49 protein-coding genes (1 of these 49 running past the window's edge) are annotated in these 57671 nt (G+C 62.4%); 24 read left to right on the forward strand and 25 right to left on the reverse strand.

Going from position 1 to position 57671, the window contains the following annotated elements:
- Positions 1–350 precede the first annotated feature (350 nt).
- Entirely contained in the window at positions 351–740 is a 390-nt protein-coding gene (locus tag TU80_RS19640; RefSeq protein WP_057005192.1) for an antitoxin Xre-like helix-turn-helix domain-containing protein, read from the forward strand.
- Between the two features lie 176 nt (positions 741–916).
- Here the strand turns inward: TU80_RS19640 and TU80_RS19645 are convergent, their stop codons facing one another.
- The 3 genes from TU80_RS19645 to TU80_RS19655 form a co-directional block, all read right to left on the reverse strand.
- Positions 917–1141, reverse strand: a complete 225-nt coding sequence (locus tag TU80_RS19645; protein WP_143041273.1) for a hypothetical protein — start codon at positions 1139–1141, stop codon at positions 917–919.
- A gap of 102 nt (positions 1142–1243) precedes the next feature.
- Positions 1244–1600, reverse strand: coding sequence for a hypothetical protein (locus TU80_RS19650; RefSeq protein WP_057005194.1), 357 nt, complete (start codon positions 1598–1600; stop codon positions 1244–1246).
- A 346-nt stretch (positions 1601–1946) separates the two neighbouring features.
- Positions 1947–2444, reverse strand: coding sequence for a MarR family winged helix-turn-helix transcriptional regulator (locus tag TU80_RS19655; protein WP_046381585.1), 498 nt, complete (start codon positions 2442–2444; stop codon positions 1947–1949).
- 196 nt (positions 2445–2640) lie between these two features.
- On the opposite strand from TU80_RS19655, the gene arsQ reads away from it, so the two are divergent.
- The 3 genes from arsQ to TU80_RS19670 all read left to right on the forward strand — a co-directional run bounded on the left by arsQ (position 2641) and on the right by TU80_RS19670 (position 5119).
- Positions 2641–3846: an arsinothricin export permease ArsQ gene (gene arsQ / locus TU80_RS19660; RefSeq protein ID WP_057005195.1), complete on the forward strand. Its 1206-nt coding sequence runs from the start codon at positions 2641–2643 to the stop codon at positions 3844–3846.
- A 91-nt stretch (positions 3847–3937) separates the two neighbouring features.
- On the forward strand, positions 3938–4483 hold the full coding sequence (locus TU80_RS19665; RefSeq protein ID WP_057005224.1) for an arsinothricin resistance N-acetyltransferase ArsN1 family B: 546 nt from the start codon (positions 3938–3940) through the stop codon (positions 4481–4483).
- A gap of 270 nt (positions 4484–4753) precedes the next feature.
- On the forward strand, positions 4754–5119 hold the full coding sequence (locus TU80_RS19670) for an avidin-fold protein (protein WP_046381587.1): 366 nt from the start codon (positions 4754–4756) through the stop codon (positions 5117–5119).
- 21 nt (positions 5120–5140) lie between these two features.
- Here the strand turns inward: TU80_RS19670 and pbpC are convergent, their stop codons facing one another.
- The 8 genes from pbpC to TU80_RS19710 all read right to left on the reverse strand — a co-directional run bounded on the left by pbpC (position 5141) and on the right by TU80_RS19710 (position 19052).
- On the reverse strand, positions 5141–7438 hold the full coding sequence (pbpC, locus tag TU80_RS19675) for a penicillin-binding protein 1C (RefSeq protein WP_057005196.1): 2298 nt from the start codon (positions 7436–7438) through the stop codon (positions 5141–5143).
- Entirely contained in the window at positions 7419–13220 is a 5802-nt protein-coding gene (locus TU80_RS19680; RefSeq protein WP_057005225.1) for an MG2 domain-containing protein, read from the reverse strand. The genes pbpC and TU80_RS19680 overlap by 20 nt, the downstream gene beginning before the upstream one ends.
- Before the next feature lie 145 nt (positions 13221–13365).
- The gene (locus tag TU80_RS19685) at positions 13366–14298 is read right to left on the reverse strand and encodes a phosphatidate cytidylyltransferase (protein WP_017850067.1); all 933 of its coding nucleotides are present in this window, start codon (positions 14296–14298) and stop codon (positions 13366–13368) included.
- A gap of 1 nt (position 14299) precedes the next feature.
- On the reverse strand, positions 14300–14920 hold the full coding sequence (locus TU80_RS19690) for a lysophospholipid acyltransferase family protein (RefSeq protein ID WP_017850066.1): 621 nt from the start codon (positions 14918–14920) through the stop codon (positions 14300–14302).
- 9 nt (positions 14921–14929) lie between these two features.
- Positions 14930–15373 carry a hypothetical protein gene (locus TU80_RS19695; protein WP_017850065.1) on the reverse strand — a complete coding sequence of 148 codons (444 nt, stop codon included), beginning with the start codon at positions 15371–15373 and terminating at the stop codon, positions 14930–14932.
- Positions 15363–16661: a phosphatase PAP2/dual specificity phosphatase family protein gene (locus TU80_RS19700; RefSeq protein WP_057005197.1), complete on the reverse strand. Its 1299-nt coding sequence runs from the start codon at positions 16659–16661 to the stop codon at positions 15363–15365. The genes TU80_RS19695 and TU80_RS19700 overlap by 11 nt, the downstream gene beginning before the upstream one ends.
- Positions 16662–16663: 2 nt before the next feature.
- Positions 16664–18418, reverse strand: a complete 1755-nt coding sequence (locus TU80_RS19705) for a bifunctional alpha/beta hydrolase/class I SAM-dependent methyltransferase (RefSeq protein ID WP_046381591.1) — start codon at positions 18416–18418, stop codon at positions 16664–16666.
- A 10-nt stretch (positions 18419–18428) separates the two neighbouring features.
- Positions 18429–19052 carry a CDP-alcohol phosphatidyltransferase family protein gene (locus TU80_RS19710; protein ID WP_046381592.1) on the reverse strand — a complete coding sequence of 208 codons (624 nt, stop codon included), beginning with the start codon at positions 19050–19052 and terminating at the stop codon, positions 18429–18431.
- Positions 19053–19371: 319 nt separating this feature from the next.
- On the opposite strand from TU80_RS19710, the gene hflK (TU80_RS19715) reads away from it, so the two are divergent.
- The 8 genes from hflK (TU80_RS19715) (at position 19372) to cfaB (ending at position 28542) form a co-directional block, all read left to right on the forward strand.
- Positions 19372–21297 (forward strand): protease modulator HflK, encoded by a 1926-nt coding sequence (gene hflK / locus TU80_RS19715; protein WP_057005198.1) that lies wholly within the window; start codon positions 19372–19374, stop codon positions 21295–21297.
- 12 nt (positions 21298–21309) lie between these two features.
- Complete coding sequence (hflC, locus tag TU80_RS19720) at positions 21310–22299, forward strand: protease modulator HflC (RefSeq protein WP_017850060.1); 990 nt, start codon at positions 21310–21312, stop codon at positions 22297–22299.
- A complete protein-coding gene (gene hflK / locus TU80_RS19725; RefSeq protein ID WP_046381594.1) occupies positions 22296–23330 on the forward strand; it encodes a protease modulator HflK in 1035 nt (344 codons plus the stop codon). The genes hflC and hflK (TU80_RS19725) overlap by 4 nt, the downstream gene beginning before the upstream one ends.
- Positions 23327–25213 (forward strand): cation-translocating P-type ATPase, encoded by a 1887-nt coding sequence (locus TU80_RS19730; RefSeq protein ID WP_046381595.1) that lies wholly within the window; start codon positions 23327–23329, stop codon positions 25211–25213. The genes hflK (TU80_RS19725) and TU80_RS19730 overlap by 4 nt, the downstream gene beginning before the upstream one ends.
- Positions 25214–25328: 115 nt before the next feature.
- A complete protein-coding gene (gene bufA2 / locus TU80_RS19735; RefSeq protein WP_046381596.1) occupies positions 25329–25580 on the forward strand; it encodes a BufA2 family periplasmic bufferin-type metallophore in 252 nt (83 codons plus the stop codon).
- Positions 25581–25645: 65 nt separating this feature from the next.
- On the forward strand, positions 25646–26491 hold the full coding sequence (gene bufB, locus TU80_RS19740) for an MNIO family bufferin maturase (RefSeq protein WP_017850056.1): 846 nt from the start codon (positions 25646–25648) through the stop codon (positions 26489–26491).
- Complete coding sequence (locus TU80_RS19745; RefSeq protein ID WP_057005199.1) at positions 26482–27270, forward strand: HvfC/BufC N-terminal domain-containing protein; 789 nt, start codon at positions 26482–26484, stop codon at positions 27268–27270. Before bufB ends, TU80_RS19745 begins: the two co-directional genes overlap by 10 nt.
- 87 nt (positions 27271–27357) lie before the next feature.
- Positions 27358–28542, forward strand: coding sequence for a C17 cyclopropane fatty acid synthase CfaB (gene cfaB, locus TU80_RS19750; RefSeq protein WP_026140407.1), 1185 nt, complete (start codon positions 27358–27360; stop codon positions 28540–28542).
- Positions 28543–29163: 621 nt separating this feature from the next.
- Here the strand turns inward: cfaB and cls are convergent.
- On the reverse strand, positions 29164–30603 hold the full coding sequence (gene cls / locus TU80_RS19755) for a cardiolipin synthase (protein ID WP_017850053.1): 1440 nt from the start codon (positions 30601–30603) through the stop codon (positions 29164–29166).
- A gap of 130 nt (positions 30604–30733) precedes the next feature.
- Between cls and TU80_RS19760 the strand changes: the two genes are divergently transcribed.
- Positions 30734–31255, forward strand: a complete 522-nt coding sequence (locus TU80_RS19760; protein WP_017850052.1) for a DUF3617 domain-containing protein — start codon at positions 30734–30736, stop codon at positions 31253–31255.
- Here the strand turns inward: TU80_RS19760 and TU80_RS19765 are convergent.
- From TU80_RS19765 to folE2, 6 genes are read right to left on the reverse strand one after another with little or no spacing between them, the layout of a single operon-like run.
- Complete coding sequence (locus tag TU80_RS19765) at positions 31252–32589, reverse strand: dihydroorotase (RefSeq protein ID WP_057005200.1); 1338 nt, start codon at positions 32587–32589, stop codon at positions 31252–31254. The genes TU80_RS19760 and TU80_RS19765 overlap by 4 nt on opposite strands.
- A 3-nt stretch (positions 32590–32592) precedes the next feature.
- Positions 32593–33153: a gamma carbonic anhydrase family protein gene (locus TU80_RS19770; RefSeq protein WP_017850050.1), complete on the reverse strand. Its 561-nt coding sequence runs from the start codon at positions 33151–33153 to the stop codon at positions 32593–32595.
- Positions 33150–34028, reverse strand: a complete 879-nt coding sequence (locus TU80_RS19775) for a metal ABC transporter substrate-binding protein (protein ID WP_046381599.1) — start codon at positions 34026–34028, stop codon at positions 33150–33152. Before TU80_RS19775 ends, TU80_RS19770 begins: the two co-directional genes overlap by 4 nt.
- A gap of 11 nt (positions 34029–34039) precedes the next feature.
- Positions 34040–34906, reverse strand: coding sequence for a metal ABC transporter permease (locus TU80_RS19780; RefSeq protein ID WP_017850048.1), 867 nt, complete (start codon positions 34904–34906; stop codon positions 34040–34042).
- The gene (locus TU80_RS19785) at positions 34906–35574 is read right to left on the reverse strand and encodes a metal ABC transporter ATP-binding protein (protein WP_057005201.1); all 669 of its coding nucleotides are present in this window, start codon (positions 35572–35574) and stop codon (positions 34906–34908) included. Before TU80_RS19785 ends, TU80_RS19780 begins: the two co-directional genes overlap by 1 nt.
- Positions 35571–36461 (reverse strand): GTP cyclohydrolase FolE2, encoded by an 891-nt coding sequence (gene folE2, locus TU80_RS19790; RefSeq protein ID WP_017850046.1) that lies wholly within the window; start codon positions 36459–36461, stop codon positions 35571–35573. Before folE2 ends, TU80_RS19785 begins: the two co-directional genes overlap by 4 nt.
- Before the next feature lie 129 nt (positions 36462–36590).
- On the opposite strand from folE2, the gene TU80_RS19795 reads away from it, so the two are divergent.
- Positions 36591–37793, forward strand: a complete 1203-nt coding sequence (locus TU80_RS19795) for an N-acetylmuramoyl-L-alanine amidase (protein WP_057005202.1) — start codon at positions 36591–36593, stop codon at positions 37791–37793.
- Here TU80_RS19795 and TU80_RS19800 read toward each other — a convergent pair.
- Positions 37790–38158, reverse strand: coding sequence for a hypothetical protein (locus TU80_RS19800; protein WP_057005226.1), 369 nt, complete (start codon positions 38156–38158; stop codon positions 37790–37792). The two genes, TU80_RS19795 and TU80_RS19800, sit on opposite strands and share 4 nt — an antisense overlap.
- Positions 38159–38296: 138 nt before the next feature.
- Between TU80_RS19800 and zigA the strand changes: the two genes are divergently transcribed.
- Genes zigA through TU80_RS19815 form a run of 3 tightly spaced genes read left to right on the forward strand, consistent with a single transcriptional unit; the run spans position 38297 to position 41156 of the window.
- Positions 38297–39505: a zinc metallochaperone GTPase ZigA gene (zigA, locus tag TU80_RS19805; protein ID WP_046484300.1), complete on the forward strand. Its 1209-nt coding sequence runs from the start codon at positions 38297–38299 to the stop codon at positions 39503–39505.
- Positions 39505–40149 (forward strand): DUF1826 domain-containing protein, encoded by a 645-nt coding sequence (locus tag TU80_RS19810; protein ID WP_057005203.1) that lies wholly within the window; start codon positions 39505–39507, stop codon positions 40147–40149. The genes zigA and TU80_RS19810 overlap by 1 nt, the downstream gene beginning before the upstream one ends.
- Before the next feature lie 44 nt (positions 40150–40193).
- Positions 40194–41156 carry a CobW-like GTP-binding protein gene (locus TU80_RS19815; protein ID WP_046484298.1) on the forward strand — a complete coding sequence of 321 codons (963 nt, stop codon included), beginning with the start codon at positions 40194–40196 and terminating at the stop codon, positions 41154–41156.
- Here TU80_RS19815 and TU80_RS19820 read toward each other — a convergent pair.
- On the reverse strand, positions 41150–41542 hold the full coding sequence (locus tag TU80_RS19820; RefSeq protein WP_017850040.1) for a DUF3301 domain-containing protein: 393 nt from the start codon (positions 41540–41542) through the stop codon (positions 41150–41152). The genes TU80_RS19815 and TU80_RS19820 overlap by 7 nt on opposite strands.
- Before the next feature lie 119 nt (positions 41543–41661).
- On the opposite strand from TU80_RS19820, the gene pdxY reads away from it, so the two are divergent.
- On the forward strand, positions 41662–42534 hold the full coding sequence (gene pdxY / locus TU80_RS19825; RefSeq protein WP_017850039.1) for a pyridoxal kinase PdxY: 873 nt from the start codon (positions 41662–41664) through the stop codon (positions 42532–42534).
- Between the two features lie 69 nt (positions 42535–42603).
- Here the strand turns inward: pdxY and TU80_RS19830 are convergent, their stop codons facing one another.
- The gene (locus TU80_RS19830; RefSeq protein WP_017850038.1) at positions 42604–43089 is read right to left on the reverse strand and encodes an acyl-CoA thioesterase; all 486 of its coding nucleotides are present in this window, start codon (positions 43087–43089) and stop codon (positions 42604–42606) included.
- Between the two features lie 288 nt (positions 43090–43377).
- On the opposite strand from TU80_RS19830, the gene TU80_RS19835 reads away from it, so the two are divergent.
- Entirely contained in the window at positions 43378–45141 is a 1764-nt protein-coding gene (locus TU80_RS19835) for a cation:proton antiporter (protein ID WP_017850037.1), read from the forward strand.
- Positions 45142–45178: 37 nt separating this feature from the next.
- On the opposite strand, the gene TU80_RS19840 is transcribed toward TU80_RS19835, so the two are convergent.
- The 3 genes from TU80_RS19840 to uvrD all read right to left on the reverse strand — a co-directional run bounded on the left by TU80_RS19840 (position 45179) and on the right by uvrD (position 49091).
- Complete coding sequence (locus tag TU80_RS19840) at positions 45179–45586, reverse strand: SMI1/KNR4 family protein (RefSeq protein WP_046381602.1); 408 nt, start codon at positions 45584–45586, stop codon at positions 45179–45181.
- Between the two features lie 136 nt (positions 45587–45722).
- Positions 45723–46592, reverse strand: coding sequence for a Tim44 domain-containing protein (locus TU80_RS19845; protein ID WP_017850035.1), 870 nt, complete (start codon positions 46590–46592; stop codon positions 45723–45725).
- Positions 46593–46907: 315 nt separating this feature from the next.
- Entirely contained in the window at positions 46908–49091 is a 2184-nt protein-coding gene (gene uvrD, locus TU80_RS19850) for a DNA helicase II (RefSeq protein WP_057005204.1), read from the reverse strand.
- A 279-nt stretch (positions 49092–49370) separates the two neighbouring features.
- On the opposite strand from uvrD, the gene TU80_RS19855 reads away from it, so the two are divergent.
- The 3 genes from TU80_RS19855 to TU80_RS33480 all read left to right on the forward strand — a co-directional run bounded on the left by TU80_RS19855 (position 49371) and on the right by TU80_RS33480 (position 53692).
- On the forward strand, positions 49371–52244 hold the full coding sequence (locus TU80_RS19855) for an EAL domain-containing protein (protein WP_017850033.1): 2874 nt from the start codon (positions 49371–49373) through the stop codon (positions 52242–52244).
- Between the two features lie 162 nt (positions 52245–52406).
- A complete protein-coding gene (gene hexR, locus TU80_RS19860) occupies positions 52407–53273 on the forward strand; it encodes a transcriptional regulator HexR (RefSeq protein WP_017850032.1) in 867 nt (288 codons plus the stop codon).
- Between the two features lie 221 nt (positions 53274–53494).
- Entirely contained in the window at positions 53495–53692 is a 198-nt protein-coding gene (locus TU80_RS33480; protein ID WP_079444958.1) for a PA3496 family putative envelope integrity protein, read from the forward strand.
- Here TU80_RS33480 and TU80_RS19865 read toward each other — a convergent pair.
- Complete coding sequence (locus TU80_RS19865) at positions 53622–54596, reverse strand: LysR family transcriptional regulator (protein ID WP_017850031.1); 975 nt, start codon at positions 54594–54596, stop codon at positions 53622–53624. The two genes, TU80_RS33480 and TU80_RS19865, sit on opposite strands and share 71 nt — an antisense overlap.
- A gap of 196 nt (positions 54597–54792) precedes the next feature.
- Between TU80_RS19865 and TU80_RS19870 the strand changes: the two genes are divergently transcribed.
- Both TU80_RS19870 and oadA read left to right on the forward strand, forming a co-directional pair.
- On the forward strand, positions 54793–56208 hold the full coding sequence (locus TU80_RS19870) for an acetyl-CoA carboxylase biotin carboxylase subunit (RefSeq protein WP_003213442.1): 1416 nt from the start codon (positions 54793–54795) through the stop codon (positions 56206–56208).
- A gap of 11 nt (positions 56209–56219) precedes the next feature.
- Positions 56220–57671, forward strand: the 5' portion of a protein-coding gene (gene oadA, locus TU80_RS19875; RefSeq protein WP_046381604.1) for a sodium-extruding oxaloacetate decarboxylase subunit alpha. It continues 357 nt past the right edge of the window; only the first 1452 of its 1809 coding nucleotides appear in the window; it begins with the start codon at positions 56220–56222; its stop codon lies beyond the right edge, outside the window.

Genomic DNA, 57671 nt, shown 5'->3' on the forward strand with positions numbered 1-57671 from the left:
CGACATCAGCCACTTTTTGATGCATCGCTACAACTGGATTAGGCCTCATCAATTCAACGATGGGTTGGCTCCAGCGCGGGCCGAGGAAAAACTTAACGTCGTGTCCGGGATTAGTTGACCACTACACCACGACTTTATTTCGCTCCGCTGATCGGAGCCATAAAAGAGATCCGATCTGAGATGCATAAAACCTACAACACAGAGTCAAAGAAAAATTAAGTGTTTCTTCGACTAACTCTTAGGTAGGTGGTAGATTTTTTACTTCTCCGCTACAGGCTATGCGCATGCTGAGGCGGGCCTCTCTACTTCAGCCATTAGTAGGTAAACTGCGTACGGCAGAGGAGAACAGGATGATCAGTGGTGAACGTCTTAGCGAGCAGCAGGCTACCACCGGGTTGAAGGTGGCTTTGCGCATCATCGGCGCCTGGGAAGCCACGCCCAGTCAGGCGTGCCGGATTCTCAGAATTTCACCCGCGACCTACCGTCGCGCATGGCGTGGCATTGCTGCAGGTCAGCGGCTCGATAAAGATCAGCAGCAACGCATCGGGATGGTGCTGGGTATCCACGCTTCGCTGCGGATGGTCTTCTCCAACCAGGCAAACGTGAAAGGTTTCCCTCGCTTCAAGAACGACAATCCGTTTTTTGCCGGCCGATTGCCACTGGAAGTCATGGCTCAAGGTGACATGATTGCGCTCTTCGAGACCTACAAGCGGATCGAGCACCTGGTGCTAGCCAGCTGAGAAGGCGACCCTTATCACAGAGACATTGAGGACATCATCATCATGCTTGACGGACGTCCAGCGCTACTGGCGGAAGTCAGTGAAGCCAGCGAAGAACTCAGGCATTACATCGCTGCGGGCATGCGGAGCAGCATACTCGTGCGTTAGTTTATCTCTACTGCGTGTTCGCTGGCCGCTTACGAGTGAAAGACCGTAGCATTGACACGTTCCTGACGATCAGCACGAGTGAAATTCACGACATTTGTCTTCATTGCAGCAGATAGATCGAACGGGCAGTGCAAGTCCTTGAGCTTATGTTTTTTGAGACTGCTCAGCGCCAGTAGCATTAGCTCCTCCACCTCACCGGCGCTCGCTGTGTAAGCTGTGGCACGGTATGCACGAGTAATATCGAGCTGGTTCACGCACTGCCGCCCCGAGTTGCGACATTCCACATAGGCCAGCTTCAACAGCTGTACCACCAGTCGCTTGATACCAAAAGTACAGCGGTACAGCTCAACGGCCGATTAACCAATATCAGCCTTTACGTAGGCATAGCTCGCTCTGAGACATTCAGCGATATCGTTCAGCCAATTCGCGCTGCCAGGCTCGTCCGGCAACATGCTTCGGGGATCAGCGAGCAGACGTTGCTTGTCCTCGCTGTTTCGGCCAAGTAGCTTATGAGCCAAGCTGTAGTTGCATACAAAAACCATCGGCACGCCAATGGCTGCCATGGTCAATAAAATGTCAGTAATCTTTGCAGCACCTGAGCCAGAGTTGGTGTGTTGCATCTCTTCTAATATCGCCAGGGAAAACTCGTTGAACGACCTGAGCCTGATTCCAGCAGGGTCACGTGAGGTGCCGCCCGAGATCAAGCGGCACATGCGACGGTTTTAATTCACACGCGATAGTTGTAATTCTCAAAAACCACCCTTCATGACTGCACTCTAGTTGTTCGTGTCAAACTATGTTGTGAGCAGCCGAGCCCTGTATTTGAAGCGCAGCCCATCTGTGTCAATCTATGTTGCTGTTGTCTTTACCCCGAATCATCCTACAGACCCCGATTTGCGCGAGGGGTTGTGTCAAATTATGTTGTTGGTACCCACCGTCTGGTTTCAGACAATCACTGCCAAAAGCCCCTGATCTCAGGGGCTTTTCTTTTTTATGTGTCTCCACCACATACCCTATTTTGGATTGTGATCTGGCTAAATATTCGTCTGTAGAGGTGCCTCAGCAGCATTTGCGGGGCAGAGCCTCGTCAGCACTGAAGTCTTTGAGACCGCACCGTTGTTCGGTGGCGTTAGCGAAGCGACGTAGCATTTGGATTGCACCCTCACGGGCTTCTTTCGATAAGTCAGATGCGAGATTGCGAGCCTCTGCGACTAAATCCGATCGAATACTTTCATAAAGCGTCACGCCTTCGGGCGTCACGGTGATCGCCAGCGCGCGGCCGTCAGTGGCATCTGGAACACGGCAAACCAGCCCCTGTTTTGCAAGCGAATCGACTAACCGGCTCGCGTTGCTCTTGTCGAGAAAAAGCTCACTGGCCAACGATTGAACGCGAACCGGCCCAGCCTTTATCACATGCTCAAGCGCATAGCATTGAGTGACGGACAGGCCTTCGCAGCAGCTGCGATCTCTGTCACGAAACTGGTAGACCCTAACCAAGTGACTCAGGGCTTCGTAAAGCTGTTCGGCATCCTGGTCGATCTGATCAATGTTTGGCATAGCACTCGGCTCGCAATTCCGGGAAAACGCTAATACCACCTTAGCAGGCGCAGCGACACATTTTTCTGGGCATAAGCGCCTGCGAAATTGTTCAATTATATTAGTTGCGGGTCGCAACGTATTTTGCGATTGTGAAGTGCAGGCACAACTTGCAGGCCTTTCAGAGGTGGTTCCGGTAACGCGGGGAGGTACATGGATGTTAGTAGAAGCGCTTAGGACGAAAACACGCTCTCGGTTACGGAACCTGGGGAGCCGTGTCTCCATTCCTCTCCCTGTCGCGATGTTGCTGGGTGCGATTCTGATCCCTCTTCTTGCCGGCACCAACAGCAGTGACGTGTTCCAATCGCTGAGCAAAGGATTCGCAAACAACCTTGGCTATTTCGCCATCGTCATCCTGAGCGCGTTTTTCATTGCCGGCTGGATCTCGACGCAAGGAAGTGCGTCCTTCGGAAAATTCGGCATCTCTCTGTCACCCTTGCTGGGTGCTGGCATGGTTTGTCCCGATACAGCCTATGCGTCTCTTGCTCCCATTGCAGGGCAACACCGCAAGTTCATTGCAATCGGATGCTACTCGGGATTCAAGCTGTTAATGCCCGCGGGCCCGCTGATCATTGGGATTGGGTTAGGGGCCAACACGCATGACCCAAAGTTTCTGTATCTAGGGTTGCTGCTGACAGTCGTCACCTGGGTTGTCGGGACGGTCTGGACGTACTGGACGACCCGCACAGATTGTTCATCACCCAACGATTCGACTGATCCCACCGTGCCTCACGACTCGGTTATCAAGGTGATCCTGCCTCTGGCTGTATTTTTCCTGCTCCTGATCACCGGCTACGCCATTCCAAAGAACCAGCACTCCATCATCGAGTTCTTCACTACTCCCGCCGGTGCGCTGATCGCCACATCGTTGTTGATTGCGCTTAGCTGCAAACCTGGTGAGGTTCAAGATCTGCTGTCCAAAGCGATGCGTAGAACCAGCCCGTTATTGTTCACCATCGGTTGTGCGTCTGCTTTGGGCCAAGCCCTCGGTTTGGTGCTTCCCAAGGAACTGATTCAGCACGCATTCAGCGCGTCGGGCAGCACCACGCATATTTTGGTTGGGGTGTTCCTGCTGGCTGCGGTATTCAAAACACTGAATGGCTCTTCCCTTGCGACCTTTGCCGCCATCCCTCCTGTTCTCTCTCCAATCCTTGCGTCTGGCGCGGTGGACTTGATGAGCGTCACATTCGCCGTCTGTCTGGGATCGTTCGTCGCCATTCTCCCTAACGACAGCTATTACTGGCTGGTCAAATCGGACGCCTTTCCCGAATACAGCACCGGCAGGTATATGCGTTTGATGACCGCCGGTTCAGTTCTACAAGCATTGATCGGTCTGGCGGTTCTTCTGCTGATATCGCCTTAACTTCGAACGCCTACAAAACCAACGGCGATCTCGAGCCACCGAATCGTCGTGCCTGAACTCAAAGAGAAAGAGAATGGAGTACTTGGTCGCCATGAATTACAACGTGAGGGTCGCTACACCCGCTGATGCCTCTGCCATTCAGGCTATCTATGCGCCGATGGTTTTGAACACAGCCATCTCGTTTGAGCTGACGCCACCAACTGTCGATGAAATGGCAGAGCGGATCGCCGCAACACTGCCGATGTATCCCTATCTGGTAGCCGAGATGAATGGCGATGTCGTTGGATACGCTTATGCAAGCCAGCATCGCGCTAGAGAAGCCTATCGCTGGTCGGTAGATGTCACCGTCTATGTCGACCCTGCCGTACACCGAAAAGGGGTTGGTCGTGCGCTTTATCAGCGGCTTCTACCGCTCCTCGAGAAACAGGGGTTTCATACGGCCTACGCCGGCATTGCCTTACCCAACGCGGGGAGCATCGGTATCCATGAAGCGCTCGGTTTTACCCATATCGGCACGTACCCTGAGGTTGGGTACAAGCACGGTCAATGGCATAGCGTTGGTTATTGGCGCAAACCACTTTGTGCAGTGACACCACCAATAGAAATCATCCCGTTCAGTGATGTAAAGGAAGAGTAGAGCAGCAAGAGAGGGCTGCCAGATGCTACTGCGCCAGCTTCGACATTGGTGTCTGCAGCCTCCAGGAGCTGATCGAGAATGCTGAAGCCTTCATGGTCGCGGATCATCAGGTGATTCACCAGGTCATTCGCATCTGACAAGCTGAAGACGGGCGTATTGGTTCCCAGCAAACAACCAAGTAGATTGCGAGTGTTTTAATTCTCTAGATCCACCGCCGGGTCTCCAGGCTCGACCCGGAACGGAAGCCCCCTACGAAAGGACGCGACATTCATGGACACTCCCTTCTGCCCAATCCACGCACGTTTGAACAATCGTCGCTTTACGGTCGCGAACAATGCCCACGGGCTATCCGGTGCCGGCACGGTGTTTCATTACCTTGTCGAAGGGGAGGCCATCTCCGGCTCTTACCAAGGCGGTCGAATCCGCGTGGGCACGCAGGTCGGGCGTGTGACAGGCGCCGATACCATCGAGTTGCTGTATCAATGCCTGACGCTTGAGGGCGAGCTGCTGGCCGGCTGGTCGCGTGGCACGGTGGGTGTGGATCAGGCCGGGCGTACCACCTTGAGCTTCGTTTGGGGATGGTTGTCGGGCGCGACGGGCGGTGGGGAGTCGAGTTACGTGGAGATCAGCGCCTAGCGGTCAGGCGCGTTCGCCCGCTCACGGCACAAACTCCACCCGCAGCGCCCGGCTCGCACTGCGGCCCTGATCGTCACTGACCCGCAATCGGTACTCCCCCGACTTGCCCGGTCGCCAATTCAGCGTGGATTGCGGCGGGCCTTGGCCGATCAGGGTCTGGTCGGCAAACCAGTACAACGTCGTCGCGTCGCTGGCCGCGTTGGCATTCAGCGCAATGCTTTCCTGCGGTTGGGACAGGCGCAATTGATAGCTCACCTGGGTCAGCGGCGAACGGATCTGCGGGGCTTCGCTCTGGTCGCCGATGCGGTTGGGCTGGCAGTTTTTCATCACCGTGGGCGGCGTGCGTCGCGCCAGGCCGGCGGCGCGGTACAGGCGTTGTACGTCGCTGGGCCAGAACTCGAAGACTTCTTCGCGGGTGTACTGCGGGTCGAACGGCGGGCAGGCGGCTTTGCCGGTGCGGGTGTCGATCAGCACCGGGCGGTGCAGGTTGGACACGCGGATCGGCGAGACGCCGGGGATGTACCAGGTTTTGCGGGTCTGTGGGCACCAGCGGTTGGGCAATTCGCCGGAGGCCGCGCAGACGTCGATACGGATCAGCCCGGGCGGCGGCTTGTCGGGTTTGATCTGCACGTTGGGCAAGGCCAGGGGCAGGGCGTCGGCGATGCGGAAGAACAGCGGCGCGGCGGTTTTGGCGCCGATGAACGCCGGGTTCGGTCGCCCATCGAAGTTACCGACCCACACCACCAGCACGTAGGGGCCGACCAGCCCGGCACTCCATGCATCGTGGAAGCCCCAGGAGGTGCCGGTTTTCCAGGCGGTGCGCCAGTGCCGGCCGGGCAGGCCATCCGGGCGCGGGTTGCGGCGCAGCATGTCGCGCACCATGAAGGCGGCTTGAGGCGTCAGCAGCGCTGGGCCGCTGGCCTGGGGCTGTTCCTGTAAATAGCGCAACGGCCGCAGGTGCCCGTCGCCGGCCAGCATCAGGTACAGCCGCGCCAGCTCTTCGGGCGTCATCTCGCCGCCGCCGAGGGCCAGGGCCAGGCCGTAATGGCTTTCACCGCGCAGGCCCTTGATGCCGGCGCGTTGCAACAAGCCGTATAACGAAGGCGATTTCACCTGGCTGGCGAGCCACACGGCGGGGATATTGCGGCTACGGATCAACGCATCGCGCGCCGTCAGTGGCCCGACAAAACTGCCGTCGAAATTCTCCGGTTGGAAGTAGCCGAAGTTACTGGGTAAATCCTTGAGGATGCTCATGGGGTGGATCACCCCCTGGTCCAGCGCCAATCCGTAGAGGAACGGTTTGAGCGTCGACCCCGGCGAACGCCGCGCCAGCACGCCATTGACCTGGCCATGGATGCCTGTGGATAAGTAATCCGCCGAGCCCACCAGTGCCTTGACGCTCTGGTCGCGGCTGTCGATCAGGATCGCCGTGGCGTTTTCCACCCCCGTGCCGCGCCGCTCGGCGATAAAGCCGCTAATCAAGCGTTCGAGCAATTGTTGCAAGGGCAGGTTGAGGGTGCTGTTCAGCTCGTTGCCGGGCTGGGACGCGAGCAACTGTTCGCTCAAGTGCGGCGCCAGAAACGCGATCTGCTGGCGGTTGCGCGCTTCCAGGGGCACGTCCAGCAGGCTGTCGTTGCGCGGGTCCTGTGGATAAGTTGCGCGCCAGTCGTTCATCAAGCGCTGCCGCGCGTTTTGCAACGAGGGCCCGAAGCGCGCGCGTCGCCCCGGCTGCTGGGGGATCACCGCCAGTGCCAGCGCTTCAGACAACGACAACTGCGCCGCCGCCTTGCCGAAGTAAATGCGACTCGCCGCCTCGGCGCCTTCGATATTGCCGCCCATGGGTGCCAGGTTCAGGTAGGCCTCAAGGATGTCGTGCTTGCTGTAACGCGCTTCCAGCCACAAGGCCAAGGCCATCTGTTGCAGCTTGCCCGGCACCTGGCGGGTGTTCAGATCCCACAAGCGCCGCGCCAGTTGCATGCTCAACGTCGAGCCGCCCTGGCGCTGGCCGCCGCTGTAAGTGGCCATGGCCGCACGCAGCAACGCCGGGGGATTGATCCCCGGGTGCCAGTAGAAATTACGGTCTTCCTTGAGCAGCAAGGCCTCGATCAATGACGGAGAAAACCGCTCCAGCGGTAGCCATAAGCGGTATTGCCCATCATCCGCCAAGGTCATGCGCAACAGCGAGCCGTCATCGGCCAGCACCACCCTTGAGGATGTCACCGCCTGTTCCAGCGGAGCATGTGGCCACAGCCGCAGCCCCGCCAGCAGTACCGCCGCTGCCAGCAGCGGCGTCAGGCGCCTAAGGCTTGGTAATTTCAAGCTGGCCTACTTTGCCGCGCCCTTGCAGGGTGGTTTCGTACATGCCTTCGGCGTAGGCCGGTGGCGTATTGAAAGTACCGGCGTTGGTGGCGCGCACGCGGTACACGAAAGTGCCTACGTCACGCAGTGCGGTGCCGTATAACACCACCCGATCATCGCGCACGTCCACGTAGTCTGGCTGCCAGTTGCTCAGCTCGGTTTCGCCGATCGGCGCTTGCCAGGCGTCAGGCGTTTCGCTGTCTTCTACGTATTCCGCTTCCTCGCCTTCACTGTCATCGGTGCTGGCGGCCTCCGGCTCCGGCGGCAAGTTATACACAGGCTCGACGCCACCGGGCAGCAGGTCGACCACCGCCACTTGCTGCACTTGATCGCGGTCGGTCGCCCTCAGGCGCAGGCGCACCAGGAACTCATCGCCCACCGCGACTGTGTTTACCGGCTCGCCGTTGAGGTCGAGGTACTCGTGGATAATTTCCAGGCCATTGTTGATCGGCTTGAGCTTGGCACCTTTATCAAAGCCGGCTTCGCTGAGCATGTAGAACGCTGCCGGGCCGTCGGATTTTTCCATCAGCAATTTTTGCGTGGCGCTCGGCACTGCGGCGCGCGGCGGTTGGCCGGCCATCTCCAGCAATTGTTGCTGTTTGTCGCCCAACCACGCGCTGGCCTTGAGGGTCATGTCGCTTTGTGCGCGCTGGCCGTAGTTATCCAGGGCGCGCAGTAACAGCGCCGCCGACAGCGAGTTGTAACGTTGCTCGTTAAGGCGCTTGCCGAGTTTATCCAGCAGCGCCGCCGGCACCTCGTCCAGCAGCTCGGGGAAATGCCGTGCCAGCAAGTGCAGGTGTTCGGCGTCATGCACCAACGGGTCGTAATACAGACCGTCGCTGTTCCACTTATCCACAAGCGAACGCCATGGAATCTTACGGAACAGCGTATCCGCCTGGCGATCCTGCTTGAGCAGCTTGTAGCTGGCGGCCAGGTAGGCGGCGCCCAGGTCGTTCTGCCAGGTGTCCTTGAAGTAGCGCTCGTAGCGCTCACGGATATCGCTCAAGGCGCCGCTCACCAGAATCCCCTGACGGCTCAGCAGGTAACTGGCGTAGGCACGGTTGCGCAATTCCGACAGGCCTTCGCTGGGGCCGTTGGCCAGGTCTGTCAGATAGGTATTGGCCCGTACCAGCAGGTCTTCCGGCACCGGCAGCCCGCGTTCCTTGGCTTCGATCAGGAAGTCGGTGGCGTACAGGCTGGCATATGGCGCTACGTCCGGGTTGGCCGCCCACAAACCGAAACCGCCGGCCTGGTTCTGGCGCTGGCGCAACATCCGCACCGCGCTGGCGAAGGCCTGTTCGGCCTCGGGCGCGTTGCCACCCCAGATCAACGCCGGCATGGCTTTGGACACCAACTGTTCGGTGCAGGCGTAGCCGTAGTCATCCAGGTAATGCTTGAGACCGTTGGCCCACACCAGTGGCGACGCCGCCACACCCAGTTGCACGTCGCGCAGTTGGCTGAACAGCTCGCGGGTGGGCTTGAGCTCTTTGCTGGCGCTGTCGAAACGGCCCAGGCTCAGGGCCACGCGGTGTTCGCTCAGAGGGCGGATCGAGGTGGTTTCCGCCACCTGAATGCGCTTGCCATTCGGCAACACGGCGATAAAGCGCAGATCTGCCGAGCCGAGGGTGTCGCCGACTTTGATCTTGAACTCGGCGGTGCCTTCCTTGCGCGGTTGCAGCGACAAGGTGCTGCCTTTGTCGCCCTGCACGTTGAGGCCGTTGCTGGTCTGCACTTCAAACTTCACATCCGCCGCCGCGTCGAGGTTGCTGAACACCCCGGCGCTCACGTTGAACACATCCCCCGGCGCGACGAAAGCCGGTACGTTTGGCGTGATCACGAGCGGCCCGCGCACCTCGGTAGTGGCCTCGCTGACGCCCACGCTGTCGGCATCCACCGCCACCGCGAACAGGTGCAGCTTGCCGTTGAAACTGTCCGGCACCTGGTAATGCAGCACGCTTTCACCGGCTGGCAAGTCCACCAGCCCGGACCACCAGGCCACAGGCGGCTGGTGTTTACGCTTGAACGGGTTGAGGTGATTGGCCAACGCGCCTTCGGTATCGCCACCGGGCGCGGCCCCACTGAGCAGGCGGCTGAATTCCGGCAGGATCAGGTCAAGAATCTGACTGGTGCCGACTTCCAGCGCACGTTTCTGGAAGAAGAAGCCCAGCGGGTCCGGCGTCTGGTAGCGCGCCACCTGCAGGATGCCTTCGTCCACCGCATACACCACCGCACGGCCCGGGCGGTCGGCGTTGACCTTGATATCCAGAGTCTGCCCCGGTTCGATCTGCGCCGGGCCGTCAACCTTCAATGGCATGCGCCGCGCATCCAGGTTGATGCTGAACGGCACCACGCCGTAGGACAGCGGGCTCATGTAGACCTCGGACGAACCGATGTCGCGCACAAACTGCACGTTGACGTAGGCATTGCCCTCAAGCCCTGCGGGCACGCGGATATGCTGCACACTGTTGGTGCTGTCGGCCTTGAACCACTGCTGGGTGTAGACCTTGTCACGCTCGATGGTGATCAGGCCCGCCCCGGTGTACGGCGCGCGGACACTGATGGCAATCTCATCCCCCGTTGCGTAACTGCGTTTATCCAGGCGCAGTTGCAGCTCGGCGTTGCGCTCCAGGGAGCGCGAGGTGTTGCCGCGCCCGGCCACGCTGTAGTCGATCTGGTTCAGCAGCTTGCCGTTGGCGTCCTTGAGTTGCAGGGTGAAATCGCCAGGGGTGGCGGTGTTCAGGGTTTGCTTGGCGCCGTCCTTGGTCATCACCAGCGGCGAGGCGGGCTGGCTGATGTTCTTGATCCGCGATTCGTATTTGTAGGTGCCGTTGGACTGCTTCACCAGCACCGAGACGTAGCGGTGCTCGACCACTTCGCTGGTCAGCCCGTCCACCGCCAGCGGCGTGAGATCCGGCGCGACGGCCAACCATTGCACCTGGCGCGGGGCGTCCTTGGCGACATACGACAGCGAGTCCTGACTTTTCACACCCACCAGGTAGGGCGCAGACGACACCAGCAACGCACTTTGCGCCGCCACATTGCGCCCGCCTTCAGCCTCGAACACCTGAGTCATTACCTGCAGGCGGTAAGTGCTGTTGGCGAAGCGTTGCAGGTTGAGGTCGAGCACGGCCTGGCCGTTGTCATCGACGGTGGTCTCGGCCAGGTCTTCGGTGCTGGCCTCTTCCAGCGCATCGTTGAGGCGGAAGCGGTAATCGGGGTAACGCTCGAACGCCGCGAGCGTCGGGCTCAGGGACATCTTCGCGGTCACGCGACGGCCGGCCGCCGGGGCGCCGAACAGGTGCATTGCGCTGACTTTGGCCACCACCTGCTCCGGTGGAATCCAGCCCGGCACTGGCGTGTCGTGCAGGCTCAGGCTGACTTTCATACGGTCCGGCTCGAAGTCGCGGACCTTGAAGCTGACACTGCCCAGGTCGGTGCGGGTCTGTTTCGCGCCGATCAGTTGCAAGGTCGCGGTGTAATCCCCGGCCGGGGCCACTTCGCTGCTGGGGAAATCAAAGGTTTCAAAACCGCTGGCGGACAGCTTCAGCGGCTGGCGAATCACTTCCAGGCCGCGAGGGTCGGTGATTTGCAGCTCCACCGGCAAGCCTTGCAGGGCGCCTTTCCAGTTGCCGCTGCGCACGATCATGCCCAGGTGCGCGGTTTCGCCGGGCCGGTACAGGCCACGGTCGGTGAACAGGTAGGCGCTGAGGCGGTCGATCGCACCGTCTTCTTGCAAACCGCCTACGTCGAAGCGCGACAGATCCAACTGCTGGGACTGACGGGCAATCGGCAGGAAGGATTGGTCATTACCGCGACTGACCACATACATCAGTGGCGTTTTCTCACGGCGCAGTTCATCGAGTTTGGCGAAATGCGCGTGGCCTTCGGCGTCGGTGTGGCCGCTGGCGACCGGCAGACCGTTACGGCCGATGATGTCGACTTGCGCGTCGGCCACCGGCGAACCGTTGCCGATGGACTGCACATACACGTCATGGCTGCCGTCGCTGGAGCGCTTGGCGATGATCCCGAGGTCTGTCACCACGATAAAGCGCAGGTCGCTGGTGCTGCTGCGGGAGTAGTCGAATGTGCGTTCGGCCGGGTCATCCTGTGGGCTGAGCTTGAGTACGAAAATACCGCGTCGGCCGCCGTTGGCGGTCAGGTAATGGCTGAGGTCGACGTTGTCGTAGACGGTTTTCGCCGGGTCGTTGGACGACAGCGGAATATCCAGCGACTGACGCTCGACCATGCGATCGAAGTACTCATTACCGAAGTTCGGCCGTGCAAAGCTGCCGCTGCTCTGGTCCACCAAATGCTGCAACTGGTTGGGCAGCAGGCGAGCGATTTCCACATGGGCACCGGGCACGCCACGGGCCATGAAACCCAGGCGTTTTTCGCCGGTGAGGCTGAGCAAGGCGCCGTCGGAGAGGAACTGCAACGTGCGCGGGTAGGCCGGCATGCTGATCAGCGACGCTGTGGGGTTTTTCGCCAGGTAGCCGCCGATGGCTTCCAGGTTGGCGGGCACGCGCACATACAGCGCACGACCGGCCGGGGCCTTGAACTTGAATGCGTGCAGGGTGTTGAGCGGTTCGACGCTGGGCACGTGGGTCAGGTTGACCTTGGTGCTGCGGGCCAGTAGGGCATCGTCGATGTCGTTGCTGTTATAGGGGCGCGTGTCGTCCTCGGCTTTTTCCGGTAGCAACCAGGCCTGGACCTTACCGGCGATGGTGTCATCGGCTACGGCGCTGGAACTGCTGAACATCAACACCGGCTCGGGTTCGCCGCGTTCGTTGTCGACAAAGCTCACTTCGGCAGCGGTAAACGTCAGGCGATAGCGACCGGGCACGGTGACTTCGGCCACCAATGGCGCGTTGCTGGCGTTGCCGCCGTCCCGGGCCTTGATGCCTTCGTCGAGCTTGGCGCTGACGGGCGTGCTTTCCAGCGGGGTGGCCAGGGCGGCGGAGCGTACATAGGCGTTGAGCTTGGTCTCGTCGAAGCTGATTTCCGGGCGATTGGGTAACTGGGCGTCGCGGTAGGCGAGGCCTTTGCCGAGAATGATCGAAACCCGCTTGCGTAGGCTTTCTTCGTCGACCGGGTGGGAAAAACGGAAAGTCGCCACCAGTTGTTTCAGCGTCGGGTTGGACGGGTCCTGATACAACTCGTTCTGCGAAAGGCTGGCGCGGAACGGTTGAGTGGAGAACTGGCCGCTGTACTGGCTGAGCAACACGCCGTCGGCGAGCAGGTTTTTCTTCGCCAGATCGAAGGTGTAATGGGTGTCGATGGGCCAGTCTTTTTCCGGCGTGAACAGCAATGTGCGGTCATCGGACCAGCGCCAGGCCCCGGCTACAGCGGGTTTAAGGGTAATGCCGGCGGTGACCGGCTTGCCGATCGCCGCCAGAGGCGCGACGGACTCGGCAAAACGCACCTGCAAGTTATCCACAACCGCGGGTTGCTGGGTGTAGTCGGTCAGGTTGGGTTTGTGCAGCGAATAACCCACGGTGTGCGGCTGCGGCAGGTTGGAGTACCACTGCCAGCCGTAGAACCCGGCGGCGGCCAGCAGCACCAGGCCCAACACTCCGCCTCCGGCCTGGCGCGGGTAAGCGCGGGCCTTGCTGCCCAGGTTCAGCACGCCCCGGCCGATGGCGCGTAGCCAGAACGGCGGCTGCCATTGGCCGAACAGGGCACCCACCACAGTTATTAACGCACCGAACAAACGGCGAAAGATCGTTTTTAACGCGTCGAACATGGTGAGCATCCCTGGCTAAGTGCGGCGTATCTTACACGCGTCTTTGCGACAAAAGATGAGGGCGATACGTCACATCAATGCCGAGCGTGCGGGAGCAAGCCCGCCCTCACATGTTGATCTTCGTCGGGCTTGAGGGCGGTGTCGGTCAGGTCCACCAGTAGCGCACAAGGTGGAAGAAAATCGGCGCCGCAAAGCACACCGAATCCAGCCGATCGAGCATTCCGCCGTGCCCCTCGATCATATGCCCCCAGTCCTTCACGCCACGGTCGCGTTTGATCGCCGACATCACAATGCCGCCGGCAAACCCCAGCAAGTTGATCAGCAGCGCAATCAGGAACGACTGCCACGGGTTGAACGGCGTGGTCCACCACAGCGCCGCGCCGATCAGCGAGGAGAGCAGGATGCCGCCGACAAAGCCTTCGACGGTTTTCGACGGCGACAGGTTGGGCGCAATCTTGTGTTTGCCGAACAGCTTGCCGCACACGTACTGCAACACGTCCGACAGTTGCACCACGATCACGAGGTAGGCGATCAGCAGCAGGTTGCGGCCTTCATAGCCGGGGATGTCGAGGGTGAGCAGGGCGGGCACGAAGGACACGCAGAACACTGCGATCATCAAGCCCCATTGCACCTTCGAGGCGCGCTCCAGGAAGTGTGTGCTGTCGCCGCCGAGGGAGGCGAGGATCGGCAGCAGCAGGAACACGTACACCGGGATGAAGATCGAGAACAGCCCGTACCAGTCGGCGTAGATCAGCAGGTATTGCAGCGGCAGCGCCAGGTAGAACGCGGCCACCAGCGCCGGGTAGTCGCTGCGCCGGGTCGGGGTGAGGGTGAGAAATTCACGCAGGGCATAGAACGACACGGCATAGAACAGCACGATCACCGCGCCGGTGCCGAGCCAGAAGGCGATGCCGATCATCACCACCATCACCCACCAGGCATTGATGCGGGCGTTGAGGTTGTCGATCACCGCATTCGGCGTGCCACGGGTGCGCAGCTTGAGGATCAGGCCGATCAGCGAGGCGAGTACCAGGATCGCGCCGATTCCGCCGAACAGCATCAGGGTTTGGCTATCCATCTCAGGAATGCTCCGGGGCGAGGGCGAGCAGGGCGTCGCGGGTGCGGGCTAGGAAGGCGGCTTTGTCTTCGCCTTCTTCCAATTGCAGTGGCGCGCCGAAGCTGGTGGTACACAGCAGAGGCAGCGGCAGGACGCGCCCCTTGGGCATGACGCGGTTGAGGTTGGCAATCCACACGGGGATCAATTCGGCCTGTGGGTAACTTTTTGCCAGGTGATACAGGCCGCTTTTAAACGGCAGCAAGCCGTCTTCCAGATTGCGCGTGCCTTCGGGAAAGATGATCAGCGAGTCGCCGCCTTCCAGTGCGGCGAGCATGGGCTGCAAGGGGTTATCCACAGGGTCTTTGCGCTCGCGGTCGATCAACACGCCGTTGAACACGCGGTGGATGATGTAGCGGCGCAGCGCACTGTTGTTCCAGTAGTCGCTGCCGGCCACCGGGCGCGTGAATTTGCGCAGGTTCTGCGGCAGCGATGCCCACAGCAACACGAAGTCGCCGTGGCTGCTGTGGTTGGCGAAGTAGATGCGTTGCACCGGCACCGGCGCGCAGCCCAGCCACAGGCTGCGGGCGCCGGTGACGGTGCGGGCCATCGAGGTAATCAGGGTGGCGACCACGGGTTCGAACATGGGAATTCCTTATCCGGCGAAAGGTAGCCAAGGGCTGGCGAGAATCACGCCCAGGGTCAACAGCACTTGCGCGCCCAGCAGCCAGGCTTGCTTGCGCAGCAGTTTGAGGGCGCCGCGACGGCGTTCGGTCCAGGGTCGGCCGGCGCGTTTGGGCGACTGCAGGCCGAGGGTTTGCAGGGCCTGGTCGAGGTCCGGGGTGCGTTCGGTGTTACGGGCGAGCAGGGCGAACAGGTCGGCATCGAAGGCCACGCGCAGCGCCCAGTACTTTTGCAGCAGGCCGAGGATAATCATCCACAGGCTGAGCAGCAGGCAGATCGGCGCGATGCTGGCCATCAGCAGTTGCGCCAGGCCGAACAACACGCCCAGCAGCGTCAGGCCTGTGGATAACTGATCCAGTGAGCGGCCGCGGCGCAGCAGGCTGGCGACGACCTGGAGTTCCATATCAGCAGGCATGGGGCAAGGCCTCCAAAGCATGGCGATGAGCGGGATGCAGGACCACCTCGGTCCGCGCTGTACGAATAATAGCCAGTGCCTGATCCACCGTGGCGGCGCGCCCGCTGTGCAGCAGCCAGGCCGCCACAGCGGTGGCGCTGCGCGAATAGCCAAGGGCGCAGCACACCAGCACCGGGCCGTTGGCGCGCAGGCGTTCGATGGCTTGCGCGGCTTGCAGGCATTCGGCGGGGGTCGGCGCGATCAGGTCGAGGACGGGGACGCTTTGATAGGCACGGCCCTGTGGATTAATCGGCAATTCCGCGCACAGATCGACGATGGCCTTGAATGAACCTTGCTCGCGCACGGTAGGAAGCCGACCGAGCGAGACGTTATCCACAATCAGGTCGGGCTGTGGATGCGTGCGCGTCCACAGCCGTGAATTGAGCCACGCCGCTGCCAGATACGGCGCATACAGCCAGCGCGCCGCGGGGGTCAGTCGACCGTCGGCACGCTTCTGGAAACCTGGCGCGCCGAGGACGACGTAATTCGCCATGATCAGCCCCAGGGACAGCGCCGGCCACAGCAGCCATAGCCACCACCCGCCGTAAGTCAGCGCGAGGATGAACAGCACCAGCGCGCCCAGGCCGTAGCGCAACCCCAGGCGCCAGCGCGTGGAATCACGGGTCAGCCGCGCATTCAGCAGCGGGCTCGGATGTTCCAGCGGCCACAGCCACACGCACAGCCAACCCGCCAGGGCACCTGTGGGTAAGTCGATAAAGTGGTGTTGATAAGTGGTCAGCACTGAAACCCCGATCAACCCGAACCAGCCATGCACCAGCCAGCGCCAGGCGCCCTGGGTGTGGCGTTGGTACATGATCCACAGGATCACCAGCAGCGCGATATGCAGCGACGGCGCCTGGTTGAACGGTTTATCGAAACCGGCCAGCACGGCAAACAGCCAGCCGAACACGCCATCCAGCTCCGGCCGTTCGAAGGTGAAGCGCAGCGGCCAGATCAGGAAGCAACTCACGGCGATGAGCTGCGCACTCAGCAGGCGCAGCGCATGTTGCTTCAGTTCATGGCGGCTGTTGGGCAGCAGCAGGGAGAAACCGTAGAGCAGGTCGATGGTCCAGTAGGGCACGATGGTCCAGGCCCAGAACGGCATGTGGGTTTCCCAATCGAACACCAGTGTGCCGACGTCGCTGCGCTGGCTGGTGACCCATGTGGCAAAACCGTAGGTGCTGAAAAACAGCGGCGCCAACAGCAACAGCCACAGGAACGCGGGCTTTAACAGGCCGGGTTCGCGCATGTTCAGATCTTCTGTGCCAGGGATACGGTAAAGATGCCCCACTCATCCACCCGCTGGGTGATCTTGCGGAAACCGGCGGCTTGCACCAGTTGATCCATTTCCGCCTGACTGCGCCGGCGCATCACCCAGGCCTGGCCCTGGCGATGGCTGGTCAATGCGCGGGCGATCAGTTCCAACTGCGGGTGCCATGGCTGGCCGGTGTAGACCAGATAACCGCCGGGCTCCACGGCTTCGGCCAGGCCCGCCAGCGAACCGCCGACCATGGCGTTGTCGGCAAACAGTTCATATAACCCGGAGACCACCGCCAGCGTCGGCTTGGGCGCCAGCGCTGCCAGGTCCGCACGGTCGAACGCATCGGCTTTGATGAACTGCGCAATCTCGCCCAGGCCTTTCTCGCGGATCAACGCGCCACCGTCGCGCACGTTGATGTCGCTGTAGTCGCGCAGCAGGATCGATTCCGGCAGCGGCGAAACGCCCTGCAAGGCTTCGAGAATGTAGCGACCGTGGCCGGCGGCGATATCGACGATACGCACTTCGCGATCATCGGTGCGCAGCGTGGCCATGGCCAGGCGCAGCAGCTCTTCGACGTTCAGCTTGCGCTGGCGAATGCCGCGCCAGCCGATGGAGTTGAGGTAATTGGTGTCGATCATCCGCCCCAGCGCGCCTTTGCCGGTGGGCGTGTTGCGGTACACGTAGTCCAAGGTGCTACCGGAGTCGAAACCGGTGTCGAAGCCCAGCTTGACGCCGTCCGACAGGTTCTTGCCCAGGCCCATGCTGGCGCGGGTCAGGCGCCAGTACAGGTCGCGCAGGGAATTGCGCGGCAGCGGCGCGGCGAGGGCTTCGGATTCGGCACAGGTGGCGCCCAGTTTGTCGGCATCGAGCAGCGAGGCGCGGTCCAGCGGGTGCGCGAAATTCTGCAGGATAAAACGCCGGGCGCTGCTCACGGCCACCGCACGGTCGCGCTCGCCGAGGGTGTCGTGGAAGAAGCCGGGGAGGATATGCAGCTCTTTTTTCAGGCTGCCGAGGCGGTCGAAGAACTGTTGTTGGGGTTTGCGGTGGACCACGAAGTCGGAGCCGGAGATCAGCAGTTGGGTCGGCACCTGGATCGCCTGGGCATCGGCGACAACCCGGTCGGCCGCTTCGTACAGCCCGAGCAGCACATTCACCGAAATCGCCTTGGTGATCAGCGGGTCGCTGTCGTAGGACGCGACGCGCTCCGGGTCGTGGCTGAGGAACTTGGCCTTGACGTAACTGTTGACGAAAAAGTTGCCGCGAAACCTGCGCATCAGCGCCAGGCCCGGCCGGGCGAAGGGCACGTACAGTTTGACTTTGAACGCCGGGGAGGCGAGCACCAGGGCGCGGATTTTCGGTGCGTAGTCGTGAACCCAGGTGGCTGCGATCACCGCGCCGACGCTTTGGGCGATGACTGCAAGATTTTCCGCCTCGACGCCGTAAGTGGCGCCGATATGCTCGCAGAACGTCTGCACGTCGCGGGCGCTGGTGGCGAAGCTGGGGCTGTCGCCGCGCTCGCCGGGGGATTGGCCGTGGCCACGGGCGTCCCAGGCGAAGAAGTCGAAATGGGGCAGGTTCAGTTCATCGACCAGATGGGCAATGCGCCCCGAATGCTCATGGCCGCGATGGAACAGCAGGATCGCCTTGCGCGGCTCGCCGCCTGCCGGGGCGGTGGCGGGCCAGTGCCGGTAGAAAAGCTCGACGCCATCATGGGTACTGAAGGTGTGTTCTCGCTGTTCGCGCATCGCAAAATCCTTATGCAGAAGGGGAAATGTGTTGTTCTTCTTTGAGGCCCTGGCGCACTCGGTTGACCACGGTGTAGGCGAGCAGGGCGGCGACCAGCCACATCACCGTGTCGACCCAGCCGGCACCGAGCCAGCCCAGCGCCACGCCGCTGGCCAGCACGCCGAGGACGAAGGCCCGATCACTCTTGCCCATCGGCCCGTCGTAGCGCCGCGACGCGCCGACCATCGGCCCGAGCACCCCGGCGTATTCGCTGAACACTGCCAGCAAGGTCACCAGCAGCACCGGCGCCAGGCTGACGCCGGGGATCAACGCAAAGGGCAGGATCAGCGCGCTGTCGGCGATCACGTCGCACAGTTCATTGAGGTAGGCGCCCAGGCGCGACTGCTGGCCGAATTCGCGGGCGAGCATGCCGTCGATGGCATTGAGGGCCATGCGCAGGATCATCCACAGCGGGATCAGCGCGAACAGCCAGAGGTGTTGGGCGAAGCCGGCGATCAGCAGGCCGACCAGCAGGGAGATGACCCCGGCCAGCACGGTGATCTGGTTGGCGGTGGTGCCGTTGTCGTAGAGGCGCTGCACGAGGGGGCGCAGCAGGTTTTGAAAACGCGGTTTGAGCTGATAGATCGAAATCATGGGAGTGACGTTTCCTTGTCCGTAAGCCCGCGAAAAACTGGCCTGAAGTGTGCCGATTAATCGTGGCCTGCACCAGTGATGGCACGTGTTTATGGGGGGTTAGTCACGTTCCGGAGCGCGATGCAGAACAAATGTGGGAGGGGGCTTGCTCGCGATGACGGCGGCCCCGCCAACCCATGTATCACCTGACCCACCGCCATCGCGAGCAAGCCCGCTCCCACAGTGGGTCTGTGTTGCAGGTGAATACGGTGTTTAACGAACAAAAATTTCACGCCATGTGTTATATCGTAACGAATTATGTGTGAACGGGCATGAGTGGATGCAAGTGGATCTAGAAGCTGACGGCGCTTCGGTTGAAGGACTGCCGCGTTTTCAGCAAGGGCTGTTCCATGCCCGTCGATTGAGGCAAGCCGGTATCAGCCTGACTGCGGTGGCTATCAGCGGCTGGGTGCTGGCGTTGTTCGTCGCGCTGTTTGCCCCGTTGTCGATCTGGCCGGTGGTGTTGATCAATTGTGCGTCTGCGTTGCTGGTGCTGGTGGCGGGGTTGCAGTCGGCGTGGTGGGTGGCCGATTGGCGTGCCCAGGCGCTGGAAGCGTCGGCACCTGAGTTACTCGAAGCAGAGGGTGAACCCGCTGGCTGGCAGGCGCGCCTGGTAGGGCGTTTCGGCAGAGGGTTGCTGGCGCAGATCGGCGCACCGGTGTTGTGGCTCGGCGGTTGGTCGTTGTTCGCGCTGGTCAGCATTGTCGAGTTCTGGAACCTGGGCTTGCCCGCGGCAGCGGTCGGCCAAGGCGCAAGTATCGGCGCTGCGCTGGCCTTGGCATTGGCCTTTGGCCTGCTGGTGTTCGAGCGGCGCCTGGCCCAGGAAACCGCCGCGCAATGGCCGGAAGCCGCGCAGTTGGCGCAACTGAGCCGGGTGGCGATTGCGTGCCTGGTGATCAGCGCGATTTGCCTGCTGTTTGCCAGTGCCGGGTCGGTGTGGCCGCTGCGCCTGGCGACGCTGGTCGGGCTGTTGCCGGCGCTGGTCGCGCTGGAGTTTCTGTTACGGGCCGCGCTGTCACTGTTCAGCCCGCGCCAACCGCGCCTCGAACCACGCCTGATGGCGCAGAGTTTTGTCGCCGGGCTGCTGCGCTGGCCGCCGCAACCGCTGCAGGCCTTGCAGCACGAATTGCACAACCGCTTCGGCATCGACCTGCGCCAGATCTGGGCGTTTACCTACATGCGTCGGGCATTCCTGCCGGTGCTGCTGGTGGTACTGGCCGTCGGCTGGGCGCTGACGGGGGTGCATGAAGTGCCCCTGCAAGGCCGTGGGATCTATGAGCGCTTTGGCAAACCGGTGCAAGTCTTCGGCCCAGGCCTGCATGCCGGGTTGCCGTGGCCGCTGGGCCGCGTGCTGAACGTGGAAAACGGCGTGGTGCATGAGCTGGCGACCAGCGTCAGCGAAGCCGCCAGCCCGGAACTCGCGGCGGCCGAAGGCCCGGCGCCGCTGATCGCCAACCGGTTGTGGGACGCCAGCCATGTGAACGACAAGTCCCAGGTGATCGCCAGCAGCCGTGGCGACAAGCAGAGCTTCCAGATCGTCAATATGGATGTGCGCTTCGTCTACCGTATCGGTCTGACCGACCAGGCTGCACTGGCCGCCACCTATAACAGCGCGGATGTGCCGACCCTGATCCGCAGCACCGCTAGCCGCATCCTCGTGCATGACTTTGCCTCGCGTACCCTCGACGAATTGCTCGGCGAACAACGCACCGGCCTGGCCGACGAGATCGGCCGCGCCGTGCAAGCGGACCTGCATACACTCGACAGCGGCGTGGAGATTCTCGCCACGGTGGTCGAAGCCATCCACCCGCCGTCCGGTGCCGCCAACGCCTACCACGGCGTGCAAGCGGCGCAGATCGGCGCCCAGGCGCTGATCTCCCGCGAACGCGGCGCCGCCAGCGAACAAACCAACCAGGCCCTGCTGCAAGCCAGCACCGTCCGCGACCAGGCCCAGGCCACCGCGCACGAGGTCAATGCCGGGGCCCGGGCGGCGGACCTGCGTTTTGCCGCCGAACAAAAAGCCTACGCCAGCGCGGGCAAGGCCTTCGTGCTGGAGCAGTACCTCGGCCAGCTGACCCAGGGCCTGGCCCACGCCAAGCTGTTGATTCTGGATCATCGCCTGGGCGCCGACAGTGCGCCGACGATCGATCTGCGTTCTTTTACCTTGCCGGCCGATCCTTCGGTGCCGCGTAAAGCCGTTCAATAAGGAGTCTGTCTGTTGAGCGCTCATTCTCACGATCATGGTCACCACCACCACGGCCACCATCATCACCACCATGGTGACGAACAGCCCGCCGGCCCATTCCCTTGGCGGCGCATGGCCTGGGCTGTGTTGCTGGTGTTGTTTGCGGTAGCGGCCGCCAGCCTGGTGCAAGTGCGCTCCGGCGAAGCCACGGTGATTACCCGTTTCGGCAACCCGTCGCGGGTGCTGCTGGAACCGGGCCTGGGCTGGCGCTGGCCGGCGCCGTTCGAAGCGGCGATCCCGGTGGACCTGCGCCTGCGCACCACCTCCAGCGGTTTGCAGGATGTCGGTACCCGCGATGGCCTGCGCATCATCGTGCAGGCTTATGTGGCCTGGCAGGTACAGGGCGATGCCGACAATGTGCAGCGCTTCATGCGCGCGGTGCAGAACCAGCCGGATGAAGCGGCGCGGCAGATTCGGACGTTTGTCGGTTCGGCGCTGGAAACCACGGCGGCCAGCTTCGACCTGTCCAGCCTGATCAATACCGACGCCAGCCAGGTACGCATCAGCGATTTCGAAGCGCAGTTGCGCCAGCAGATCGATCAACAATTGCTCACCACCTATGGCGTGCGCGTGGCGCAGGTGGGCATCGAGCGGCTGACCTTGCCGTCGGTGACGCTCACCGCCACCGTCGACCGCATGCGCGCCGAGCGCGAAACCATCGCCACCGAACGCACCGCCGTGGGCAAGCGTGAGGCGGCGCAGATCCGTTCCGCCGCCGAGCGCGATGCGCGCATCGTGCAGGCCGATGCCACGGTGAAAGCCGCCGACATCGAAGCGCAATCGCGGGTCGAAGCGGCGCAGATCTATGGTCGCGCCTACGCCGGCAATCCCCAGCTGTACAACCTGCTGCGTTCCCTCGATACCCTGGGCACCGTGGTCACCCCGGGCACCAAGATCATCCTGCGCACCGATGCCGCGCCGTTCCGCGCGCTGGTGGACGGGCCGAAGGACGTCCAGCCATGATCGAGCGTGACAGCCCGGACAGCCCATGGATTCAGGCCGGGCGCCTGACGTTCATGGCGCTGTACGCGGTGACGGTGTTGGCCGCCTTGGCCTGGGCGTTTTCCAATGTGCGGCAGATCGACCCGCAGAATCGTGCCGTGGTGCTGCACTTCGGCGCACTCGATCGGGTTCAGAATGCCGGACTGTTGCTGGCGTGGCCGCAGCCGTTCGAGCAAGTCGTGCTGTTGCCGGCGGCAGACCGGGTGATCGAGCGGCGGGTCGGCAACCTGCTGCGTTCCGATGCCGCGGTGCAGGCCGATCGCGTGGCCAGCTTCGCCACGCCGTTGAGCGATGCTCTGGCCGGGTCCGGCTACCTGCTGACCGGCGATGCCGGCGTGGTGCAGCTGGATGTGCGGGTGTTCTACAAAGTCACCGAACCTTATGCGTTTGTGCTGCAGGGCGAGCACGTGCTGCCGGCGCTGGATCGCCTGGTGACGCGCAGCGCCGTGGCCCTGACGGCGGCGCGGGATCTGGACACCATCCTGGTGGCGCGCCCCGAATTGATCGGCAGCGACAACGGCGCCGCCGAGCGCCGTGAACGGCTGCGCGGCGACCTGGTGCAAGGCATCAACAAGCGCCTGGCGGAGTTGACCGCCAGCGGCTTGGGGGTGGGCATCGAAGTCACCCGCGTCGATGTGCAATCGAGCCTGCCGAGCCCGGCGGTGAACGCCTTCAATGCGGTGCTCACCGCCAGCCAGCAAGCCGACAAAGCGGTGGCGAATGCGCGCACCGACGCGGAAAAGCTCACCCAGACCGCCAACCAGCAGGCTGACCGCCTGGTGCAAGTCGCCCACGCCCAGGCCAGCGAACGCCTGGCCAACGCGCAGGCGCAAACCGCCACCGTCGCCAGCCTGGCCCAGGTCAAAGACCCCGGCTTGCTGTTGCGCCTGTACCGCGAGCGCTTGCCGAAGATTCTCGGCCAGGCCGGTTCCGTGACCACGGTCGATCCCAAAGACGACTCCCGCTTGATCATTCAGGGAGCCGAACAATGAGCGCACCCATGCTGACATCCGCCGAGCAGCGCAGCGCCGCCCGGCAATTGACCCTGGCCATGCTCGCTCTGGGCTTGCTGGTGCTGGGCCTGGTGTGGCGCTGGCTGGCGCCGGACCAGAGCGGCGTCAGCCAGTTGCTGCTCGGCGTGGCCTCGCTGCTGGTGGCTGTGCCGGTGATGCGCTCGGCCTGGTACAGCCTGCGTTTTCCCAGCCTGCATGGCATCACCGACCAGCTCATCGCCCTGGCGATGCTCGGCGCGTGGGCCACGGGTGATCTGCTGACCGCCGCGTTGCTGCCGATCATCATGATCTTCGGCCATGTGCTCGAAGAGCGCAGCGTGATCGGCTCCCAGGAAGCGATCCACGCCCTCGGCAAACTGACCCGCAGCCACGCACGCCTGGTGCAGGCGGACGGCAGCATCAGCGAAGTCGACAACGGCACGCTGAACAGCGGCGACATCGTCGAAGTGCGCGCCGGTGACCGCGTGCCTGCCGATGGTGTGGTGCTGTCCGGCCAGGCCAGCCTCGACACGGCGCCGATCACCGGCGAGTCGGTGCCGCTGGAAGCCAGTGTCGGCGTGCAAGTGTTCGGCGGTGCGATCAACCTCGACGGGTTGTTGCGCCTGGAAGTGACGCGTACCGGCAACGAGTCGACCCTGGGCAAGGTCATCGCCCTGATGCAGAACGCCGAGCGCTCCAAGCCGCCGATCACGCGGCTGCTGGAGCGTTACGCCGGCAGCTATATGGTGTTGGTGCTGTTGCTGGCGGCGGTGACCTGGTTTGTCACCAATGACGCCCAGGCGATGCTCGCGGTGCTGGTCGCAGCGTGCCCATGCGCCCTGGTGCTGTCGGCCCCGGCCACGGCGATTGCCGGGATTGCCGTGGCGGCGCGGCATGGGATTCTGATCCGCAGCTCGGCGTTCCTCGAAGAGTTGGCGGACCTGACCTCGCTGGTGGTCGACAAGACCGGCACCCTGACCTTCGGCACTCTGCGCCTGCAGTCCATCCAAACCACCGCGCCGGACCGCCAAGGGTTGTTGAACCTGGCGGCCAGCCTCGGTTCGGCCAGCAGCCACCCGGTCAGCCGCGCGTTGGCCGGGTTGGCGAGCCAGGAACAGCTGTTGGTGCTCACCGACATCCGCGAACGCCAAGGCCTCGGCGTGGTGGCCCAGACCGCGCAGGGCGAAGCGGCCTTGGGCCGGCCGGAGTTGTTCGAGCAGTTGGGCATCGTTACCACCCGCGTCCCCGACCATGATGGCCCGATTGCCGGGCTGGCGTTGAACGGTGCGTTCCTCGCCTGGCTGTTGCTGGCCGACAGCGTCAAACCGGAAGCCCGCCAGGCCCTGCAAGAGCTGCGCGACCTTGGCCTGGGGCGGCAACTGCTGCTGACCGGCGACCGCCAAAGCGTGGCCGACAGCCTGGCCCTCGACGTGGGCATCAGCGATGTCGAAGCCCAGGCGTTGCCGGAAGACAAGCTCAACCGCGTGTTGGGCGAAATCAGCAGCGGTTTCCGGCCGATGGTGGTGGGCGACGGCATCAACGACTCCCTGGCGCTCAAAGCCGGCGTGGTCGGCGTGGCCATGGGCGCGGGCGGTGCGGACATTGCGCTGGCCTCGGCGGATGTGGTGTTGATTGGCAGCGACTTGCGCCGCCTGGGCACCTGTGTGCGCTTGAGCCGACGGTGCCGGCAGACGTTGCAGGTCAACGTGATCATCGGCCTGGGCTGGACGCTGGCGATCGTGGTGTTCGCTGCGTTTGGCTGGTTGGGCGCCGCCGGCGCAATGATCGCGGCGGTGTTGCACAACCTCAGCACCTTGCTGGTGCTGGGCAATGCCGGGCGGTTGCTGCGGTTTCAGGAGCCGCTGTCGAAGCTGGAGGAATAAATTCCAGGTTTTTTTCGATGGCGCTGTAACGGCAAGGGGGCACCTCACTCTAGTGCTATGTCGCGACTGAGCATTCCGCTCAGCCGACCTAACCACGATTTATGAGGATGACCCCATGACCATCAAAAACGTCGTTTCCGGTGCTGCCCTGGCTTTCGCTGCCGCCGCCTTGTTTGCCGGTGTCACCACCCAGGTCCAGGCCGCCGACGCTCCGGTTCATTGCTACGGCGTAACCTCCTGCAAAGGCATGAATGACTGCAAGACCGCTGAAAACGCCTGCAAGGGCCAGGCGGTCTGCAAGGGTCATGGCTTCAAGGCCATGACCAAGGCCGCGTGCGACGCGGCCGGTGGCAAAGTCGGCGCGTAATCGGCCCCGCGTACCCCGCAGCGGTCGCCGTCACCGCTGCGGACACTTTTGCCCAGGAGTGCCTGATGTCTACATCCCTTCCGAGCCTGGGTTACGGCCTGGGTCTACGCAGTGAGTACTACCAGCAGATCCTTGAACAATCGCCGGCCGTGGATTGGTTCGAAGTGATCTCCGAGAATTACCTGGTGCAGGGCGGTAAAGCCTTGTACTACCTGGACGCGATCGCCGAGCGCTACCCGTTGGTGATGCACGGCGTGTCCCTGTCCATCGGCGGGCCCCATCCGCTCGATACCGATTACCTCAAGCAGCTCCAGCAACTCGCCGCGCGCATCCAGCCGGCGTGGATCTCCGATCACCTGTGCTGGAGCCGCGGCAGCGCGCACCAATTGCATGACTTGCTGCCCCTGCCGTACACCGAAGAAAGTTTGTATCACGTGGCCAGTCGCGTGCTTCAGGTACAGGATGTGTTGCAGCGCCCGCTGGTGCTGGAAAACGTCTCCAGCTATGTGCGCGCCAAGGCGGATGAATTCACCGAGTGGGAATTCCTCAACGCGCTGACCCACTTGACCGGGTGCCAGTTGCTGCTGGACGTCAACAATGTGTACGTCAGCTCGCGCAATCATGGCTTCGATGCCTGGACGTTCATTCACAACCTGCCGCCGCAGAGCATCCGCCAGCTGCATCTGGCGGGGCATATGGACTACGGCGATTACGTGGTCGATACCCATGACCACCCGGTGTGTGATCCGGTGTGGGCGCTGTATCAACAGACCCTGGAGCACCTGGGCCCGGTCTCGACGTTGCTCGAGCGTGACGACCATTTCCCGCCGTTCGAAGACTTGCTCAGCGAGTTGGACAAGGCCCGGTCGCTGGGGGCGAGCGCCTTGCTCAGGAGAACGCTATGCGCCTGACGGATTGGCAACGGGCTTTCGAAGAGCATTTATTAGCCGAAACGCCCGTGGCCGGTACTGGCTTTGCCGCCACCTTGCTGGGTGGTCCTACGCTGGATGTGGAAACCGGCCTGGCGATTTATCACAACGCCTACCTGTCGCGCTTGCAGGACGTATTACGGCAGGACTTCGGCGCCCTCTGGTATTGGCTGGGCGATGACGAATTCGCCTCGCTGACCGAGGCCTACGTGCGTCGCTATCCGTCCGCCCATTACAGCCTGCGCTGGCTGGGCGAGCGGTTTGCGGGGTTTATCCAGGAGCACCTGGTGGCTGAACAAAGCGCGCCGTTGGCCGAGCTGGCACGGCTGGAGTGGGCGTTTACCCTGGCGTTCGATGCGCCGCCGGGCACGCCGCTGACCCTGGACGACATGGCGCGACTGCCGCCGCCCGACTGGCCGGGCTTGCAGGTCAACCTGGCGCCGACCGTTCAGCAGATATTCTGCCGCTTCAATACCGTCGAAACCTGGCGTGCCGCCAAGGCTAAATCGGCCTTGCACGCCGGCCAGCCTCTGGACGCGCCGCAGGTCTGCCTGGTGTGGCGCGATCAGCAGATATGCCGCTACCGCAGCCTGGAACCCGCGCAAACCTGCGCCCTGGCGGGCATGGTGAGCACCGGCTGGTGTTTTTCAGAACTGTGCGAACGGTTGGCGGTCAGTCATGGAGAGGGTGCGCCCCTGCAAGCAGTCTCATGGCTGAAACAGTGGGTTCAGGACGGTTTGCTCGAACGCCGGATTCCATAAGCGCAGGTTATCAGATCGATAGCTTCCTACCCGGTCGTCGGATGGTCTACCCTCTTTCCAGACGTCTGAAACAAGGGGGGACTACTCATGCTCGCGCAACTTCCACCGGCCTTACAGAATCTTCAGCTACCGCTGCGTCTTCGACTCTGGGACGGCCATGAATTCAACTTGGGCCCTGAGCCCAGTGTGACCATCGTGGTGAAGGACCCCACGATTGTGTCCAAGCTTTCCCATCCCACGCTCGATTCATTGGGCGAAGCCTTCGTCGAGGGCAAACTGGAGCTGGAAGGCTCCATCTCCGAGGTGATCCGGGTGTGTGACGAGTTGAGTCACGCCCTGGTCGATGACGATGGGGGCAATCGTCCGGTGCGCTCGTTCCACGACAAGGCCACTGACGCAGCGGCGATTTCCTACCATTACGACCTGTCCAACGAGTTCTACCAGCTGTGGCTCGACCAGGACATGGCGTATTCCTGCGGTTATTTCGAAACCGGCAGCGAATCCATCGATCAGGCCCAACAAGACAAATTCCGCCACCTGTGCCGCAAGTTGCGCTTGCAGCCGGGGGAGTATTTGCTCGATGTCGGCTGTGGTTGGGGCGGGCTGGCGCGGTATGCGGCGCGGGAGTTCGGGGTAAAGGTGTTCGGCATCACCCTGAGCAAGGAGCAACTGGCCCTGGCCAAGGCACGCGTGAAAGCCGAGGGCCTGGACGATCAGGTGGACCTGCAACTGCTCGATTACCGTGACCTGCCCCAGGACGGTCGTTTCGACAAAGTGGTGAGCGTGGGCATGTTCGAACACGTCGGCCACGCCAACCTGGCGCAGTACTGCAAAACCCTGTTTGGCGCGGTGCGCGAAGGCGGGCTGGTGATGAACCATGGCATCACCGCCAAGCACACCGACGGACGCCCCGTGGGCCGCGGCGCCGGGGATTTCATCGAGCGCTACGTTTTCCCCAACGGCGAACTGCCGCACCTGGCGATGATGACCGCCGAACTCAGCGAAGCCGGGCTTGAAGTGGTCGACGTGGAAAGCCTGCGCCTGCACTACGCACGCACCCTGGACCACTGGAGCGAACGCCTGGAAGACAACCTGGAAGCGGCGGCGAAGATGGTGCCGGCGCAGGCGTTGCGCATCTGGCGGTTGTACCTGGCCGGTTGCGCCTACGCGTTTGCGCGGGGCTGGATTAACCTGCACCAGATCCTGGCGGTAAAACCCCACGCCGATGGCAGCCATGAACTGCCGTGGACGCGGGAAGATATCTACCGCTGAAGCATTTTCCCACAGCCCTGCAGATCCAAATGTGGGAGGGGGCTTGCCCCCGATTGCGGTGTGTCAGCTAGCGGATTGGGCACTGATTCACCGCTATCGGGGGCAAGCCCCCTCCCACATTTTTACCGCAGCGTCTGTTGGTGCAGCGGTGAAACACGCCGTGGGATCCGCATACTGGCGGTAAAACCCTTCGCCGATGGCAGCCATGAACTGCCGTGGACGCGGGAAGATATCTACCGCTGAAGCATTTTCCCACAGCCCTGCAGATCCAAATGTGGGAGGGGGCTTGCCCCCGATTGCGGTGTGTCAGCTAGCGGATTGGGCACTGATTCACCGCTATCGGGGGCAAGCCCCCTCCCACTTTTTACCGCAGCGTCTGTTGGTGCAGCGGTGAAACACGCCGTGCGATCCGCATACTGGCGGTAAAACCCCACGCCGATGGCAGCCATGAACTGCCGTGGACGCGGGAAGATATCTACCGCTGAAGCATTTTCCCACAGCCCCGCAGATCCAAATGTGGGAGGGGGCTTGCCCCCGATTGCGGTGTGTCAGCTGGCGGATTGGGCACTGATTCACCGCTATCGGGGGCAAGCCCCCTCCCACTTTTTACCGCAGCGTCTGTTAGAGAATCGGTGAGATAAGCCGCGCGACCCGCATGCCCAGTTGTTGCAGGCGGCGGGTTTCGCGGCTTTCTTCCTGGCTGACTTCATGGGCCTGGGCGAAGTCATCGAGCAGCATGTGTTCCACTTGCTGGGCGAAGGCTTCATCGACGGTCAGCAACATCACCTCGAAATTCAGGCGGAACGAACGGTTGTCCATGTTCGCACTGCCGATGGCGCTGATTTCGCTGTCGACCAACACCACTTTCTGGTGCAGAAACCCCGGCGTATAGCGGAACACCCGCACCCCGGCGCGCACCGCTTCGATCGCGTAAAGGCTGGAGGCGGCATACACGATGCGGTGGTCGGGCCGCGACGGCAGCAGCAGGCGCACGTCGACCCCGCGCAGCACCGCCAGGCGCAGGGCGGCAAACACCGCTTCATCCGGGATGAAATACGGGCTGGTGATCCACACCCGTTCGGTCGCGGCGTGGATCGCTTCGACAAAAAACAGCGAGCAGGTTTCATAAGGGTCGGCCGGGCCGCTGGCGAGCAATTGGCAGAGCACGCCGTTTTCGGGGTAGGTGTCCGGCAGGATCAGCGGCGGCAGTTCCCGCGCCGCCCAGAACCAGTCTTCGGCAAACGACTCCTGCAGGCACGCCACCACCGGGCCGGTGACCTGCACATGGGTATCGCGCCACGGTGCCAGCGGCGGCTTTTTGCCCAAGTATTCATCGCCGACGTTATGCCCGCCGACAAACCCGGTGATGCCATCCACCACCACGATCTTGCGGTGGTTGCGGAAGTTGACCTGGAAGCGATTGAGCCAGCCGCTGCGGGTGGCGAACGCCTTGACCTGCACCCCGGCGTCGCGCAGCGTTTGTGCATAGTGAGAGGGCAGGGCGTGGCTGCCGATGCGGTCGTAGAGCACGTAGACGGCGACGCCTTGGGCGGCTTTTTCCTTCAGCAAGGCATGCAACTGCCGACCGAGCTCGTCGTCATGAATGATAAAGAACTGGAACAGCACGGCGGTTTTGGCGCGGCGAATCGCCTCGAAGATCGCACTGAAGGTGGCGTCACCATTGATCAGCAAACGCACTTCATTATTCGCCAGGCACGGCATGCGGCCCAGCTTCGGCATCGCCCGCAAGGAGGCGTAGGCGCTGGAGTTGCGCGCGGCCAGGGCTTCCTCGACCCACGGGCGCCAGTTCAGCTCGTTGATCGCAGTGTGCATTTCCTGGTTGGCCTGGCGCCGCGCCTGGATGTACGCATCGAAGGTGCTGCGGCCGAAGATCAGGTACGGGATCAGCGTGAGGTAGGGTATGAACATCAGCGACAACGCCCAGGCAATCGAGCCTTGGGCGGTCCTGACGGTCAGCACTGCATGGATCGCGGCGAGCGTCCCGAGAAAATGCAGCGTGGCGATGAAGTAGGCGAGCAGGTGCGGGCCAAAAAAATCCATGGACGATGGTACTCCAGGCAATCCAGTGCCTAACAGACCATGTTCGGTCAGGAATGTCGCTATTTTATTTGCCGTGCAACACTGGCGCTTTTGTGGCGTCTAATGCCCACAATTATCCAGGAGTTACCCGATGAATGCTCGTCTGCTAGGTTTGGCCATGGTTATTGGTTTGTCGCTGCCCGTGGCGGCCCAGGCGCAGATGCTGGCGCCTGGTTTGTGGGAATTGACCACGAGCAACATGAAAGTGGATAACCAGGACCTGCCGGATTTGTCATTGATCCTCGGTCAGCTCAAGCAACAAATGACCCCCGAACAGCGCGCCATGCTGGAGAAACAAGGCATCACCATGGCCGGTAAAGGCGTGCAGGTGTGCCTCACCCCCGCCCAGGTCGCCTCCGACGCGATCCCGCTGACCGATCCGCAGTCGGGCTGCAAACAGCAAGTGACCGACAAGAGCGGCAACCAGTGGAAATTCCGTTTCAGCTGCCCGAAAGCCCAGGGCACCGGCGTGGCCACCTTCCAGAGCCAGAAGGAATTCACCACCACGGTCAACGGCACCTTCAATGCCACCGGCATTCAGCAGAAGGGCAGCCTGGACAGTCACGCCCAGTGGCTGGGGGAAAACTGCGGCAGCGTCAAACCACGCGCTTAACGCTGAAAGTGCAGGGGCAGGCCCTGGCAGCTGTCGACCACCTGGCCGGTGTGCCAGGCCAACTGGCCCGACACCAGAGTGGTGCTGACGCTGTGGCGAAAGCGGCGCTCGGCGAACGGTGTCCAGCCGCAGCGCGCCAGGATCGGCTGGCTGCGGACCGGCTTGCCTTCGGGTTCGGGTTTGATCAGCACCAGGTCGGCCCAATAGCCTTCACGCAGGTAGCCACGGTCCGGGATCGCGAACAGGTCGGCGACGCGATGACTGGTTTTCGCCACCAGGGTGGTCAGCGGCAGCAGCCCATCGGCCACCAACTCCAGTAACGCCGGCAACGCATGTTGCACCAGGGGCAAACCCGACGGCGCCTCACCATACGCCAACTGTTTTTGCGCCCAGGTATGCGGTGCATGGTCGGTGCCGATCACATCCAGCCGCTCGCCGAGCAGGGCCAGGCGCAAGGCGTCGCGGTCGGCGCGGGTCTTGATCGCCGGGTTGCATTTGATCTGGTGGCCCAGGCGGTGATAGTCGCGGTCGTCGAACAACAGGTGATGGACGCAGACCTCGGCGGTGATGCGTTTCTGCGCCAGCGGCTGGTCTTCGAACAACGCCAACTCGCGGGCGCTGCTCAGGTGCAACACATGCAGGCGCGTGCCGTGGCGCTTGGCCAGTTCCACCGCCAGTGAAGACGAGCGATAACAGGCTTCGGCATCGCGGATCAGCGGGTGGGCGGCGGCAGGGAGGTTGTCGCCGAAACGCTCGCGCAAGCGCTGTTCGTTGGCCTGGATACTCGGCGTGTGTTCGCAGTGGGCCAGCAGGATCGTCGGCACATCGGCGAACAGGCGCTCCAGAATCCGTGGATCGTCCACCAGCATGTTGCCAGTGGACGCGCCCATGAACACTTTGACCCCGGCCACTTGCCGCGGGTCGAGCGCGGCGACGGTGTCGAGGTTGTCATTGCTGACGCCGAAGTGAAAACCGTAGTTGGCCACCGAGTGCTGGACGGCGCGGCGTTTTTTGTCGGCCAGCGCTTCCAGGGTGAGGGTGGCCGGCCGGGTGTTGGGCATGTCCATGAAACTGGTGATGCCGCCGGCCACCGCTGCGCGGGATTCGCTGTAGAAACCGCCTTTGTCCGGCGCGCCGGGTTCGCGAAAGTGAACCTGGTCATCGATCATCCCCGGCAGCAGCCATTGACCGTGGGCGTCGATTTCCACAGGCGCCGTGTGCCCCGTGATGCTGCTGGCGATCTTCTCGATACGGCCGTGGGCGACCAGCACGTCGGCGTCGAATACCTGGCCTTCATTCACCAGTCGGGCGTTGCGGATCAACAGGCGGCTCATGGTTCAGAACTCGTTTTGCAGGGCTTTGTAACCCTGCACCAGATCGACGTTGGTACGCGCTACGTCCTCGGAAAACTCCGACGCGCTGACGCTCACCGGCGGGAATTGCGACAGGTCGGTGTTGGGCCCGATGCGGGTGGTCGAAGGCACGTAGAACGCGGCGGGCAAGTCGCGGCCGTCGACCACCGAGTTGTGGCGCACCACGCAGCCGTCGCCGACGGCGCAGTTGAACAACACGCTGTTGAAGCCGATGAACACGCGGTCGCCGACGCTGCAGGGGCCATGGACGATGGAGCGGTGGGCGATGGAAGTGAACTCGCCGATGGTCACCGCCGCGCCGGATTTGGAGTGGATCACCACGCCGTCCTGGATATTGGAGTTGGCGCCGATGGTGATCGGGTCCATGTCGCCGCTGGCGTCGACTTCGTCCGCGCGGATCACGGCGTAGGGGCCGACGAATACGTTCTCACCGATGATGACCTTGCCGCAGATGATCGCGGTTTTATCGACGTAGGCCGATTCGGCAATCACCGGCAGATCACCGGATGGGTTCTTGCGGATCATGGTTTGCCCAACGCGGCGCACAGGGTGTTGAGGTTGTATTCGAACAGCCCGAGAAAGGTGCTGGCCGGGCCTTCTGCGGCGAGGGCGTCGGAATACAGCGTGCCGCCGATCTGCGCGCCGCTTTCGCTGGCGATCTGTTTGAGCAGGCGCGAGTCCTTGATGTTTTCAATGAACACGGCTTTGACCTTATCCTTGCGGATCTGAGTGATCAGCGCGGCGACTTCGGCGGCGGAAGGCTCACGCTCGGTGGACAAACCCTGAGGCGCGAGGAACTGGATGCCATAGGCCTGGCCCAGGTAGCCGAACGCGTCATGGGAGGTGACGATGCGGCGGTTGCCCGCTGGCAGTGCGCCGAACTTGGCCTTGGCCTCGGCGAGCAAGCGGTAGATGTCTTTCAGGTACGCCTGGCTGTTGCGCAGGTAGTCGGCCTGGTTGGCCGGGTCGGCGGCCACCAGCGCCTTGGTGATGTTGTTCACATAGATTTCGGCGTTGGCCAGGTTATGCCAGGCGTGCGGGTCCGGGATGGTTTCGCCGTCTTCTTCCATGGTGTGGGAGATCACGCCTTTACTGGCGGTAACCACGGTGGCGCGGGTCTCGGTGCTGGTCACCAGGCGGTCCAGCCACGGCTCGAAGCCGAGGCCATTTTTAATGATCAGCTTGGCCTTGAGCAGCGCCTTGGCGTCGTCCGGGGTCGGCTCGTAGGTATGAGCGTCGGCGTCGGGGCCGACCATGTTGCTGATCTGGATGTGTTCGCCACCGATCTGGTGGGTAATGTCGTCGAGAATACTGAAGCTGGTCACCACCTGGAGTTTGTCGGCGGCCTGGGCCATGGACAACGGCAGTAGCAGACTGAACAACACGAGTAGAGCACGCATCGGGAGACACCTCATTGGGATGACAGCAAGGGCGGGCGGCGCAGCAAGCCATGCACCGGACCGAAGATCACGGACAGCAGGTACCCACCGCCAGCCACCAGCACAATCGCCGGGCCGCTGGGCAGTGAGTAGTAGAACGACAGCAACAAGCCAAGCCACACCGACAGGCATCCCAGCACTGCCGATACCGCAATCAGCACCGGCAAGCGCCGGCTCCAGAAGCGGGACGCGATGGCCGGCAACATCATCAAACCCACCACCATCAGCGCGCCGATGGCTTGGAAACCGATCACCAGGTTCAGCACCACCAGGGTCAAAAACAGCCCGTGGGCCAATGGGCCGAGGCGGCTGACGGTTTGCAGGAACAGCGGGTCGAGGGTGTCCAGCAGCAGCGGTTTATAGATCAGCACCATGGCGACCAGGCTGAAACCGGAGACCCAGAGCATGCCGGTCAAGGTGGTTTCGTCGACGGCCAGGGCCGAGCCGAACAGCAGGTGCAGCAGGTCCAGGCGCTTGCCGGCAAGGCCGAGGATCAGCACACCGGCGGCGAGGGAGATGGGGTAGATGGCGGCCAGGCTGGCGTCTTCGCGCAGGCCGGTGCGACGGGTGATCCACGCGGCCAACCCCGCCATGCTCAGGCCGGCGCCGAGGCCGCCGATGGTCAGCGCGGGCAGGCTCAGGCCGGCGAACCAGAAACCCAGGGCGGCACCGGGCAGGATGCCGTGGGCGACGGCGTCACCGATCAGGCTCATGCGCCGCAGGATCAGGAACACCCCCAGCGGCGCGGTGCTGCAAGCGAGCACCAGGCCGCCGATCAAGGCGCGGCGCATGAACACGAAGTCGAGAAACGGCATCCACAGGTGGGCGGTGAAGTGCATCAGGCCACCTGCATGTGCAGTTGCGGGCGGATCAGTTCTTTGCTCGGCCCGAACCGGCAGCCCGTGCTTTTGATCTGCACCACTTGCTGGGTGTGTTGACGCACGGAGGCCAAGTCATGACAGACCACGACCACCGTGCGGCCCTCGTCATGCCAGGCGTGGATATGTTTCCAGCACAGGGCCTGGCCGTCTTCGTCGAGGGCGGCGTGGGGTTCGTCGAGCAGCAACACCGGCGCTTCGGCCAGGCTCATGCGGGCGAGCAGGGCGCGTTGCAGTTCGCCGCCGGACAAGGCCATCAACGGGCGCTGTTCCAGGCCGCTGAGGCACCAGTCTTCCAACACGGCGTGCAGGCGTTCGCTGCGTTGTTGCGGGGTGAGTCGGGTGCCCCAGAAACCGGCGGCGACCAGCTCTTGCAAGCTGATGGGGAACTGCCGATCGAGGTGTTGTTGCTGGGGCAGGAAGGACACGCCGCCGCGACGCGGCACATCCACGCGGATTTTGCCCGCCAGCGGTTTTTGCAGGCCGGCGATGACTTTGAGCAGGCTGCTTTTACCGCAGCCGTTGGGGCCGATCACACCAGTAAGGCTGCCGGTTTCCAGGGTGAAGTCCACGGCGGGTGTCAGGGGTTGGCCGGGGGCACCCCAGCGCAAAGCGGTGCAGGTGATCATGCTGAGTGTCTCGTCCAACGGCTTTCAGCCACGGCATCGTGCGCGTGCAGGCTTTCGGCGTGGATCACTTTGAGGTGGAAGGCTTGGACGGCATCCGAGCGTTTCAAGGCGAGGTTCAAGCGGCGGGCGGCGTCTTCGCAGAACATCAGGTTCTGTCCGTTGGCCAGGGCGAAGGCTTGTTCGTCCGCACGTTTCACCGCGGTTTGCACGGCGGTGCCGAGGGCGGCTTCGGCGGTATTGATCAACTCGGTCAGCGCCAGCTGCTCGCCGCGCAACTGGACGCGCAGTTGCGCGCTGCTGCGCTGGCTGTGGGGCGTGGCGACGATGCCGTTGGCGCTGCCGAGCCAGGTCAGCACATCGGCGTGCTGCAACGGCGTGTTGCCGAAATCTTCGAGAAATTGCTGCTGAATCAACTGCCTGGCGAGGGCCGCCGAGCACGGGCAGGTTGAGGAATAAGTCACCTCAATGTTTAGTTCCACGTGGAACATCTGGTTTTCCACGCGCGCTTCGATACTCACCGGGTAGCCCTTCCAGCCAGCCAGTGGGCTGACCAATGCCGGGCGCTTGAGCAGCAGATCGGTGTGGATACGCAGGTAGGCGTTATTAGATAAACCTTCATGACTGTCGAGAAAACGCTGCAGTACCTTACGCAGAAGTGCCGGAGTCAGTGGCTGCTGGTCGAGCATCTCCAGCGCCAGGTACAGGCGCGACATATGAATGCCACGGGCGGCACCGTCGTCCAGGCTGACGCCGGCATCGGCCGTGGCGGCGAGGCGTTGGTCGTCGATCAAAATAGGCAAGGCGATGCCGCACATGCCCACCCAATCGAGCGGCAAGGCTTGGCGTGAAGCCTGCGCGGCGATATCCGGCAGAGTCAGCGCATTCATGAGCAGGTCCATCGTTGGCGATAAAAAAGACATGTTATATTATAACTATTGAGTCGACGATGAATTTTCTGCTCCGGCCTTTTTTCAGTCATGTCGAGTAAGGACGCTCCTTTATTTGCGGTATTTGTCATGCACAGACGTCAGCTCCTCAACCTGCTCCTGGTCAGCCCGCTGTTCACCTTGCCCTTCACCGCGTCGGCCACGCAGATTCGCAACGCCCGCCTGTGGCGCTCGGACGACAAGCTGCGGCTGGTGTTCGACCTCAGTGGCCCGGTGAACTACAAGACTTTTTCCCTGACCGCGCCGGAACGCCTGATCATCGACCTGAGCGGCGCCGGGCTCAGTGGCGACTTCTCTCAGTTGGTCTTGAAAAACAGCGGGATCACCTCGATTCGCTCTGGGCACTTCGGCAAGGCGGATACGCGCATCGTGCTGGACCTCGCCACACCGATGCAGCTCACCAGCTTTTTGTTGCCGCCCCAGGATGGGCAAGGGCACCGCCTGGTGCTTGATCTCACCAGCGCCACCCAGGTGCCTCACCCGATAGCGGCCGCACCCCGGCCGCTGGTCGACAGGGCGCACCCCAAGCGCGACATCATCGTGGTGGTCGACCCCGGCCACGGCGGCAAGGACCCCGGCGCTATTGGTTCCAAGGGCCAGCGCGAAAAAGACGTGGTGCTGTCCATTGCCCAATTGCTGGCCAAACGCTTGAAGCGCGAGAAAGGTTTCGATGTGAAGCTGGTGCGCAACGATGACTTCTTCGTGCCGCTGCGCAAGCGCGTGGAGATCGCCCACAAACACAACGCCGACATGTTTATCTCGGTGCATGCGGATGCGGCACCACGGATCAGCGCGTCGGGGGCTTCGGTGTATGCCTTGTCCGAAGGCGGTGCCACCTCGGCCACGGCGCGGTTCATGGCGCAACGGGAAAACGGCGCCGACCTGCTGGGCGCCACCAGTCTGCTGAACCTCAAGGACAAGGACCCGATGCTGGCCGGGGTAATTCTCGACATGTCGATGAACGCCACCATCGCTTCCAGCCTGCAACTGGGCAGCTCGATCCTGGGTAGCCTGGAAGGCATCACCTCGTTGCATCAGAAGCGTGTGGAACAGGCCGGGTTCGCGGTGCTCAAGTCACCGGATGTACCGTCGATCCTGGTGGAGACCGGGTTTATCTCCAATGCGCGGGACAGTGCGCGGCTGGTCACGGCGCGGCATCAACAGGCGGTGGCGGAGGGTTTGTTCGCCGGCCTGCAGCGCTATTTCCAGAAGAACCCGCCGGTGAACAGCTACATGGCTTGGGTCCAGGAACAGAAACACAACCAGGCCTAACAGCCGGTCACACGGCTGCAGGTGAACGTGGCGCTGGCGCCACCGGAGCTGGAAAACCGGTTGATTGTGGTCCAGCCCACACGCCGCGTGTAGCCGACCCACGCTTCACCGTCCGAGGCCAAGCCGGTGAAGAACGTCAGTTGCCCGTAGCGGCTGTTGGTTTGTGCCCAATAGCGCCTGCCGATCGCCTCGAAACCGCGCAGATACGTGGTGCTGCCAACCGTCGCCACGCTGTAGGCATTGCCCAGCGGATCGACGCAGGCCAGCAGGTTGGCGCTGCGCGTGCAATTGGCCGACAGGCTCGGCACTTGGGCGCCGGCCTGGGTCGTGATGAGCAACAGCAGGCTGCACAGTAGATATTTCATAGGCTTCTCGATGTAGACAGGCGCCAGCATTGCTCCGTTGGTCATGATGAGCAAGCGGGGGATTGGCTTATTTGTGTTGTTATAATATAACATTAAGTACAGCCCGGCTTGAACGGGCGGCCTGATGAGAATGACCTGATGCCCAATCGTCTCCCCGTTACCGTGTTGTCCGGCTTTCTCGGCGCCGGTAAAAGTACGCTGCTCAACTATGTCCTGCGCAACCGCGACAACCTGCGGGTGGCGGTGATCGTCAACGACATGAGCGAAATCAACATCGACGGCGGCGAGGTGCAGCGCGACGTCACCCTCAACCGCGCCGAAGAAAAACTGGTAGAGATGAGCAACGGCTGCATCTGCTGCACCTTGCGTGAAGACCTGCTCGAAGAGGTCGGAAAACTCGCCAGGGACGGTCGCTTCGATTACCTGTTGATCGAATCCACCGGCATCTCCGAGCCGTTGCCCGTGGCCGAAACCTTCACCTTTCGCGATGAAAACGAGCAGAGCCTGGCCGATATTGCGCGCCTGGACACCATGGTCACCGTGGTCGACGGCATGAACTTCCTGCTCGACTACCAGGCCGCCGAAAGCCTCGCGTCGCGGGGCGAAACCCTTGGCGAAGAAGACGAACGCTCGATCACCGACCTGTTGATCGAGCAGATCGAATTTGCCGACGTCATCCTGATCAGCAAAATCGACCTGATCGGCCGCCACGAGCGTGAGGAACTGATGGCCATCCTCGAACGCCTGAATGCCCAGGCCGAGATCATTCCGATGGTCATGGGCGAAGTGCCGCTGAACAAAATCCTCAACACCGGCCGCTTCGACTTCGAACGCGCCGCCCAGGCCCCCGGCTGGCTGCAGGAATTGCGCGGCGAGCATGTGCCGGAAACCGAAGAGTACGGCATCGCCTCCACGGCTTACCGCGCGCGCCGTCCGTTCCATCCGCAGCGCTTTTTCGAGTTTATCGACCGCCCTTGGGTGAACGGCAAACTCCTGCGCTCCAAGGGCTTTTTCTGGCTGGCCAGCAAGCCGCAGGACGCCGGCAGTTGGTCCCAGGCCGGCGGCCTGATGCGCCATGGCTTTGCCGGACGTTGGTGGCGTTTTGTGCCGAAAAGCCAGTGGCCGCAGGACGAAGAAAGCGTCGCCGCGATCATGGGCCACTGGCAAGCAAGCACCGGCGATTGCCGTCAGGAACTGGTGTTCATCGGGCAGAACATCGACTTCGCGCAGATGCGTACCGAACTGGACGCCTGCCTGCTGACCGATGAAGAAATGGCCCTGGGCGTCGACGCATGGCGCTTGCTGGCCGATCCTTTTGGCCCTTGGTATGAAGAGGCGGCCGCCTGATGCTGGCACCGCTCATCCCCCTGCGCCCGGTGATCCGCCAGACCTGCGGCGACACCCCGCTGGCGCTGTCCGAGATTCTCGAAGACGGCGTCAACCTGGCGCTGTGGCAGCGCCAATTGCCGTTGCACATCGCCGAGTTCGGCGCCTTGCTGGTGGCGCTCGACGAGCCGTTGGCCGAGTCGCTGGTCATCGAGTTGGCCAGCGACGACGCGGTGCCGAACGTGCAGGGATTAGCCGCCTGCTGCCGCGATCTTGAGGGTTACGAAGGGTTTATCGCCGATGTGTCGTGGCTGATCGGCGCGTTTGCCTGCCTGCTTGGCGCCCGTCGGATCGGCGTGCGTTTGCGCCTGTTGGACAAAGCCATGTGCCCGCGCTTTCACGTCGACCATGTGCCCGTGCGCCTGATCACCACCTATGCCGGCATCGGCAGCCAATGGTTGCGCGAAGGCGTGATGGACCGCCGCCAGTTGGGCCAGGCGGATGCCGAGCCCAGCGAGCGTATCGAGCAGATTCACTGCGGCGAAGTGGCGTTGCTCAAAGGGACGAAGTGGCATGGCAACGAAGCTCACGGCCTGATTCACCGCTCGCCGCAGCTTAAAGCCGATGAGCGACGGTTAATTCTGACGCTGGATTGGCTGGCATAACCGCGTAGGATCAAACGCTCTACACGGCTTGAATGATGCCCTCTATGCTGCAGAACATTCCTACTCATGTGATTGCCGGGCCCCTGGGCGCCGGCAAGACCAGCCTGATCAAACACCTGCTCGCCCAACGCCCGGCCAACGAGCGCTGGGCGGTGTTGATCAACGAATTCGGGCAGATCGGTCTGGATGCGGCCTTGCTGACCCAGGCCGACGACGGCATTGCCCTGGGCGAAGTGGCGGGTGGCTGCTTGTGCTGTGTGAATGGTGCGCCGTTCCAGGTCGGACTGGGTCGCTTGCTGCGTAAGGCCAAGCCGGACCGCCTGTTTATCGAGCCTTCGGGGCTCGGGCACCCGGTGCAGGTGCTCAAGCAATTGCGCGAGGCGCCATGGCAGGATGTGCTCGCGGTTCAGCCCTGCGTGCTGGTGCTGGATGCGCAAGCCCTGGCGGCGGGCAAACCATTGCCGGAGGCGCAGCGCGAAGCACTCGCCAGCGCCGGCCTGTTGGTCCTGAACAAGGATGAGACGTTGGACGCCGCACAGCGCGAGGCGATCGAACGACAGTTAGTCGAGGTTCCGTTTTACTGGACGCGTCAGGCGCAATTGCCACTGCAGCTTTTGCCAGGCCTGAACGCACAGGCTGCAGCGGCTGTGGATAACTTCGTGGCGTCCAAAGGCGTGGCGCAAATGCCGGCGGTGTGGAGCGATCCTGCGTTGCCGATCTGCTTGAGCCAGGCCCAGGAGGGCGGCTGGAGCATCGGTTGGCGCTGGCATCCGAGCCAGTCATTCGATCACCAGCGCCTGGCGCAATGGCTGACACACCTGGATTGGCGCCGCGCCAAACTGGTTATCCACAGCACCGACGGCTGGATCTCCGGCAACGCTGTGGATAACAGCCCACTCGTCTGGCAACCCAGCGAATGGCGGCGTGATTCGCGTATCGAACTGATTTTCAGCGCGCCACAGGACGTGGCCGCGCTACAGCAGGCGCTGGCCGCCTGCCGTCATTGACGGTGCTTGGCGTGGTCCTGGCGCCACTGGCTGAGTTCGATCACGTCGGCGCTGGGTAGCGGCGTCTTGATTTCGAACGGGTAGGGCGCCAGTTCGATCTGCGCGCTGTGGGCGCCGAACTGGGTGATGGTCCCGGGGTGGCGGGTTTCGCCGGTCACGGTGAATTCGAAATTGTAGATGCGCGCCAGGCGTCGCCGTCCTTTGGCATCCTTCACAAAACCGATGCGTTTCAGGGCCACGGCACCGTCGAGCAACTCGATATCGAGCTTGGCGCAATGCTGCTTGACCCGCTCCAACGCGCGCTCGCGCAGGCCGTGGTTGTGCCATACCCAGGCGGCGCCGGTCGCCAGCAGCATCAACACGAAGATGTTTCCCAGGGTCAGCATGCGAAAAAAACTCCAACGAAGTGAGAGCAGCTTAACTGTGTCGTTAGCCTGTCGTACAGGCTGTGTTTGGTCGCATACTGCGCGACCAGAATTTCAATGGTTTTACGGAAATCCCCTGCATGAAACGCACACCTCATCTGCTTGCGATCCAGTCTCATGTGGTCTTTGGCCACGCCGGAAACAGCGCCGCCGTGTTCCCCATGCAGCGGGTCGGGGTGAACGTGTGGCCGCTCAACACGGTGCAATTCTCCAACCACACCCAGTATGGCCAGTGGACGGGCGAAGTGTTAGCGCCGCAGCAGATTCCAGCGCTGGTGGAGGGTATTGCGGCCATCGGTGAATTGGGCAACTGCGACGCCATACTCTCCGGCTACCTCGGCAGCGCGGCCCAGGGCCGGGCGATCCTCACCGGCGTGGCGCGGATCAAGGCGATCAACCCCAAGGCCCTGTACCTGTGCGACCCGGTGATGGGCCACCCGGAAAAGGGCTGCATCGTGCCGCAGGAAGTCAGTGATTTTCTGTTGGACGAAGCCGCTGCCATGGCCGACTTCCTGTGCCCCAACCAGCTGGAACTGGACAGCTTTTCCGGGCGCAAGCCGCAATCGCTGTTCGACTGCCTGGGCATGGCCAAAGCCCTGCTGGCACGCGGGCCCAAGGCCGTGCTGGTCAAGCACCTGGATTACCCGGGCAAATTGCCGGAAGGCTTTGAGATGCTGCTGGTGACAGCCGAAGGCAGCTGGCACCTGCGTCGGCCGCTGCTGGCGTTTCCCCGCCAGCCGGTGGGCGTGGGCGACCTGACCTCAGGGTTGTTCCTGGCGCGGGTATTGTTGGGCGACAGCCTGGTGGCCGCTTTCGAGTTCACCGCGGCGGCGGTGCATGAAGTGCTGCTGGAAACCCAGGCCTGCGCCAGTTATGAACTGGAGCTGGTACGTGCCCAGGATCGCATCGCCCATCCCCGCGTGCGTTTCGAGGCCACGCCGATCGGCCTGTAACTACACAAAACCCAACGTGGGAGGGAGCAAGCCCCCTCCCACATTTTGCTTGGGTATACAGCCTGGTGCTTACAGCGCGTCGGCTTTGATTTCCTGGTAGCGCTTTTCCAACTCCTGGCGGATCTGCCGGCGTTGCTGCGCCTGCGCAAACCGGCGGCGGTCTTCGCTGTTGTGCGGTTGCAGTTGCGGCACGGCGGCGGGTTTGCGCTGGTCGTCCACGGCGACCATGGTGAAGAAGCAACTGTTGGTATGGCGCACAGAGCGCTCGCGGATGTTTTCGGTCACCACCTTGATGCCCACCTCCATCGAGGTGTGGCCGGTGTAGTTGACCGATGCGAGGAAGGTCACCAACTCGCCGACGTGGATCGGTTCACGAAAAATCACTTGGTCCACCGACAAGGTCACGACATAACGCCCGGCATAACGGCTCGCGCAGGCGTAGGCCACTTCGTCGAGGTACTTGAGCAGGGTGCCGCCATGGACATTGCCTGAGAAGTTGGCCATATCAGGGGTCATCAGTACCGTCATCGACAGCTGGGCGTTTCCGGGTTCCATAGCACACTCACGGGTTAGGCATTGGTGGGGAGGCACCTCTGTGGATGCTCGAGTCATTGCAGCGCCATCTCTTACGGGACGCCGGTAGGCGGCTTGCCGTCACGCCTGCAGCGATCTGTTTCCATATATTGCACCGGCTTTTCGGCGGAAGTCGCGGTGTTAACCTTCAAAAGCCTTTCTAAGGGCATTTCTTACGATCAAGGCAGACTTTTCCTTCCGCTCTTTACGAAGTTTCAAAGGTGCGGTGGACGTGGGAAAAGCGCCAGTACCCTCAAGGAGCCCCTCGCCATGCACGCCATCAGCTTTATCCAGGATCTGGCCGTGATCATGTTGGTGGCTGGGGTCGTGACTATCCTGTTTCATCGCCTCAAGCAGCCGGTGGTGCTCGGTTACATCGTCGCCGGGTTCATCATTGGCCCCCACACGCCGCCGTTCGGCCTGATCCACGATGAAGACACCATCAAGACCCTCGCCGAACTGGGGGTGATCTTCCTGATGTTCTGCCTGGGCCTGGAGTTCAGCCTGCGCAAGCTGTTCAAGGTGGGAGCCACGGCGTTTATCGCGGCCTTCCTGGAAATCGTGCTGATGATCTGGATCGGCTACGAGATCGGCCGCTGGTTCGACTGGAACACCATGGACTCGCTGTTCCTCGGCGCGATCCTGGCGATTTCCTCGACCACCATCATCGTCAAGGCGCTCAACGACCTGAAGATGAAAGACCAGCGCTTCGCCCAACTGATTTTCGGCGTGCTGATCGTCGAGGACATCCTCGGCATCGGCATCATCGCCTTGCTGTCGAGCATCGCCGTCAGTGGCACGGTCAGCTCCGGTGAGGTGTTTTCCACGGTCGGTAAGCTCTCGCTGTTCATGATCGTCGCGCTGGTCATCGGGATTTTGCTGGTGCCGCGCTTGCTGGCCTACGTGGCCAGGTTCGACAGCAATGAAATGCTGCTGATCACCGTGCTGGGCCTGTGTTTCGGTTTTTGCCTGCTGGTGGTCAAGCTGGAATACAGCATGGTGCTGGGGGCGTTCCTGATCGGCGCGATCATGGCCGAATCCCGCCAGTTGATTAAGATCGAGCGCCTGATCGAGCCGGTTCGCGACATGTTCAGCGCAATCTTCTTTGTCGCCATTGGCTTGATGATCGACCCGCAGATCCTGCTGCAATATGCCTGGCCGATTGCCGTGATCAGCGTGGCCGTGGTGCTGGGCAAGATGTTGTCCTGCGGCATGGGCGCATTTATCGCCGGCAATGACGGCCGCACGTCGTTGCGCGTTGGGATGGGGCTGTCACAAATTGGTGAGTTTTCCTTCATCATCGCGGCGCTCGGCATGACCTTGCAGGTGACCAGTGACTTCCTCTACCCGGTGGCGGTCGCGGTGTCGGCGATCACCACATTGCTCACCCCATACCTGATTCGCGGCGCCGACCCATTGTCGCTGAAGATTGCCGCCGTGATGCCCAAGCGCATGAGCCGGGTATTTGGCCTCTATGGCGAATGGCTGCGCAGCATTCAGCCCCACGGCGAGGGGGCGCTGCTGGCGTCGATGATCCGCAAAATCGTGCTGCAAGTGGGGGTGAACCTGGCGCTGGTGGTGGCGATCTTCTTTACCGGCAGTTACTTCGCGCTGCGTATCGGCGGGTATCTGGAGGGCTGGATCAGTGATCCAAGCTGGCAGAAGGCGTTGATCTGGGGCGCGGCGTTGCTGTTGTCGCTGCCGTTCCTGATTGCGGCGTACCGCAAGCTCAAGGCGCTGTCGATGCTGCTGGCGGAGATGAGCGTCAAGCCGGAAATGGCCGGGCGGCATACCCAGCGCGTGCGTCGGGTGATCGCCGAGGTGATCCCGATTTTGTCGCTGCTGGTGATCTTCCTGCTATTGGCGGCGTTGTCGGCGAGTATTCTGCCGACCAACAAGTTGCTGGTGCTGATCGCCGTGGTCGCGGCGGCGGTGGCGGCCGTGCTCTGGCGGTGGTTCATCCGCGTGCATACGCGGATGCAGGTCGCTTTGCTGGAGACTCTGGATAACCACAAGGATACGCCGGAACACTGAGGAGGCTGGGCCGCCCCGCGCGAGCAGGACGCAGGTGTCAGCTTTCCAGCCAGACGTCCCGTGCCCAGTGCCACACCGACTCCCAGGTTTCTTCGGTGACGAGTTCTTCTTCGGCGCACCACAGCACCACGGTGCCGTCTTCTTCGACGCAGTAGTAGTCGTCGCCGTCCTGGCAGATCGGGATCATGCTGCGGTCAACACCGGCATCCCAGGCGTTGGCCGCCACATCCGGCAGGTAGGTGTGGGACTGCGGGTCGGTGACGGTCACCGGCTCCAGGCTGCCGTACACCACGTCGCTGACGGTTAGCAGGAATTCGCGGAAGACAAACGGGATGTCGATGAACAGCTGTTCCTCGATTTCCACCAGTTGGTCTTCATCAGGCAGTTCCAGAGGAACCGGAACCGGTTCGTTGGCTTCACGCAATTGTTCGATGACTTCTTCCACGGCCGGGATCCTCTTGCTAGATGGCGCGGTTTACAGGGGCGTTTTATACAGTAGCGCGCTATAAGTGCAACCGTGAAATAGAAAACCCCGGAACATGTCCGGGGTTTTGCTTACGGCTTGTTCAAGCGTGTGGCTATCAGCCGTTCTGGCGGATACCGGCGACCAGCCAAGGCTGGTTGTCGCCTTGGGCGCGTTCCATGTTCCAGCTTTCGCTGAACACTTCGCCCTGGTCGAAACGCGAGGTCTTCGACACACCGCTGAACGTCAGGGTGGCGATGGTCTTGTCGGCGCGATCGTCCACACCTTCGAGCTGCACGCGCAGGTCGTCGATGTAGGTCGACTGGAAGCCGTCGCCCAGGTCGGCGCGTTCGCGCTTGAGGAACTCGAGCAGTTGCGGGGTCACGAACTCGGAGATTTTATCCATTTCGTTGGCGTCCCAGTGCTGCTGCAGGGACTGGAAGTGGCTGCGGGCCGCTTCGACGAAACGTTCTTCGTTGAACCAGGCCGGCGCATTGATCACCGGGCGGGCAGCAGCAGGTGCGGCCGAACCACCGAAGATCGAACCCATGGCTGGCTTCTGCTCGAACACTTCACGCTGCATCGGCGCGCCGGCTGGAGCCATGTGCTCCTGCTGCTTGCGACGACGGGCGGCGATGAAGCGGAAGATCAGGAAGGCGATGACCGCCATGATCAGGATGTCGAAGATCTGCATGCCCTGGAAGCCGCCGCCCATGAACATGGATGCGAGCAGGCCACCGGCGGCGATACCGGCCAGAGGGCCCAACCAGCGCGAAGCACCGCCGGCCTTGGCGGCTGCGCCAGCGGCACCGGCCGCGCCGGCAGTGGCGGCAGCACCGCCGACGCCGGCGGACGGAGCCATTTGGCTGGTCTGGTGAGTTGGTGCCGAGCCTATGCTTTTGCCGCCACCGAAGCGTTTGGCGTTGGCATCGAGGCTCATCGTCAGGCCAATGCACAGCGCCATGGCGATGCTAAGAAAACGTTTCATAAAGGGAATTCCCATTTGTGGATTGCACGCGCGCCATGTTGCACAGGTGTCGTGACAGTGGCTAGCGACATAATGTTTCGGGCTTTTGCGTAAGACAGAATCCGAAGGGTCTGTAGGACTAGTTACAGATATTGGCCCGCGCGCATCAAAAACAAGGGTGGACGCGAAACCTTCATGCTGAACCGTCCTTCTGTCTGTAGGAGCGAGCTTGCTCGCGAAGATCGCCAACGATAACGCGGGCATCCTGGATGAGACGCGTTGTCTGAGGGTTTTTCGCGAGCAAGCTCGCTCCTACAGGGGGAAGGGGTCAGCGTGTCAGACCGCTTCGAGCTTCGCGTAACCCATCATCAGCCACTTGCTGCCCTCGGCGAAGTTCACCTGCACCCGTGCCTGGGCGCCGGCGCCTTCGAAGTTGAGGATCACCCCTTCGCCGAAGATCGCATGCTTGACCTGCTGGCCAAGGCTGAACGGGGTTTCCGGGATCTCGGAACCGGCAAACAGGCTGCTGGAGTTCTGCTGCTGTCCGCCGCCGAACGGGCGACTGACGCTGTTGGACAGGCGCACTTCCTGGATCAGCCCCTTCGGCACTTCTCGCACGAAGCGCGACACCTTGTTGTAGGTCTCACTCCCGTACAGGCGGCGGGTCTCGGCGTAGGTCATCACCAGGTTCTGCATCGCCCGGGTAATGCCCACGTAGGCCAGGCGGCGTTCTTCCTCAAGGCGGCCGGGCTCTTCCAGGCTCATCTTGTGGGGGAACAGGCCTTCTTCCATGCCCACCAGGAACACGTAAGGAAACTCCAGGCCCTTGGCGCTGTGCAAGGTCATCAGCTGGATGCTGTCTTCATGCTCATCGGCCTGGGTATCGCCTGCTTCCAGCGACGCATGGCCGAGGAACGCGGCGAGCGGGGTCAGTTCTTCATCGGCCTCGGTGTTTTCAAACGCGCGGGCGGCGCTGACCAGTTCCTCAAGGTTTTCCACCCGGGCCTGGCCTTTCTCGCCTTTTTCCGCTTCGTGATAGGCAATCAGCCCGGACTGCTCGATCACGGTCTGGGTCATCAAATGCAGGGGCATGTCCGCGCACTTGGCCGTCAGGTTCTCGATCAGCTCGACAAACACACCCAACGCCCCGGCAGCACGGCCGGTCAGGCCTTTATTGGCGATCAGCAAGCGCATGGCTTCCCACATCGACACATCGGCGTGGCGCGCATGGTCGCGAATCGCTTCAACGGTTTTTTCGCCGATGCCGCGGGCCGGGATATTGATCACCCGCTCCAGCGCCGCGTCGTTGCCGCGACCTTCCAGCAAACGCAGGTAGGCCATGGCGTTCTTGATTTCGGCGCGCTCGAAGAAGCGCTGGCCGCCGTAAATACGGTACGGGATGCGCTCGCGCAGCAAGGCTTCTTCCAGCACCCGCGATTGGGCGTTGGAACGGTACAGAATCGCGATGTCGCTGCGCGCCAGGCCGGTTTTCAATGCGCTTTCGATGGTTTCCACCACGTAGCGCGCTTCGTCGTGCTCGTTGAACGCCGCGTACAGGTTGATCGCTTCGCCTTCGCCGCCGTCGGTCCACAGCTCTTTGCCCAGGCGCCCGGTGTTATTGGCGATCAAGGCGTTGGCGGCTTTGAGGATCCCGGCGGTGGAGCGGTAGTTCTGCTCCAGGCGGATGGTGACCGCGTCCGGGAAGTCTTCGGAATACTGGTAGATGTTCTCGATTTTCGCGCCGCGCCAGCCGTAGATCGACTGGTCGTCGTCGCCCACCACCATCAGGCTGTCGCCGCCCTTGGCCAGCAGGCGCAACCAGGCGTACTGCACGGCGTTGGTGTCCTGGAACTCGTCGACCAGGATATGCCGGAAGCGTTTCTGGTAATGGGCCAGCAGGCCGGGGTTATCGCGCCACAGGTCGAGGGCGCGCAGCAGCAGCTCGGAGAAGTCGATCACGCCGGCGCGCACGCAGGCCGCCTCGTAGGCTTCATAAATGCTGCGCATGGTGGCCAGGAACAAATCGCCGCTGGCCTGGATATGTTGCGGGCGCAGGCCTTCGTCTTTCTGGCCGTTGATGAACCATTGGGCCTGGCGCGCCGGCCAACGCTGTTCGTCGAGGCCCAGCTCGCGGATCACGCGCTTGACCAGGCGTTGCTGGTCATCGCTGTCGAGGATCTGGAAGGTCTGGGCCAGGCCCGCCTCCTGCCAATGCGCCCGCAGCAGGCGGTGCGCCAGGCCGTGGAAGGTGCCCACCCACATGCCGGCCGGGCTGATGCCCATCAACTGCTCGATGCGGTGACGCATCTCGGCAGCGGCCTTGTTGGTGAAGGTCACCGACAGGATCGAATGCGGGGACGCGTTCTCGACCTGGATCAACCAGGCGATACGGTGTACCAGCACTCGGGTTTTACCGGAGCCAGCACCGGCCAGGACCAACTGACGGCCAACGGGGGCCGCTACGGCCTGGCGTTGGGCATCGTTGAGGGAATTCAGCAAAAGGGAGAGATCATCGCGCATCGGCGCATTCTATGGCCCGCGGGGGAGTGGGGCAAATCCCATTGGCGGATGGCCGACGGAAAACCTGCGGCGCGTGCCGGGGCGGGCACGCGTTCCGGCGGGGCTGATGACTGGTTGGTCATGGGCCACAGGCCGCGCCGCGTCTCGCTCAAGCCGTCTGGCCCCGAGGTTTGCGCGGTACGCCTCGCTGGTTTTTATGACGCGCAGCAGTTTGGCCCGAGCGCTTGCTTGTGTATGCTCCGTCGACGTTTCGGGCTCACCATTATAAGAACACTGCCTATGACCCTCAGCACCGACCTGTTTAGCCCCATGGCGGCGCCCGCGCAGGTTATCCGAAAACACTACGCTACCGAGATGGCGGTCGAACGCACGCGCCTGCTCTACCAGGGTTCGCTGCTGCCGACCTTATTGATGCTGGTCAACGGCCTGGTCTGTGCCTGGTTGATCTGGAACCCCAAACATTACCTGCTCGACAGCATCTGGCTGGTCTGGCTGCTGGCGCTGGTCGCGCTGCGCGTGATCCAGGTGGCCGCCTTCGACTCGGCGATGCCCAGCCGCCAGGCCCAACCGATCTGGCGGCGCATGTTCATGCTCGGCTCGGCGGTCAGCGGCCTGACCCTGGCCATCGCCGCCATCGCCCTGGTGCCGGCAGACAGCTTTACGCAGCAAGCCTGGGTGTTCGGCCTGATCGGTGCGGCGACGTTGTCCGCCAGCGTCGCCTATGCGGTGAGCCTGCCGGCGTTCCTGTCATTCGCGCTGCCGTGCCTGGTGCCGGCCATTGTCTATCTCTTCTGGAACGGCGCCGCGCAGCAACAGGGTTGGGGTGTGCTCGGCCTGATCCTGCTGGCGTCCTTGAGTGTGGTGGCGTGGCAGGTCAACCGCCTGATCCAGCACGGGCTGTTGCGGCGCTTTCAGAACCAGGCGCTGATCGAGCATCTGCAACAGGCACAGCAGCGCAGTGAACAGTTGAATCAGGAGCTGGTGCGCGAAGTCGAGCAACGCCGCCAGGTCGAGCAGGAACTGCGCGAAGCGCAAATCGGCCTGCAGGACCGCGTGGCGCAACGCAGCCAGGAACTGGACGCCGCCAGCCTGGCCCTGAATAAAAGCGAAGCGCGCCTGGCGATGGCTCTGCAAGCCAGCGAACTGGGCCTGTGGGACTGGAACCTGCAAACCGACGAAGTCCACCACACCCAGCTCAAGGAACTGTTCGGCCTGGAGCCCGAGTTCGTCACGGCGATGCTCAGCCACCTCAAGCCGCGCCTGCACCCCGACGACTTGCCGCTGCTCAAGCGTGCCCTGGTGGAGCATCTCAAGGGCCGCAGCGAGGACTATCTGGTGGAATACCGGGTGCGCCATGGCGATGGCCACTGGGTGTGGATCGAAGACCGCGGCCGCGCCGTGGAGCGTGCGCCCAGCGGTCGCGTGACGCGCATGCTCGGCACGCGCCGCGACATCAGCGCAAGCAAGGCGCTGGAGGAACAGCAACGCCTGGCCTCGACCGTATTCGAAGCGGCCAGCGAAGGTATTGTGATCCTGGACCCGGACTACGCGCTGCTCGCCGTCAACCAGGCCTTCAGTCGCGTCACCGGCTTTGATATCGACGACATGCTCGGGCGCAATGTGGTGGAGTTGCCGTGCAGCCGCGACGCTCGGCGGCACTTTCCGCTGATCCGCCAGGCGCTGCTCAGTCACGGTACCTGGCAGGGCGAGCTGGTGGAAACGCGCAAGAACGGCGAGTTGTACCCGCAGTGGCTGCAACTGAACGTGGTGCGCGATATTCGAGGAAACGTCAGCCATATCGTAGGCTTCTTCGCCGATCTCTCGGCGCGGCGCGAATCCGAGGAGCGCATGCGCTACCTCACGCACTATGACGAGTTGACCGGCCTGGCCAACCGCTCGCTGTTTCGCGAGCGGCTGCGCGAAGCGCATCAGCGGGTGCGCCAGGGCGGGCGCAGCCTGGCGTTGCTGCATATCAACCTGGACCGTTTCAAGTTGCTCAACGACAGCCTGGGCCATGACGTCGCCGACCAATTGCTGCAAAAAATGGCGCGACGTTTGATCAATGCCCTGCCCGAGGCCGACACCATCGCGCGTTTGTCCGGGGATGAGTTCGCCGTGCTTTTCGATGCCTACGGCAACCTCTCAAGCCTGGCGCGGGTGGCCACGCGCCTGCTGGCCAAGTTGCGCGTGCCGGTGACGGTGGAAGGGCATGAATTGGTGGTCAGCGCCTCGATGGGCGTCAGCCTGCTTCCGGATAATGCGCGGGAAATTTCGGCGTTGGTTAGCCAGGCGAACATGGCCATGCAACACGCCAAACACCTGGGTGGGAATAATTTCCAGTTCTACACCGACAGCCTGCAAGCCAGCACCCTGGAGCGTTTGCAGCTGGAAAACCAGCTGCGCAAGGCCATCGACGAGCGCCAGCTGTCGGTGTTCTACCAACCGAAATTGTGCCTGGCTAGCGGCAAACTGAACGCCGCCGAGGCGTTGATTCGTTGGGAGCATCCGCAGTGGGGCACGGTGCCGCCAAGCGACTTCATCGGCCTGGCCGAAGAAACCGGCCTGATCGTGCCGTTGGGTGAATTCGTCCTGCGCCAGGCCTGCTGGCAGGCTTGTGAGTGGCAGCGTCAGGGGCTGGCGCCGATACGCGTGTCGGTGAACCTGTCGGTGCATCAACTGCGTCAAGGCAAGCTGGTCAGCCTGGTGCGCCAGGTGCTGGAAGAAACCGGCCTGGACCCGCAATACCTGGAGCTGGAGCTGACCGAAAGCCAGCTGCTCGACAGTGTCGAGCACATCATCGCCACCTTCCAGCAACTGCGCGATCTGGGGGTGAAGTTGGCCATCGACGATTTTGGCACCGGCTATTCGTCTCTCAGTTACCTCAAGCGCATTCCCGTGGACTACGTGAAGATCGACCAGACCTTCATCCGCGGCCTCGGCCAGGGGCGGGAAGACGCGGCCATTACCCGTGCGATCATCGCCATGGCCCACGGTTTGGCGCTCAAGGTGGTGGCCGAAGGCGTGGAAGATCAGCAGCAGCTGGATTTCCTGCGCCGGGAGCGTTGCGATGAGGTGCAGGGCTACTTGATCAGCCGGCCGATGAAGGCCGAAGGGCTGGCAGATTTGTTACGGAAGAATGCGGATTTTTCCTAGAGACGTGCCTTCAGCCTTTGTGGCTACAACTTGGCTGCCCTTAGATTCAAAGGGCAGCAGGGCGATTTAGTGATGCATCGGACGGGCAAAACGGCAATTCTTGTAGTATAACTACAAGCTTGCTACATCCCTGGCGTCTGCCAATAACAAGAGTCCTGTCCTTTGAACCTGTTGCAACATATCGCCCAGTCGCGCCACCTGTTACGCAAATCGGAACTCAAGGTTGCCGACCACGTGCTGCTTGACCCTGCGGCCGTAATGCACAGTTCCATGGCCGACCTGGCCCACAGCGTGGGCATCAGTGAGCCGACCATCGTGCGCTTCTGTCGTGCCATCGGTTGTTCCGGCTTCCAGGACCTGAAACTCAAGCTGGCCCAAAGCCTGGCCGCCGGCGCGAGCTTCGGGCAGTTTGCGATTCACGAAGACGATTCCGTCGCCGACTACAGCCTCAAGATCTTCGACACCACGCTGCACACCCTGATGGAAGTGCGCGAGAAGCTCGACCCGGTGGCGCTGCAAAAGGCCGTGACGGCGATGTCCCAGGCCCAGCGTGTCGAGTTCTACGGGTTTGGCGCGTCGGGTGCGGTGGCGGCCGATGCCCAGCACAAATTCTTCCGACTGCTGCTTACGGCGGCGGCCTACAGCGACCCGCACATGCAGGCGATGTCGGCCGTGACGTTGAAGCCGACCGACGTGGCCATCTGTATTTCCCAGTCCGGCCGCTCCAAGGACTTGCTGATCACCGCCAACCTGGTACGTGAAAGCGGCGCCACGCTGATCACCCTGTGCCCGAGCCAGACGCCGTTGGCGGAACTGTCCACGGTCAACCTGGCGATCGATGTCCACGAAGACACCGAAATCTACACCCCGTTGACCTCGCGCATCGCCCACCTGGTGGTGATCGACGTGCTGGCGATGGGCGTGGCCATGGCGCGCGGGCCGAGCCTGGTCAACCACCTCAAGAGCGTCAAGCGCAGCCTGCGCAGCCTTCGTCTGTCGCCCAAGTCCGTCAAAGCCCTCGACGACTGAGCGCGATACAGCGATCCAAATGTGGGAGGGGGCTTGCTCCCGATAGCGGTGGTTCAGTCGCAGATGCATCGACTGACACTCAGCCATCGGGAGCAAGCCTCCTCCCACATGTGCATGTCTCATCTGTCCAGAAGATTCATCGTCCTGTCATCCCCGCGCCGCCAAACCGTCATCCCTCGCGCCCATCCTGAACTCCCCGCACTCGCATTGGGAGACTCCAAATGGCCCGGCCCTACGAAGATAGCAACAGCTCCGTCAAGACCCGTCGTCAGCAGGAAGACCAGCGCCGCATGGCGTTCCGTCGCGCAATCGAAGACCGCTGTGATCAACGCCAATTGCTGCAAAGCATCACGGACTACCCGGAACTGCACTGGCAGGCACCCGCGGCTGCCCAGCGAAGCGCTCAGCCAGCGCGCTGATTTGCACCCGCTCGCTGCGGATAAAGCCCAGGAACGCATGGGCCACCGGTGACAGGCGCTTGGCCTTGGCCTGCACCAGGCACCAACTGCGGTACAGCGGTAGCTCTTCCACCGGCAGCTCCTTGAGCCCGCCGGTGGCCAGTTCCAGGTTCAGGGCGTGGCGTGTCAACAAGGCCACGCCCAGCCCGGCCAACACGCATTCACGCTGCGCCTCGGCCGAGGCGACTTCCACTGTCTGGCTGAAGTGAACGCGTTTTTCTTTGAAGTACTCCTCGCAAGCCAGCCGCGTGCCGGAACCCGGTTCGCGCAGTAACAGCGTGTAAGGCTCCAGGTCGCGCAGGCGCAGCGCTCCTTGCTGGCTCAAGGGGTGGTCGGGCAGCGCCACGGCGACAATCGGGTTGTTGAGGAACGGCAGGAATTCGAGGCCCATGTCTTGGGGCACCATGGACATGATCACCAAGTCGTCACGGTTGTCCGACAGCCGGCGGATCACCTGGGCGCGGTTGACCACCGTCAGATGCAATTGCACCTCCGGATGCTGGCGCTTGAACGCGGCAAACAGGTGCGGCACGAAGTACTTGGCGCTGGACTCCACCGCCAGTTTCAGTTGGCCTTGCAGCGAGCCCTGCATATCCGACAGCTGCATATCGAGGTTTTCCAGGCGTCCGAAAATATCGCGGCTGGCCCGTTGCAGCGCTTCGGCCGCCTCGGTCATGTAAAGTTTCTTACCGACGTAGTCGAACAACGGCTGGCCGATCAGCTCTTCCAGCTGACGAATTTGCAGGCTGACGGCCGGCTGGGTGAGGGACATTTCCTCGGCCGCCCGGCTGTAGGAGCGCAAATCACACACCTCATTGAAGATCTGCAGTTGACGTAATGTCAGCCTCATCAATGACTTACGCATTTTTTCAAACCTCTTGGCGGCGTCCGGTCCGCCAACTATAAGTCTTTACTTATGCATGACCCAATAATTATTGATTTTTGTTAATCCCTCAGCAGGCTTAGTGTGTGCCTCGCGACTGGCTTGAAACATTTAGTCACGCGCCGACCCGAGTCTAGCGGGTCGAAGAACGCAGCAATCGGCTCAAGGGAATTTCCAAGTGATAAAAAAGATCCTGATCGCCAACCGTGGTGAAATTGCCGTGCGAATCGTGCGTGCCTGCGCCGAGATGGGCATTCGCTCGGTCGCGGTCTATTCCGACGCCGACCGCCACGCGTTGCACGTCAAGCGTGCCGACGAGGCCCACAGCATCGGGGCCGAGCCCCTGGCCGGTTACCTGAACCCGCGCAAGCTGGTGAACCTGGCCGTGGAAACCGGTTGCGATGCGTTGCATCCCGGTTACGGTTTTCTCTCGGAAAACGCGGAACTGGCGGACATTTGCGCCGAACGTGGGATTAAATTCATCGGCCCATCCGCGGAAGTGATCCGCCGCATGGGCGACAAGACCGAAGCGCGCCGCAGCATGATCAAGGCCGGCGTACCGGTCACCCCCGGCACCGAAGGCAACGTCGCCGACATCGCCGAAGCCCTCACCGAAGGCGACCGCATCGGTTACCCGGTGATGCTCAAGGCCACCTCCGGTGGCGGCGGTCGCGGCATTCGTCGTTGCAACAGCCGTGAAGAACTCGAACAAGCCTTCCCCCGCGTGATCTCCGAAGCCACCAAGGCCTTCGGTTCGGCGGAAGTGTTCCTGGAAAAATGCATCGTCAATCCCAAGCACATCGAAGCGCAGATCCTCGGTGACAGCTTCGGCAATGTGGTGCATCTGTTCGAGCGCGATTGCTCGATCCAGCGCCGTAACCAGAAGCTCATCGAAATCGCCCCGAGCCCGCAACTGACCCCTGAACAGCGCGCCTACATCGGCGACCTGTCGGTGCGCGCAGCCAAGGCCGTGGGTTACGAAAACGCCGGCACCGTGGAGTTCCTGCTCGCCGAGGGCGAGGTGTACTTCATGGAGATGAACACCCGGGTGCAGGTGGAACACACGATCACCGAAGAAATCACCGGGATCGACATCGTTCGCGAGCAGATCCGCATCGCCTCGGGCCTGCCGCTCTCGGTGAAGCAGGAAGACATCCAGCACCGTGGTTTTGCGTTGCAGTTCCGGATCAACGCTGAAGACCCGAAGAACAACTTCCTGCCCAGCTTCGGCAAGATCACCCGCTATTACGCGCCCGGCGGCCCCGGCGTGCGTACCGACACGGCGATCTACACCGGCTACACCATCCCGCCGTTCTACGATTCCATGTGCCTGAAACTGGTGGTGTGGGCGTTGACCTGGGAAGAAGCCATGGACCGCGGCCTGCGTGCCCTGGATGACATGCGCCTGCAAGGCGTGAAGACCACCGCCGCCTACTACCAGGAAATCCTGCGCAACCCGGAATTCCGCAGCGGCCAGTTCAACACCAGTTTCGTGGAAAGCCACCCTGAGCTGACCAACTACTCGATCAAGCGCAAACCCGAAGAGCTGGCCCTGGCCATCGCCGCCGCCATCGCCGCCCACGCAGGCCTGTGAGGAATATAACAATGAGCAAGAAGATCTTTGTCACCGACACCATCCTGCGCGACGCTCACCAATCGTTGCTGGCCACCCGCATGCGTACCGACGACATGCTGCCGATCTGCGACAAGCTCGACAAAGTCGGCTACTGGTCCCTGGAAGTCTGGGGCGGCGCGACCTTCGACGCCTGCGTGCGCTTTTTGAAAGAAGACCCGTGGGAGCGTCTGCGCAAATTGCGCGCTGCGTTGCCTAACACCCGCCTGCAAATGCTGCTGCGCGGCCAGAACCTGTTGGGCTATCGCCACTACAGCGACGACGTGGTCAAAGCCTTCGTCGCCAAGGCCGCCGTCAACGGTATTGACGTGTTCCGCATCTTCGACGCGATGAACGACGTGCGTAACCTGCGCGTGGCCATCGAAGCGGTCAAGGCCGCCGGCAAACACGCCCAGGGCACCATCGCCTACACCACCAGCCCGGTACACACCATCGACGCGTTTGTGGCCCAGGCCAAGCAAATGGAGTCCATGGGCTGCGACTCGGTGGCGATCAAGGACATGGCCGGCCTGCTCACGCCATACGCCACCGGCGAGCTGGTCAAGGCACTGAAAGCCGAGCAGAGCCTGCCGGTGTTCATCCACTCGCATGACACGGCGGGTTTGGCTGCGATGTGCCAACTCAAGGCCATCGAAAACGGTGCCGAGCACATCGATACCGCGATCTCCAGCTTCGCCTGGGGCACCAGCCACCCGGGCACCGAGTCGATGGTCGCCGCCCTTAAAGGCAGCGAATTCGACACCGGCCTCGACCTGGAACTGCTGCAGGAAATCGGCCTGTACTTCTACGCCGTGCGTAAGAAATATCACCAGTTCGAAAGCGAATTCACCGCGGTCGACACGCGCGTGCAAGTCAACCAAGTGCCGGGCGGGATGATTTCCAACCTGGCCAACCAGCTCAAAGAGCAGGGCGCACTCAACCGCATGGGCGAAGTGCTGGCTGAAATTCCGCGGGTGCGTGAAGACTTGGGCTTCCCGCCGCTGGTCACCCCGACTTCGCAGATCGTCGGCACCCAGGCGTTCTTCAACGTGCTGGCCGGCGAGCGCTACAAGACCATCACCAACGAAGTGAAGCTCTACCTGCAAGGCGGCTACGGCAAAGCGCCGGGCACGGTGAACGGGCAACTGCGTCGCCAGGCCATCGGCAGCGAAGACGTGATCGACGTGCGCCCGGCCGACCTGCTCAAGCCGGAAATGAACAAGCTGCGCGGCGAAATCGGTGCGTTGGCCAAATCTGAAGAAGACGTGCTGACCTACGCCATGTTCCCGGACATTGGCCGCAAGTTCCTCGAAGAACGCGACGCCGGCACCCTGACTCCGGAAGTGTTGCTGCCGATCCCGGAAGCCGGCGGCGTGGCCCGTGCGGGTGGCGAAGGCGTACCGACCGAGTTCGTCATCGACGTCCACGGCGAAAGCTACCGCGTC

Origin of the sequence: Pseudomonas veronii, from assembly GCF_001439695.1 — a bacterium.
In the GTDB taxonomy this organism is placed as follows: Bacteria; Pseudomonadota; Gammaproteobacteria; order Pseudomonadales; family Pseudomonadaceae; genus Aquipseudomonas; species Aquipseudomonas veronii.

Coding starts and splice junctions, on each gene's coding strand:
- TU80_RS19765 (WP_057005200.1), bottom strand. CDS start 32,589: ATGAGCCGCCTGTTGATCCGCAACGCCCGACTGGTGAATGAAGGCCAG.
- cls (WP_017850053.1), bottom strand. CDS start 30,603: ATGGATTTTTTTGGCCCGCACCTGCTCGCCTACTTCATCGCCACGCTG.
- TU80_RS19760 (WP_017850052.1), top strand. CDS start 30,734: ATGAATGCTCGTCTGCTAGGTTTGGCCATGGTTATTGGTTTGTCGCTG.
- TU80_RS19685 (WP_017850067.1), bottom strand. CDS start 14,298: ATGGATAGCCAAACCCTGATGCTGTTCGGCGGAATCGGCGCGATCCTG.
- TU80_RS19705 (WP_046381591.1), bottom strand. CDS start 18,418: ATGCGCGAACAGCGAGAACACACCTTCAGTACCCATGATGGCGTCGAG.
- hflK (WP_057005198.1), top strand. CDS start 19,372: ATGCAAGTGGATCTAGAAGCTGACGGCGCTTCGGTTGAAGGACTGCCG.
- TU80_RS33480 (WP_079444958.1), top strand. CDS start 53,495: ATGGCCCGGCCCTACGAAGATAGCAACAGCTCCGTCAAGACCCGTCGT.
- TU80_RS19800 (WP_057005226.1), bottom strand. CDS start 38,158: ATGAAATATCTACTGTGCAGCCTGCTGTTGCTCATCACGACCCAGGCC.
- TU80_RS19770 (WP_017850050.1), bottom strand. CDS start 33,153: ATGATCCGCAAGAACCCATCCGGTGATCTGCCGGTGATTGCCGAATCG.
- pdxY (WP_017850039.1), top strand. CDS start 41,662: ATGAAACGCACACCTCATCTGCTTGCGATCCAGTCTCATGTGGTCTTT.
- TU80_RS19680 (WP_057005225.1), bottom strand. CDS start 13,220: ATGTTCGACGCGTTAAAAACGATCTTTCGCCGTTTGTTCGGTGCGTTA.
- TU80_RS19820 (WP_017850040.1), bottom strand. CDS start 41,542: ATGCTGACCCTGGGAAACATCTTCGTGTTGATGCTGCTGGCGACCGGC.
- TU80_RS19745 (WP_057005199.1), top strand. CDS start 26,482: ATGCGCCTGACGGATTGGCAACGGGCTTTCGAAGAGCATTTATTAGCC.
- TU80_RS19835 (WP_017850037.1), top strand. CDS start 43,378: ATGCACGCCATCAGCTTTATCCAGGATCTGGCCGTGATCATGTTGGTG.
- TU80_RS19785 (WP_057005201.1), bottom strand. CDS start 35,574: ATGATCACCTGCACCGCTTTGCGCTGGGGTGCCCCCGGCCAACCCCTG.
- TU80_RS19845 (WP_017850035.1), bottom strand. CDS start 46,592: ATGAAACGTTTTCTTAGCATCGCCATGGCGCTGTGCATTGGCCTGACG.
- TU80_RS19815 (WP_046484298.1), top strand. CDS start 40,194: ATGCTGCAGAACATTCCTACTCATGTGATTGCCGGGCCCCTGGGCGCC.
- TU80_RS19695 (WP_017850065.1), bottom strand. CDS start 15,373: ATGCCTGCTGATATGGAACTCCAGGTCGTCGCCAGCCTGCTGCGCCGC.
- folE2 (WP_017850046.1), bottom strand. CDS start 36,461: ATGAATGCGCTGACTCTGCCGGATATCGCCGCGCAGGCTTCACGCCAA.
- TU80_RS19855 (WP_017850033.1), top strand. CDS start 49,371: ATGACCCTCAGCACCGACCTGTTTAGCCCCATGGCGGCGCCCGCGCAG.
- TU80_RS19665 (WP_057005224.1), top strand. CDS start 3,938: ATGAATTACAACGTGAGGGTCGCTACACCCGCTGATGCCTCTGCCATT.
- bufA2 (WP_046381596.1), top strand. CDS start 25,329: ATGACCATCAAAAACGTCGTTTCCGGTGCTGCCCTGGCTTTCGCTGCC.
- TU80_RS19690 (WP_017850066.1), bottom strand. CDS start 14,920: ATGTTCGAACCCGTGGTCGCCACCCTGATTACCTCGATGGCCCGCACC.
- TU80_RS19830 (WP_017850038.1), bottom strand. CDS start 43,089: ATGGAACCCGGAAACGCCCAGCTGTCGATGACGGTACTGATGACCCCT.
- TU80_RS19810 (WP_057005203.1), top strand. CDS start 39,505: ATGCTGGCACCGCTCATCCCCCTGCGCCCGGTGATCCGCCAGACCTGC.
- TU80_RS19795 (WP_057005202.1), top strand. CDS start 36,591: ATGCACAGACGTCAGCTCCTCAACCTGCTCCTGGTCAGCCCGCTGTTC.
- arsQ (WP_057005195.1), top strand. CDS start 2,641: ATGTTAGTAGAAGCGCTTAGGACGAAAACACGCTCTCGGTTACGGAAC.
- TU80_RS19650 (WP_057005194.1), bottom strand. CDS start 1,600: ATGTGCCGCTTGATCTCGGGCGGCACCTCACGTGACCCTGCTGGAATC.
- TU80_RS19865 (WP_017850031.1), bottom strand. CDS start 54,596: ATGCGTAAGTCATTGATGAGGCTGACATTACGTCAACTGCAGATCTTC.
- zigA (WP_046484300.1), top strand. CDS start 38,297: ATGCCCAATCGTCTCCCCGTTACCGTGTTGTCCGGCTTTCTCGGCGCC.
- cfaB (WP_026140407.1), top strand. CDS start 27,358: ATGCTCGCGCAACTTCCACCGGCCTTACAGAATCTTCAGCTACCGCTG.
- TU80_RS19710 (WP_046381592.1), bottom strand. CDS start 19,052: ATGATTTCGATCTATCAGCTCAAACCGCGTTTTCAAAACCTGCTGCGC.
- uvrD (WP_057005204.1), bottom strand. CDS start 49,091: ATGCGCGATGATCTCTCCCTTTTGCTGAATTCCCTCAACGATGCCCAA.
- TU80_RS19655 (WP_046381585.1), bottom strand. CDS start 2,444: ATGCCAAACATTGATCAGATCGACCAGGATGCCGAACAGCTTTACGAA.
- hflK (WP_046381594.1), top strand. CDS start 22,296: ATGATCGAGCGTGACAGCCCGGACAGCCCATGGATTCAGGCCGGGCGC.
- TU80_RS19700 (WP_057005197.1), bottom strand. CDS start 16,661: ATGCGCGAACCCGGCCTGTTAAAGCCCGCGTTCCTGTGGCTGTTGCTG.
- TU80_RS19775 (WP_046381599.1), bottom strand. CDS start 34,028: ATGCGTGCTCTACTCGTGTTGTTCAGTCTGCTACTGCCGTTGTCCATG.
- bufB (WP_017850056.1), top strand. CDS start 25,646: ATGTCTACATCCCTTCCGAGCCTGGGTTACGGCCTGGGTCTACGCAGT.
- TU80_RS19670 (WP_046381587.1), top strand. CDS start 4,754: ATGGACACTCCCTTCTGCCCAATCCACGCACGTTTGAACAATCGTCGC.
- TU80_RS19780 (WP_017850048.1), bottom strand. CDS start 34,906: ATGCACTTCACCGCCCACCTGTGGATGCCGTTTCTCGACTTCGTGTTC.
- TU80_RS19730 (WP_046381595.1), top strand. CDS start 23,327: ATGAGCGCACCCATGCTGACATCCGCCGAGCAGCGCAGCGCCGCCCGG.
- TU80_RS19640 (WP_057005192.1), top strand. CDS start 351: ATGATCAGTGGTGAACGTCTTAGCGAGCAGCAGGCTACCACCGGGTTG.